This is a genomic window from Streptomyces sp. URMC 129 (genome assembly GCF_051386415.1).
Classification (GTDB): Bacteria; Actinomycetota; Actinomycetes; order Streptomycetales; family Streptomycetaceae; genus Streptomyces.
In genome coordinates this window covers 1-56,155 of the sequence record NZ_JBPQTQ010000019.1, presented here as the reverse complement: position 1 = coordinate 56,155, position 56,155 = coordinate 1, and the positions used below count along the sequence as shown (strand labels likewise).

Here is a 56,155-nt window from a genome sequence, read left to right as displayed (position 1 = left end):
CCCCCCCCCCCCCCGACTTGATGGTGCCGGCGGAGGCGTCCGCGCCGCGCATGAAGGAGACCGGGCCGGAGGCGTTGCCGCCGGAGGAGAGCAGCTCCTTGGAGGAACGGATCCGGGAGAGGTTCAGCCCCGCGCCGGAGCCGCCCTTGAAGATCATCCCCTCCTCCTTGTACCAGTCGAGGATCGACTCCATGGAGTCGTCGACGGAGAGGATGAAACAGGCGCTGACCTGCTGCGGCTGCCTGGTGCCGACGTTGAACCACACCGGCGAGTTGAAGCTGAAGATCTGGTGCAGCAGCGCGTACGCCAGCTCGTGCTCGAAGATCTCGGCGTCCTCCGGGGAGGCGAAGTACCCGAACTCCTCGCCCGCCTTCCGGTAGGTCTTCACCACCCGGTCGATGAGCTGCTTGAGGCCGGTCTCGCGCTGCGGCGTGCCCACAGCGCCGCGGAAGTACTTGCTCGTGACGATGTTGACCGCGTTCACCGACCAGAAGTCGGGGAATTCGACGCCACGCTGCTCGAAGTTGATCGAGCCGTCGCGCCAGTTGGTCATGACGACGTCACGGCGCTCCCACACCACCTCGTCGTAAGGGTGCACGCCGGGGGTGGTGTGGATGCGCTCGATCCGCAGGCCCTTGCTCCCCTTGCCACCCTTGGTGCGGGAGCCTCGTGCCGGGCCGCTCGTCGTCTCAGTCATTCCGCCTCCCTGTTCCGGGCACAACGCCCTGGTGCGACCCGGCCCGGAGGCGGGGTCACGGTTGTCGTTCTCTTGGCCGGAGCGCCGCGATGCGCCCCGGTCAGCTCTTGTCGGCGCCGGTCCGCGCGGGCGCGGGGCCCGGCCGGTCCTCGGCGGCGGGGAATCCCGCGCGCAGCTCGGCGATGGCGGCCTCGAAGTCCTCGAGCGAGTCGAAGGCCCGGTAGACGGACGCGAATCGCAGGTAGGCCACCAGGTCCAGCTCGCGGAGGGGCCCGAGTATGGCCAGACCGACGTCGTGCGTGGACAGCTCGGCACTGCCGGTCGCGCGCACGGCCTCCTCGACCCGCTGGCCGAGCTGGGCGAGGGCGTCCTCGGTGACGGGACGGCCCTGACACGCCTTGCGGACGCCGGCGATCACCTTGTCCCGGCTGAACGGCTCGGTCACGCCGCTGCGCTTGATCACCATCAGCGAGGCGGTCTCCACCGTGGTGAACCGCCGGGAGCAGCTCGGACACTGGCGGCGGCGGCGGATCATGGTGCCGTCGTCGGCGGTGCGGCTGTCGACGACACGGCTGTCGGGGTGCCGGCAGAAGGGGCAGTGCATCGCTTCTCTCCCTCTCCGACGGTTCGACAGCCCGGTGACACAGCGTGCGGACGCCGTGCGCGCGGGCACGACGCCATGGCCCTCGCAGACCCGTTCGAACGGGCCCGGCGGGCGATCTCCAGCATAGGCGATACCGGCGGCCGATGATGACCGGGGACCACTATTTGTGGGGAGTCGCCAGTCATGAAACCACTACATCTAGGGTTCGGCTGTCAACATCATCGGAACGCGTGTCGCGCCGCGACAAACGGGGGCCCGGCGTCGGGCGGGCGACGGCCGCATGGGAGGCTATCGCACAGGCGGTTACCGTTCGCGGCCGGATTCACCCCGAATGAAGAGCCATACACCCGGTTTCGTGGTCACGTCAGGCGATCTGCGATATTTCACTCGAACGTGTGTTTGGCGCAACCTTTCGATAGCAACTACCGTTGTCTGACTAGCGAGTACCACCTGAGAAGGGGCCGACATGACCACCGCAGCAGACGACGCCATCACCGCCGCTGAGCGCCGCCACGACCGGCTGGGCACGCCGGGCGCCACGCCCGCCCGCTCGCTGCCGGGGCGGCCACCGGGGATCAGGGCCGACAGTTCCGGCCTCACCGACCGCCAGCGCCGGGTCATCGAGGTCATCCGCGACTCGGTGCAGCGCCGCGGCTATCCGCCGTCCATGCGCGAGATCGGCCAGGCCGTGGGCCTGTCCAGCACCTCCTCCGTGGCGCACCAGCTCATGGCCCTGGAGCGCAAGGGTTTCCTGCGCCGCGACCCGCACCGGCCCCGGGCGTACGAGGTGCGCGGCGCCGACACGCCCGCCCCCCAGACCGCGGACACCGCCGGCAAGCCCGCCGCCTCCTACGTGCCGCTCGTCGGCCGGATCGCGGCCGGCGGCCCGATCCTCGCGGAGGAGTCCGTCGAGGACGTCTTCCCCCTCCCCAGGCAGCTCGTCGGCGACGGCGAGCTCTTCGTGCTGAAGGTCGTGGGGGACTCGATGATCGAGGCCGCCATCTGCGACGGCGACTGGGTGACGGTCCGCCGCCAGCCCGTCGCGGAGAACGGCGACATCGTGGCCGCCATGCTGGACGGCGAGGCGACGGTGAAGCGCTTCAAGCGGGAGGACGGCCAGGTCTGGCTCCTGCCGCACAACGCGGCGTATCAGCCGATCCCGGGCGACGAGGCCACCATCCTGGGCAAGGTCGTCGCCGTCATGCGCCGGATCTGACCGACACACCGCGCCGGCCGCCCCCGCCTTCTCACGACGCGGCGGCCCGCGCTGCCGCGTCGATCGCCGCGAGCGACCGGCGCGCCTGATTGCGATCGGTCGTGTACCAGAAGTCGGGCATCGAGGCGCGGAGGAACGCTCCGTACCGCGCCTTGGCCAGCCGGGGATCCAGCACGGCCACGAGGCCGCGGTCGCCCGTGGCCCGGACCAGCCGCCCAGCCCCCTGCGCCATCAGCAGCGCGGCGTGCGTCGCCGCGACCGCCATGAAGCCATTCCCCCCGGCCTCCTCCACGGCCTTCTGCCGGGCGCTGACCAGCGGGTCGTCCGGACGCGGGAACGGGATGCGGTCCATCACCACCAGCTGACAGCTCGGACCGGGCACATCCACTCCCTGCCAGAGCGACAGCGTGCCGAACAGGCAGGTCCGCTCGTCGTCGGCGAAGGCCCGGATCAGCTCGCCCAGCGTCTCCTCCCCCTGCAGCAGGATCGGCAGGTCCAGCCGGCCGCGCAGCTCCTCGGCCGCCGCCTGCGCGCCCCGCATCGAGGAGAACAGCCCGAGCGTGCGCCCCCCGGCCGCCTCCACCAGCTCCGCCAGCTCGTCCAGCATGTCGGCGCGGCTGCCCTCCCGGCCGGGCGGCGACAGGTGCTGCGCGACGTAGAGAATGCCCTGCTTCCGGTAGTCGAACGGGGAGCCCACGTCCAGCCCCTTCCACTCCGGGAACTCCTCGCCGTGCTCCCCCTCCGGGGCCAGCCCGAGGGAGGCGCCCACCCCGTTGAAGTCGCCGCCGAGCTTGAGCGTCGCCGAGGTGAGCACCACGGAGCGCTCCGCGAAGAGCTTCTCGCGCAGCAGCCCGGACACGGACAGCGGCGCCACGCGCAGCGACGCCCCGTACCGGTCGTGCCGCTCGAACCAGACCACGTCGAACTCCGAGCCCTGGGTGATCCGCTCCGCGACCTCCTGAATCGTCTCGATCGAGGCCAGCGCCTGCTTGCGCACCGCGTCCTCGTCCGCCACGGAGGCGTCCCGCGTGGTCCCCAGCGCGGTGATCACCGCGCGGGCGGCGTCCCGCAGCGCCAGCAGCGCGTACCCCAGGTCCTCCGGGATCTTCTCCAGCCGTCCGGGCAGCGCCAGCTCCATCAGCCGCTCGAACGTCTCGGCCGCCGTCTGCAACTGGTCCGCGATCTTCTCGTCGATGAGCCGGGCCGCGCGCCGCACCGCCCGGTTGACCGAGCCGGGCGTCAGCTCGCCGGTGGCGACGCCGGTCACGCGGGACACCAGCTCGTGCGCCTCGTCGACGATCAGGACGTCGTGCCCGGGCAGCACCGGCGCACCCTCGATGGCGTCGATGGCCAGCAGCGCGTGGTTGGTGACGATGACCTCGGCCAGCTTCGCCCGCTCCCGGGCCGCCTCGGCGAAGCACTCCGCCCCGTACGCGCACCTGCTGGCCCCCAGGCACTCGCGCGACGACACCGACACCTGCGCCCAGGCGCGGTCCGAGACACCGGGCGTCAAATCGTCCCGGTCGCCGGTCTCCGTCTCGTCGGCCCAGTCCCGCAGGCGCAGCAGATCCTTGCCCAGCTTGCTGCTCGGTCCGCCGACGGTCTGCCGGACCGCCTCGAAGGGATCGAAGAGACCGTCCTCGTCCTCCTGCGGCACACCCTCGTGCAGGCGGTGCAGACACACATAGTTCGACCGGCCCTTGAGCGTGGCGAACTCCGGGCGGCGCCGCAGCAGCGGGTGCAACGCCTCGACCGTGCGCGGCAGATCCCGCTCGACGAGCTGCCGCTGCAGGGCCAGCGTCGCGGTGGCGACGACCACGCGGTCGCCGCCCGCCAGCGCCGGCACCAGATAGCCCAGCGACTTGCCGGTGCCCGTGCCCGCCTGGACCAGCAGATGGGTGCCGCCCTCGATGGCCTCGGCCACCGCGTGCGCCATGGCGACCTGCCCGGGCCGCTCGGACCCGCCCACGGCCGCGACGGCGGCGTGCAGCAGATCGGTGAGGGGGAGCCCGGAGGACTCCCCGGGCTCGGGTGACTCGATGGGCGCGGAGGGCTCCCCGGATGTGACAGTCATAGGGCTGTCACCTTACGCGGCGGCACTGACAACCGCCGCCCGCCCGGGGAGAGTACGACGGATTCACGACACCTCCGTCCCCGGCGTCGCACGGCCCCGCCGCCGTCTCCGGCGGCGCGCGGTTCCGCTCGTACGGGTGACCGGAGGTCACCGCCCGCCGCGGCCCGTCCCCCTGCTCGCGCGGGGGGGGGCACGGGAAACCGGCCGGTCAGCGGTCCCTGACCATGATCGCGGCCCGCTTGCCGGGCAGGTCGGCGTCGGCCGCCCGGCGGAAGCCCGCCGCCCGGAAGGCCGCCAGCGAGGCGGCGTTGCGCACGTCCGGCTCGGCGACCACCCGGTCGCAGCGCGGCCGGTGGCGGAGCACGAGGTCGGCGGCGGCGCGCAGCAGGGCGGTGCCGAGGCCCCGGCCACGGTCCTCGGCGCTGCCGATGAGCACGTGGACGCCGGTGTCGTGGAGCCGGGACGGGTAGTAGCGGGCGAGCGTGTCGAGGTCGGCGCGGTAGATCTCCCAGTAGCTCATCGGCAGGCCGTCGAGAACGCCCAGGCACGGGACGCTGCGACCGTCGCCGTCGAGCTGCCGCCCGATGTGCGCGGCCGTCGCCTCGGCCGGGCCGGCCAGCCGCCAGAAGGCGTCCACCGCCGGGTCGTTCATCCAGGTGGCGATGAGGGAGAGGTCGCGGGGGAGGTGGACGGGGACGAGCTCGAAGACGCCGACGGGCGTGGCGACCGGTCCCCAGTCGCCCACGTTGTCGAGCAGGCCGGGCCGGTCGGCGGCGCGCTCGACGCCGTAGCCCGCGGGCGCGCCGGTCAGGTCGGGCGGCAGGTCGAGGTCCGCGGTGTCCTCGCCGTCGTCGGTGTCGGGGGCGGGCACGACGGCTCCTTCAGGTCGTGGTGAGCGGGTTGGCGACCGTGACGTAGACGGACTGGCCGTCGACCGGGCCGGCCAGCTCGTCCAGGCCGTGCAGCCGGGTGAGCAGGTTGGCCTTGCAGCGCAGGGTCCTCGCCCCCAGCAGGTGGGCGACGAGCGGCGGCACGAGTCCCTCGCCGGCGGCCCGCGCCTCGCCCGCCAAGAAGCCGCGGAAGCCCGCGAGCAGCACCTCCTCGTCGGCCAGGCCCTGGGAGCCGAACGCGCCGATCAGGCCGAGGACGTTGTTGACGCCGAGGTAGTAGGCGAAGCGCTCGTCGGCGATCTCGTCGCTGACGAACGTGTCGGAGGCCTCGCCGATGCCCGGCAGCCGCCGCTGGAGCGCGTCGCGGCGCGAGGCGCGGAAGTAGTACCCCTGGTTGTCGCGGAACCGGCCGCCCACCGGCCAGCCGTCGGTGTCCAGCAGCACGATGGTGTTCTGCTGGTGGGCCTCCAGCGCGATACCGGCCCGCGCGTCCAGCCACAGGAGCGGCCGGACGACCGCGCGCAGGTACCGCAGCAGCCACTCGGCCGCGACGGCCCGGGCCGGGCACCCGGTGCGGGCGGCGAGCCCGGCGACGACGAGGGCCAGCCGGGACCGCAGCTCCCGCTCGGGGCGGCCGGGCCAGGGCCGGGGCGCGGTGAGCGCCGCCAGGCACAGCGCGTCGTCGTCCGCCCCGAACGGGCTCTCCCGCAGGATCACGTCCAGGCCCGGCACGGGCCGTCCCCCGGGGTCGTCGACGGCGAGCCAGGCCGGGTCGCGCACGATCGTGAAGCCGGGACCGGCCGGGAAGGCCGCGCGCCACTCGGCCGCGAGTCCGCCCGCCAGCAGGCGGTGCACCTCGACGCCACGGTGCAGCTCCTTGCGGAGGTTCTCCCGGCGGGAGTTGGTGATGCGCAGCCCGAGCGAGAGCTTGAGCATGGCCGGGGCGCCGGGCCGGTGCACGGTGCGGACCGAGGAGGTGGGATGCCAGGGGTCGCCGTGCTCGCCCAGGTCGTGCAGCAGCCCGGCGTCCAGCAACGCGGCGACGGCCGGACGCCGCACCGCGTCGCGGGCCTGCCAGGGATGCAGGGGAAGCGGCACGGTCCCGGCGGGCAGCGCGAGCCCGCCGCCCGCGAGCCGCGCGGCCAGCGCCTCGGCGGGCACCGTCCGGCCGTCCTCCGTCCACGCCGAGTCGGCGGCCAGCACCGAGCGGTCCACGGCCAGCCAGTGCAGCCGGAACGAGCCGCGCAGCTCGGGCGAGCAGCGGCGGGCCTCCTCGCCGGTGAGGCCCTCCCGGCTCTTGGGCGTCGGGTGGAGGGGGTGACCGAAGAGCAGGGACTGCTCGGCGTCGAGGAACGGATGGCCGTGGGCCGCCCGGCCCGGCCGGGCCCGGCGGGCGGCCAGGAACGCGGCGGTGCGCCGGGCGGAGTCCGCGACCCGGCCCACCAGGGCGGCGGCCTCCCCGGCCCGCTCCGCGCCGCCCTCCCGGGCCAGCAGCGCGGCCAGGGTGACCGCGTCCACGGGCGCGGCCCCGGCCGGCGCCCCGGCGAGCCTGGCCGGGCCGAACCGGTGCCAGCCCGTGGCGGACCAGTGCCGCACGGACACCCGCAGCTCCGCGCCGGAGGCGGGCAGTGCCAGGCGCAGCTCCCGGCCGGCGGGCCGGGCGACGCCCGTCTCACGCACCCAGCAGCGCAGCAGACACTCCACGGAGGCGGCGTCGGCGGCCCGGCCGGGGTCGGCGTGCTCCAGGGGGTCCACGGTGTCCGCTCCCTCCCCGGCGCCCGCGTCCGCGCCGCCGCTCTCCGCGCCGCCGCCGGTCTCCGCGCCGTCGTGGCCCGCGCGCCGCTGGCGGGGCACCGCGGGGTCGAGCAGCCGGGCGAGCCGGCCCAGGACCGGCTGTCGCTCGCGGGAGGCACCCGGTTCTGGCTGAGGACGTGCGTTCATCCGTGTGCGGCGCGCGGGTCCGGCGCGAGCCGACCGGACCGGTGGCGCCTCCTCCTTTGTCACTGTCTGCCGAGGTCAGGGGCGATCCCCCATCCGTGGTAACGAGAACGGGCGCCGGGGATCACGGGCTTGTGGCAAGATCCTTCGACACCCCCGAGCGGCCGGAACGGAACCGCAGACCCGGCTGCCGCCGTCCAGAGCGACAACGGCATAGTTGGGGGGCCACTCCGACTACGGCGGAGTGCATGTCAAGCACCGCATCCAGGAAGCACATCAGGGGGAGAACACCCATGTCATCGATACGCAGGCAGCGGCCTCGGCGCCGCGCCGCCCTCGCGGCCACGGCGATGGCCGCCTGTCTCGCGCTGACCGCCACCGCCTGCAACGGTGACGGCGACTCGGAGGCCGAGGCGCGGCCGACCGAGGAGGCGACCGCGGGAGAGGATCAGCTCCAGGACCTGATCGACAACCTCCCGTTCGAGTTCGACGTGGAAGCCTGGATGGACGGGGCCTGGGCGGACTGGGACGAGGAGACCTGGCTCCGCGAGATCGGTGACTTCGTCAACCCGATCATCGACGGCCTGTGGGATCAGGAGCGCATGGGGGAGGCCGAGGACCCGGACCAGTCGATCGACGACGGCCAGATCGAGGAGGACGAGAACGCCCCCGAGGCGGACGACCCGATGGCCGACCGGGGCATCACCGACCCCGAGCCGGTGGCCGTCGAGGCGGAGCCGGTGGCGACGCCCTACACCGAGAACGGCGCCCCGATCGGCAAGGTCTTCTTCGACAGCCCCGAGGGCCCGATGGTGTGCTCCGGCACGGTCATCAAGGACCCGAACGCCCCCGGCCGCTCGAACCTGGTCGCCACGGCGGGCCACTGCGTGCACGCGGGCTCCGGCGGCGGCTGGTACCGCAACCTCAGCTTCGTCCCGGCCTACAACAACAACGGCCTGAGCGCCGAGGAGGTCAACTCCGCGGCCTACGAGGACGTGGCGCCCTACGGCGTCTGGTGGGCGAACTACGTGTCGACCACCCAGTACTGGATCGACAACGGCACCGCCATGGGCGGTGACGGCGCGCACGGCGACTTCGCGGTCATGTCGGTCGAGCCGGAGGACGGCAGCGGCCTGTCCCTGGAGGAGACCGTCGGCGCCGCCCTCGACGTCAACTTCGACGCCCCCGCGGTCTCCGGCCTCGGCCCGGTGACGCTGTACGGCTTCCCGGCCGCCGACCCCTACGACGGCGCCCTGATGTACAGCTGCGTCGACAACCCCGGCCGTCTGTCGCTCGACGCGACGATGCCCGTCATGTACTGGGCCGGCTGCACCATGACCGGCGGCGCCTCGGGCGGCCCCTGGCTGCGCACCAACGAGGCGAACGAGCCCGAGCTGATCTCGGTCAACTCGATCGGCCCGCTGGAGAGCACCTGGCTGGCCGGCCCCCGGCTCGACGAGGAGGCCCAGGGCGTCCTGGACTACGTGAGCTCCGAGGTCAACGGCGGCTGACCCGGCCCGCGGCCCGGTACGTGCGAGGGGCCCGGCGCCCACCATCAGGTGGGTGCCGGGCCCCTCGGCTTCGTCCGACGCGTCTGCCGGGACCGGGCTCAGGCCCGGGCCGTGGCGAGCGGGCTGCGGGTCGTGTCGCTGCCGGGCACCGGCTCGGAGGGGTCGTCCCCGAGCCGCACGATGCGGTTGGCCGAGTCCACGTGCACCACGGTGGGCTTCAGGGTGCGGGCCTCGGTGTCGTCCACCTGCGCGTAGCTGATCAGGATGACCAGGTCACCCGGGTTGACGAGGTGGGCGGCGGCGCCGTTGATCCCGATGACACCGGAGCCGCGTGCGCCCTCGATGACGTAGGTCTCCAGACGGCTGCCGTTGGTGATGTCGACGATGTGGACCAGCTCGCCCGGCAGCAGGTCCGCGGCCTCCATCAGGTCCGCGTCCACGGTGACCGAGCCGACGTAGTGGAGGTCGGCCTCGGTCACCGTGGCACGGTGGATCTTCGACTTGAACATGGTGCGCAACACGATGCAGCTCTCCCGGCTCATTCGTAGGTCGCGTTCCGGCTGGGATACGCGCCGTCCGCACCATGCTAACCGCGTACCTACCCGGTGGTACCCGCCGGGACGTACGGCTCCAGGAGCGCCGCCAGCTCGGCGTGGACCCGGGCCCTCAGCCGCGTGCCCTCGCCGGTGTGCTCCTCGGCCAGCACCTCGCCCTCGGCGTGCACCCGGGAGACCAGCGCCCCACGGGTGTACGGCACCAGGGCCTCCAGCTCGACCTCGGGGCGCGGCAGCTCGGCGTCGATCCAGTCGAGCAGCTCCGGGATGCCCTGCCCGCTGTGCGCCGAGATGGCGATCGACCGCTTCTCGGCGCGCAGCAGCCGCTGGAGGGTGAGCTCGTCGGCGGCGTCCGCCTTGTTGATCACCACGATCTCCGGGATGTCCTTCGCGCCGACCTCGTTGATCACCTCGCGGACGGCCGCGAGCTGCTCCTCGGGCGCCGGGTGCGAGCCGTCCACCACGTGCAGGATCAGGTCCGCGTCGCCGACCTCCTCCATCGTGGAGCGGAACGCCTCGACCAGGTGGTGCGGCAGGTGGCGCACGAAGCCCACGGTGTCGGCCAGGGTGTACACCCGGCCGCTGGGGGTCGTGGAACGGCGCACCGTCGGGTCGAGGGTGGCGAACAGCGCGTTCTCCACCAGCACGCCCGCGCCGGTGAGCTGGTTCAGCAGCGAGGACTTCCCGGCGTTGGTGTAGCCGGCGATGGCGACGGAGGGCACCTTGTTGCGCTGCCGCTCCTGCCGCTTCAGATCGCGGCCGGTCTTCATCTCCGCGATCTCCCGGCGCATCTTCGCCATCTTCTCGCGGATCCGCCGCCGGTCGGTCTCGATCTTGGTCTCACCGGGGCCGCGGGTCGCCATGCCGCCGCCACCGCTGGAGCCGCCGCCGCCCATCTGCCGGGACAGCGACTGACCCCAGCCGCGCAGCCGGGGCAGCATGTACTGCATCTGCGCCAGCGCGACCTGCGCCTTGCCCTCGCGGGACTTGGCGTGCTGGGCGAAGATGTCGAGGATCAGGGCGGTCCGGTCGACCACCTTCACCTTGACGACGTCCTCGAGGTGGATGAGCTGGCCGGGGCTGAGCTCACCGTCGCACACGACGGTGTCGGCGCCGGTCTCCAGCACGATGTCGCGCAGCTCCTGGGCCTTGCCGGAGCCGATGTACGTGGCCGGGTCGGCCTTGTCGCGGCGCTGGATCACGCCGTCGAGCACCAGGGCGCCCGCGGTCTCCGCGAGGGCGGCGAGCTCCGCCAGGGAGTTCTCCGCGTCCTGGGCGGTACCGGAGGTCCAGACGCCGACCAGCACGACGCGCTCCAGGCGCAGCTGGCGGTACTCGACCTCGGTGACGTCCTCCAGCTCGGTGGAGAGTCCCACGACACGGCGGAGCGCGGCGCGCTCGTCGCGGTCGAACTGCTCACCGTCCCGCTCCTCGTCGAAGGTGCTCCGGGCGACGTCCTCATCCATCAGGGCGTCGGCCCGGCGGCCCGCAGCACGGCGCTGGTTGGTGTCCTGTGGAAGGGAAGAGAAGGTCAATGCGGTCCTTAGGTCGGTGGAGGGGACTGCTTCTCGCGTCAACGCCCGGGCGATCCGGAACATTCCGCCGCCCCCGGAAGCAGATTTCCATAGTGGCACGCCCTCTTCCGCCCGTCACCCGGATAAGCGAGCGTGCCGCGACCCGTCTCAGGGCTGCAGACGGGCCGCCCGCGTGACGTCGTACACGCCGGGTACCCGGCGCATCGCCTTCATCAACCTCGGCAGCCCCGAGGCGTCGGGCAGCCGCAGCGTGTACGTGTGCCGCACCCGGTGCTCGCGGGGCGGCTCCACCTCGGCGTGCAGCACGGCGGCCCCGTGCGCGGCGAGGGCCTCGGTGAGGTCCGCCAGCAGCTCGGGCCGGCCGAGGGCCTCGGCGTGCAGCGTGACCCGGCAGCCGACCGAGCCGGAGCGCCAGCTCACGCGCAGCGGACGGCGGCCGGCGGCGGTCATGTCGGCGGCGGCCGGACAGTCCTTCCGGTGCACGGTGACCGCGCCGCCGCGGACGGCGAAGCCGGACACGGTGTCCGGCGGCACGGGCGTGCAGCAGCGGGCCAGCCGCACGGGCGCGCCGGGGGCGCCCGCGACGACGGCGGCGGACTCGCCGGTCGGCACGGCGGGCGGCGGCGGCTCGTCGGCACGGGCCGGCGCGGCGGCGGTGAGCGCGGCGGACGGCGCGGCGGCGGTGGCGGGCTCGTCGGCCGGGGCCTGGACGCTGTCGAGCCAGCGCCGGATCGGGATGCGGGCGGCCGGCGTCGTGGCGTAGTCGAGCCACTCCGGGGAGGGACCCCAACTGCCGTCGGCGGCGAGCAGGAGCTGCACGGTGTCGCCGTCGTGCAGCACGGTGCGCAGGGTGGCCAGCCGGCCGTTGACGCGGACGCCGATGCAGGCGTGCGCGTCCTGGCCGTGCCGGGCGTAGGCCGCGTCCACGCACGTGGCGCCGACCGGGAGCTGCAGCGGGCCGTCCTCGGCGGCGTCGACGAAGACCGTGATCTCGCGGTCCCGGGCGAGCTCGTCGCGCAGCGCGCTCCAGAACGTGTCGGGGTCGGGGGCCTGCCGCTGCCAGTCCAGCAGCCGGGACAGCCAGCCCGGGCGGGTCGGATCGCCGCGCTCGGCCTCGTCGCCGGCCGGCTCGCCCTCGCCGGAGCGGTGCGGGTCGCCGAGCGCGATGACCCCGGCCTCCGCGACGCGGTGCATGGTGTGGGTGCGGACCAGGACCTCGGCGACCTGCCCGGCGTCGACGGCGAGCGCGGTGTGCAGCGACTGGTAGAGGTTGAACTTGGGCGCCGCGATGAAGTCCTTGAACTCCGAGACGACCGGGGTGAAACAGGTGTGCAGCTCACCGAGGACGGCGTAACAGTCGGCGTTCTCCCCGACCAGGATCAGCAGGCGGCCGTAGTCGTACGGGCCGAGCTCGCCGCGTTTCAACCGGACACGGTGCACGGACAGCACATGCCGGGGCCGGATGACGACCTCGGCGGCGATCCCGGCCTCGCGCAGCACGCCGCGCACGGACTCCGCGACGCCCGCGAGCGGATCGGGCCGCTCGGCGTGCCGGCGGATCAGCTCCTGGGCGGTGGCGTGCTCCTCGGGCTGGAGGATGGCGAAGACCAGGTCCTCCAGCTCGGTCTTCACGGTCTGCACGCCCAGCCGCTCGGCCAGCGGGATGAGGACGTCCCCGGTGACGCGCGCGATCCGCGCCTGCTTCTCCGGGCGCATCACGCCCAGGGTGCGCATGTTGTGCAGCCGGTCGGCCAGCTTGATCGACATCACCCGGACGTCGCTGCCGGTGGCGACGAGCATCTTGCGGAACGTCTCGGACTCGGCGGCGGCGCCGTAGTCGACCTTCTCCAGCTTGGTGACGCCGTCCACCAGGTGGCCGACCTCGTCCCCGAACTCGGCGCGGACCTGATCGAGGGTCACGTCGGTGTCCTCGACCGTGTCGTGCAGCAGGGAGGCCGTCAGCGTGGTGGTCTCCGCGCCGAGTTCGGCCAGGATCAGGGTGACCGCCAGCGGGTGCGTGATGTACGGCTCGCCGCTCTTGCGGAACTGTCCGCGGTGCGCGGATTCGGCCAGCAGGTAGGCCCGGCGCAGGAGTCCGAGGTCGGCGCGCGGATGGTGGCGGCGGTGCGCCTGGGCCAGATGTTCGATCGCGTCGGGCAGTCTGCCCCGCAGGGCGGTCCGCAGGACGGCGGCCCGCCCGAGCTGACGCAGCCTCAGCACGTCCCTGCGGCCACCGCGGCGGGGGCCTGCCGTGCCGCTCGGTGTGGTCGCCTCTGCGCTCATGGGGTGCGCACCTCCCGCGGTGTCCGTGACCGGACCGCATCCCCGTTGATCCCGCAGCGGCGCCGGTGCTTGATGCTACCGAGCCCATCACGCCCCGCTGACCGGTGGCTGCCCCGATCGCCTGGGATCACCCATTCCAGTGACTTATGTTCTGGGAAACGTGGCCGAAACCGACTGGCACTGCGGCCGGTATCGGCGGGGTCACCCGCCTGTGGCAGGGGGGTCAGGAGTGATCGGCGGGAGCGGCGAGCCACGCCGGGTCGATCGTCCCCTCGGCCACGATGACCGCCGGGCCCGTCATGGTGACCTCACCGCCGGGGTGCTCGGTGATCACCAGCCGGCCGCCCGGCACGTCCACGGTGTACGTGACGGCGGGGCCGTCCGCCACCGGGTCGAGGCCGTCGCGGCGGGCGGCGGCGACCATCACGGCGCAGGCGCCGGTGCCGCAGGAGCGGGTCTCGCCCGAGCCGCGCTCGTGCACCCGGAGCGCGACGTGGCGCGGCCCGCGGTCCACGACGAACTCCACGTTGGTGCCGCGCGGATAGGCGTCGGCCGGATGGACGGCCGGCGCGTCGAGGAGCGGCCCGGCCTCCGCCAGGTCCGCGACGAACGCGACCGCGTGCGGATTCCCCATGTCGACATGGCGCGCGGGCCACGAGCGGTCGCCCACGGTGACAGTGACGGAGGGGTCCGGCCCGGCGGGCAGCCGGGCGGCGCCCATGGCGACGGTGATGCCGCCGTCCCGCTCGAAGCGGACCCGGCGCACCCCGGCCCGGGTGGCGACGGCCAGGTCGCCCCCCTTGGCGAGCCCGGCGCGCCGCAGGTAGCGCGCGAAGACCCGCACGCCGTTGCCGCACATCTCGGCGATGCTGCCGTCCGCGTTCCGGTAGTCCATGAACCACTCGGCCTCACCGGCCAGCGCCCTGGTCGCGGGGTCGGAGGCGGACCGCACGACCCGCAGCAGCCCGTCGCCCCCGAGGCCGGCGCGGCGGTCGCACAGCCGCGCCACCGTCGCGGCGGAGAGCGCGAGGCGGCCGTCGTAGTCGGGGATGATCAGGAAGTCGTTCTCCGTGCCGTGTCCCTTGAGGAACGGCACGGGCTGCTGTGCGGTGCTCACCCGCCGATGGTAACGGATCGTGACGACACTCAGCGCAGGGCGGCCACGCGCAGGACCGCGAGGACGGCGAGCAGCAGCACGCCGACGCCGTAGAGGGCCAGCAGCCGCCAGTCCGGGCGGCGGCCGGAGCCGCGCGGCGGGAGGCCGGGCCAGGTGTAGCCGACGCGGCGGGCGGCCATCATGCCCCAGCCCGCGGCGCTGCACCCGATGAGGAGGCCGAGCATGGCGACGACGGCACCCGCCTCGTCGAAGGCGAAGGCCAGCGGGAAGGCGAACATCAGCGAGCCGACGAGGCTGAGCAGCACGATGGGCGCGAAGAGCGCCAGGCGCAGCCGCCGGGGGGGCCGCAGGTCGGCGTACGACTCGTCGCCGCGGAAGTCGTCGATGATCTCGACGGCCTCGCCCGCCTCGGCCGACTCACCCGGCGGGCCCGCCTCCGGGGGCGGCGCGTCACCGAGCGCGCCGGGCGCGCGCGGCTCGTCCGCGATACGCCGGGGCGGGACGCCTTCCGTCGTGCCGTTGCTCTCGCGAGGGCCGGCCTCCATCGCCACGCGCCCTCCCTACTCAACGGTTTCACGGTCGCAGCATTGCTCGATGATGGCACGCGATCCGGCCGCTCCCGGGTGCCTGAGGCGTCCCGATGCCATCACGTGATCAGGATGTGACCGCCCGTTCGAGCAGGTCCCACGCCCGTTGTTCAAGCTGTGCGGACGCCTCGCGCGCCCCGTTCAGCCAGCGCACGCGCGGGTCGCGCCGGAACCAGCTCTCTTGCCGGCGGGCGAAGCGCCGCGTGGCGCGGACGGTCTCCTCGCGCGCCTCGCCCAGCGTGCACGCGCCGGCCAGCGCGGCGAGGACCTGCTGGTAGCCGAGCGCCCGGGAGGCGGTGAGCCCCTCGCGCAGGCCGACCCGCTCCAGGGCGCGGACCTCGTCCACGAGGCCGGCGGCCCACATCCGGTCCACCCGGGCGGCGATCCTGGCGTCGAGTTCGGCGCGGTCCACGCCGACGCCGATCTGGAGGGTGCGGTAGACGGCGCGCTCCTCGGCGGGCCCGGGCAGGTTGGCGGTGAACGGGCGGCCGGTGATCTCGATGACCTCCAGGGCGCGGACGATCCGCCTGCCGTTGCTGGGCAGGATGGCCTCGGCGGCCGGCGGGTCGGCGGCGGCGAGGCGGGCGTGCAGGGCGCCGCTGCCGTGGCGGGCGAGGTCGGCCTCCAGCCGGGCCCTGACCTCCGGGTCGGTGCCGGGGAAGTCGAGCCGGTCGACGGCGGCGCGCACATAGAGACCGGAGCCGCCGACCAGGACGGGGACGCGTCCGGCCGCGAGCAGCCGGTCGACGCGGTCGCGGGCGAGCCGCTGGTACGCGGCGACGCTGGCGGTCTCGGTCACGTCCCAGATGTCGAGCAGGTGGTGCGGGACGCCCTGCCGCTCGGCCGGGGTCAGCTTGGCCGTGCCGATGTCCATGCCCCGGTAGAGCTGCATGGAGTCGGCGTTGACGACCTCGCCGCCCAGCCGCCTGGCGAGCACGACCCCGAGGTCGGACTTCCCGGCCGCGGTCGGTCCCACCACGGCGACGACCTGCGGGGCAGAGGCGGCGCTGTTCACGGGGGCAGTCTTCCAGACCGGCCGGATCACCCTCGAACGAGCGACGTGACGCGGGACCGTGCGGGTCGTTTCTCGTTCGGAGCTTCCGCCCGTCGCGCACGGGTGGGACATCTCGAACATATAGGACATCGGGAGTGGTGATGGGCGTTTTTGCCTGGTTGAAGGGTCGCGGACAGGACAGGAAGCAGCCGTCCGGCACGGCGGCCGGGGAGGCGGAGGCCGCGGCGCCGGAGCAGCGGACGCCGGCCGCCGAGGCGGCCGAGGGCGACGGCGTGGGCATCCCCCAGCAGAGCGCGGCCGAGGCGGCCGGCCGCGAGGCGGGTGAGGAGGCCCGCCAGTAGGGCCGCCGGGATGAGGCCGGGATGAGGCCGGGTCAGGACCAGGACGCCACGAAGTACCCGACGCCGTACGGCGCCGCGTCGTACAGCAGGCGCCCGGTGAGCCCGGCCCCGTCGGCCGCCCCGGCCAGCACCTGCCAGGCCGAGCGCCCCGCGGCCCGCAGGTCGGCCGCCAGTCCGGCGTCGAGCGCGGCGAGCGCGGCCGTGTTGGCCTCCCCGAGCGCCCGCGCGGCGGCGGCGTCGAACCCGGCGGCGCGGTCGTCGTGGTAGCCGGGGGCCTTGGGCGAGCGGCAGGCGCTGCCGTCGCCCATCACCAGCAGGGCGAGTCGCTCCGGCCCGGCGGCCAGCTCGCGGCCGACCTCGGCGCAGCGCCCGGGTTCCAGCGGCTCGCCGACGCCGAGCCCCTCGACGGGCGCGGTGCGCCAGCCGGTGCGCTCCAGCAGCCAGGCGCCCACGGTCAGCGAGGGCGGCAGCTCCCGCTCACCCGGCTCGCCCTTCCCGAGGCCGACCTCGACATCCACGCCGAAGCCGCGCAGCGATCCCCGGGTACCGGTCGGGAAGGCGCCCCGGCCCGGCGGCTCGGCCGGGCCGACGACCAGCAGCCGGTCGGCGCGGGCGGCGGCGAGGACGGCGACGGCGTCGTAACAGGCGGCGCGGGCGTCGTCCAGCTCGGCGGAGGCGCCCCCCGCCACCTCGGGCACCAGCAGCGGCGGACACGGGCACACGGCGGCGGCGACAAGCATGGCCGCAGCCTAACGGCGCGGGCTCAGCAGACCGCGCATCCTCCGGCCGGCTCCGCCGCCGGCGCCGGGGCGCCGACCGAGGGCAGGCCGAGCATCACACCCTGCTGCCGGTCGGCCGGTGCGGCCTGCCGCCGCTCCCAGGCGTCGCCCGCCCGGGTGCGGCGGACGCCCTTGACCGGGCCCTCGGCGAGCAGGTGGTGCGGGGCGGCATAGGTGATCTCCACGGTGGCGACGTCACCGGGCCGGGGAGCGGCGCCGGCGTCGCCGGGGCGGGTGAAGTGCACCAGGCGGTTGTCGGGGGCGCGGCCGGACAGCCGCCGCGTCGCGTCGTCCTTGCGGCCCTCCCCCTCCGCGACCAGCAGGTCCACGGTGCGGCCGAGCTGCTTCTTGTTCTCCGCCCAGGAGATGTCCTCCTGGAGCGCCACCAGACGCTCGTACCGCGCCTGCACGACCTCCTTCGGCACCTGTCCCGGCATCTCGGCGGCCGGGGTGCCGGGGCGCTTGGAGTACTGGAAGGTGAACGCCTGGGCGAAGCGGGCCTCGCGCACCACGTGCAGGGTCTCCTCGAAGTCCTCCTCGGTCTCGCCGGGGAAGCCCACGATGATGTCGGTGGTGATGGCGGCGTCCGGGATGGCGGCGCGCACCTTCTCGATGATGCCGAGGTAGCGCTCCTGCCGGTAGGAGCGGCGCATCGCGCGCAGCACGCGGGAGGAGCCGGACTGGAGCGGCATGTGGAGCTGCGGCATCACGTTCGGCGTCCCGGCCATGGCCTCGATGACGTCGTCGGTGAAGTCGCGCGGGTGCGGCGAGGTGAAGCGGACCCGCTCCAGCCCCTCGACCCGGCCGCAGGCGCGCAGCAGCTTGGAGAACGCCTGGCGGTCGCCGATGTCGGAGCCGTAGGCGTTGACGTTCTGGCCGAGCAGCGTGATCTCGGTGACGCCCTCCGCGACGAGCGCCTCGACCTCGGCCAGGATGTCGCCGGGCCGGCGGTCCTTCTCCTTGCCGCGCAGCGCCGGGACGATGCAGAACGTGCAGGTGTTGTTGCAGCCGACGGAGATGGCGACCCAGGCCGCGTACGCGCTCTCGCGGCGGGTGGGCAGCGTGGAGGGGAACGCCTCCAGCGACTCCGCGATCTCGACCTGCGCCTCGCGCTCTATCCTCGCCCGCTCCAGCAGCACCGGCAGGCTGCCGACGTTGTGCGTGCCGAAGACGACGTCCACCCAGGGCGCGCGGCGCACGATCGTGTCGCGGTCCTTCTGGGCCAGGCAGCCGCCGACCGCGATCTGCATGCCGGGGCGGGCCGCCTTGCGCGGCGCCAGCTGGCCGAGGTTGCCGTAGAGCCGGTTGTCCGCGTTCTCCCGGACGGCGCAGGTGTTGAAGACGACGACGTCGGCGCTGTCCGCGCCGGGGTCGGCCGGGACGTAGCCGGCCCCTTCCAGCAGCCCGGCCATCCGCTCCGAGTCGTGGACGTTCATCTGGCAGCCAAACGTCCTGACTTGGTAGGTGCGCGCGACTTCGGGCATGCGAGAACTCGATCCCAATCGATTCCGTGAACCAGGCGGGGCCGCACAGGGCCGGTGCCCAAGTCTACGTTCCGCTGGTAGCTTGCCCGTGTGCTCTCCGTGCGTCCCCTGCGGCAGCGCCCGTGGCCGCTCCTGCTGGGCCTCGCCGTGGTCCTGATCGTGCTGGCGGCGCTGCTGTGGCGGCCCGTGGTCGGGAGCGACAGCAGCCCGGCGGGCGACGTGACCATGAGCACCGGCGTGACCAGCGGCGTGTACGCCCGGTACGGACAGCTCCTGCGCGGGCAGTTGGCGCGGGACGCGCCCGGGCTCGACCTCACGCTCGACCCGAGCGCCGGCTCGGTGCAGAACCTCCGCCGGCTGGTGTCCGGCGAGGCCGACGTCGCCATCGCGACCGCCGACTCCATCGCGACCTACCAGGCCGAGGACCCCGAGGGCGCCGCCCGGCTGCGGGCCTGTGCCCGGCTCTACGACGACTACCTCCAGCTCGTGGTCCGCGCCGACTCCCCCGTCCGCCGGGCGGCCGACCTGGCGGGCCTGCGGGTCGGCGTGGGCCAGAACGCCTCGGGCGTGCAGCTGGTGACGCGGGCGCTGCTCGCGGCGGCCGGGCTCGACATGGACACCGACATCGAGGCGGTCCGCGAGGGCATCGACGCCATGCCCACGCTGCTGGAGGCCCGCGAGCTGGACGCGTTCTTCTGGTCGGGCGGGCTGCCCACCGCGGCCGTCGAGCGGCTGTCCGACCGTATGGACATCCGGCTGGTGCCGCTGGGGGACCTGCTGCCCGGGCTGGTCGCCCAGGGTGGCGCCACCGCGCACTACCGGGCCGCCGCCATGCCGCCGGACGCCTATCCCGGCATATCCGGCACCGGGACGGTCGACACCATCGCGGTGGCCAACCTCCTGGTGACGACCGATCGCCTGGACGACGCGATCGCCGAGCAGATCACCGAGTCGGTCATCAACGGCCGCGACCACATCGGGCAGGAGGTGCACGCGGCGCAGCGGGTCGATTTGCGGACCGCGATCTACACCCAGCCGCTGCCCCTCCACCCGGGCGCCGCCGCCTACTACCGCTCCGCCAAGTCCTGACCTCCGCCACGTCCCGACCTCTGCCGAGCACGCGCCCCCCCGGCGGGGCCGTCCACGGCCCGTCGCACCGCTCCCCCACCGGCCACGACACCGAAGGGCTCGCCATGCACGACGACCGCGACCTCGTGGAGAACCGCCTCAACCGGGTGCTGGACGAGCGCCTCCGACCTGTGATCCACCGCGACCCGGTGCCGCTCGCCGTCGAGCGGTGGGACGCCCCGGGCGAGCCGGTGCCGGTCGCCGCCGGGCTGGCGGCCGACTACCGGCCGGCCGCGGCCGGCGAGCGGTGGGGACCGGCGTGGGGCACCACCTGGTTCCGGGTCACCGGCCGGGTGCCGGACGGCTGGGCCGGGCGCGCGGTGGAGGCGGTCCTCGACCTCGGCTTCGACCGGCTGATGCCCGGCTTCCAGTGCGAGGGGCTGGTCTACCGGCGCGACGGCCGGGCGGTGAAGGGCCTGCACCCGGCCAACGACTGGGTGCGCGTCGCGGACGCCGCGGCCGGCGGCGAGGAGGTCGAGCTGTACGTGGAGGCGGCGGCCAATCCCATCCTCAACGAGCAGCGGCCCAGCGCCCAGGGCGACCTGCTGACCGCGAGCGACGAGCCGCTGTACCGGGTGGCGCGGATGGACCTGGCCGTCTTCGAGCCGGCCGTGTGGGAGCTGGTCCAGGACCTGGAGGTGCTCAGCGGGCTGATGGGGCAGCTCTCCGTGGACGACGCGCTGCGCTGGACGGTGCTGCGCGCCGTCGAACGGGCGCTGGACACCCTCGACCTGGACGACGTGCCCGGCACCGCCCCGGCCGCCGCCCGGTGCCTGGCCGGGGTGCTGGCCTCGCCCGCGCACGCCTCGGCGCACCGGCTGAGCGCGGTCGGCCACGCGCACATCGACTCGGCCTGGCTGTGGCCGCTGCGCGAGACGGTGCGGAAGGTGGCGCGGACGGTGGCCAACGTGACCGCGCTGATGGACGGGCACCCGGAGTTCGTCTTCGCGATGTCGCAGGCGCAGCAGTTCGCGTGGCTGAAGGAGCACCGGCCGGAGGTGTTCGCGCGGGTGCGGGAGAAGGTGGCGGCCGGGACGTTCGTGCCGGTGGGCGGCATGTGGGTGGAGTCGGACACGAACATGGTCGGCGGCGAGGCCATGGCGCGGCAGTTCGTGTACGGCAAGCGGTTCTTCCTGGAGGAGTTCGGCATCGAGACGCGGGAGGTGTGGCTGCCGGACTCGTTCGGGTACACGGCCGCGCTGCCGCAGATCGTGAAGCTGTCGGGCTCGGAGTGGTTCCTCACGCAGAAGATCTCCTGGAGCCGGACCAACGCCTTCCCGCACCACACCTTCTGGTGGGAGGGCATCGACGGCACCCGCGTCTTCACGCACTTCCCGCCCGTCGACACGTACAACTCCGATCTGGGCGGGGCGCAGGTGGCGCACGCGGCGCGCAACTACCGGGAGAAGGGCCGGGGCACACGCTCACTGGTGCCGTTCGGCTGGGGCGACGGCGGGGGCGGGCCCACCCGCGAAATGCTGGCGCGGGCGGCGCGGCTGCGGGATCTGGAGGGGTCGCCGCGCGTGGAGATCGAGCGGCCGGCCGCGTTCTTCGAGCAGGCGCGCGCCGAGTACCCGGACGCGCCGGTGTGGGTGGGCGAGCTGTATCTGGAGCTGCACCGCGGCACGTACACCTCGCAGGCGAAGACGAAGCAGGGGAACCGGCGCGCCGAGTCGCTGCTGCGCGAGGCCGAGCTGTGGGCGGCGACGGCGGCGGTGCGCTCGCCGGACCACGCGTATCCGTACGACGCTCTGGAGCGGCTGTGGAAGACGGTGCTGCTGCACCAGTTCCACGACATCCTGCCCGGTTCCTCCATCGCCTGGGTGCACCGGGAGGCCAGGGCGACGTACGCGCGGGTGCGGACGGAGCTGCTGCGGATCGTCGCGGACGCGCAGCGGGCGCTGGCGGGCCCGGACACCGGCGCGGGCACGGTGGTGTTCAACGCGGCCCCGCATGCCAGGGGCGGGATCCCGGGCGGGGGCGCGCGCCCCCGCCCGGCCCCGGCGGCGGAGCCGGTGACGGTGGCGGCCCGGAGCGACGGGGGCTTCACGCTGGACAACGGCCTGCTGCGGGTCGGGATCGACGGCCGGGGCCTGGTGGTGTCCGCGCTCGACCTGGCCGCCGGCCGCGAGGCGATCGCGCCCGGCCGCGCGGGCAACCTGCTCCAGCTCCACCCCGACCTGCCGAACCTCTGGGACGCCTGGGACATCGACGCCTTCTACCGGCACCGCGTCACGGACCTGGTGGACGTCGCGTCGCTGGCCCTGACCGAGGAGGACGGCGGCGCGGCGGCCACGGTGGAGGTGGCCCGGTCGTTCGGCGCCTCCCGGGTGGCGCAGCGGCTGACCCTGCGCGCCGGGGCCCGCGTGCTGGAGGTGGACACCGTGATCGACTGGCACGAGCGGGAGAAGATCCTCAAGGCGGCCTTCCCGCTGGACGTGAAGGCGGACCGGTCGGCGGCGGAGACGCAGTTCGGCCACGTCTTCCGGCCCACCCACACCAACACCTCGTGGGAGGCGGAGAAGTTCGAGATCTGCGCCCACCGCTGGCTGCACGTCGGGGAGCCCGGCTGGGGGGCGGCCGTCGTCAACGACTCGACATACGGCCACGACGTCACCCGCGAGATCCGCGACGACGGCGGCCAGACCACCACGGTGCGGCTCTCGCTGCTGCGCGCTCCGCGCTACCCGGACCCGGAGACCGACCAGGGCGAGCACCGGCTGCGGTATGCCCTGGCGCCGGGCGCGACGATCGGGGACGCGGTCCGCGAGGGCCACTGGATCAACCTGCCCGAGCGCGCGGTCCCGGGCGCCGCGGCCGTCGAGCCCCTGGTCACGGTGGAGGACGACGGCGGCCGGCTGGTGGTGGCGGCCGTGAAGCTGGCGGACGACCGGAGCGGGGACGTGGTGGTCCGGCTGTACGAGGCGAGCGGCGGGCGGGCGCGCGGAAGGCTGCGGCCAGGGTTCGCGGCGGCCTCGGTGACGGAGACGGACCTGCTGGAACGGCCGCTCGCGGACGCGCCCGCGCCGGCCGTGGCGGCGGACGGCGCGGTGGAGCTGACGCTCCGGCCGCACCAGATCGTCACACTCCGCTGGGCCCGGGCCGCTGCGGGCCCGCCGTGGTGAGCGCGGGGACCTCGGGCGCGTTCCGCGGCACGGTGACGGTCACGCGCAGACCGTGCGGCTCGTTGCGGGCGTAGGAGATGTCCGCGCCGGCGGCGGCCAGCAGGGTGGCGACGATGGACAGGCCGAGCCCGGAGCCGGAGACGTTCTGGTGCCGGCCGCTGCGCCAGAAGCGGTCCCCGATGCGCTCCAGTTCGGCGTCCGACAGTCCCGGTCCGTTGTCCGCGATCGCGAGGGCGACGGTGTCGCGGCCGGCGGAGACGGTGACGCGCACTTCGCCGCCGCCCGGCGTGAACTTCAGCGCGTTGTCCACGATGGCGTCCAGCGCGCTGGAGAGCCCGATCGGGTCGGCCCAGCCGGTGACCGCGGCCGGTCCGGTCAGGCGGAGGGCCACACCGCGCCGGTCCGCGACCGGGTGCCAGGCGGCGACCCGTTCCGCGACCAGGGCCGCCACGTCGGTGATCCGCAGGTCGGCGGTGGTGTGCTCGGCGATCGCGAGGTCGAGCAGGCTGTCCAGCACCCGGGCCAGGCGTTGGCCCTCGGCGCGGACGGAGGCGACCTCCTCGTTGTCGTCGGGGAGTTCGAGGCCGAGCAGGTCGATGCGGAGCAGCAGCGCGGAGAGCGGGTTGCGCAGCTGGTGGGAGGCGTCGGCGACGAAGGCCCGCTGCCGGCGCAGGACCTCCTCCACGTTGTCGGCCATCTCGTTGAACGAACGGGCCAGCCGCCGCAGCTCCGGCGGCCCCCCGGCGGGGGCGACCCGGGCGGTGAGCCGTCCCGTGGCGATCTCGTGGGTGGCCTTGTCCAGCACCCGCACCGGGCGCAGCACCCAGCCCGCGAGCCGGAACGCCGCGCCGACCGCCAGCAGCATGGCGGCGGCCTCCCCGGCGGCGATGGCCAGCCAGCCGCGCAGGATGCGGGAGCGCAGCGGCCCGGTGGGCGAGTCGGTGAGGACGACGGCGACCACGTCGCCGTCCCTGATCACCGGGGAGGCGACGATCAGCCGCCGGTCGTCCTCCCAGGGCCACACCTGGGACGGGCCCTGGCTGCGGCGTCCGGCGAGGGCCTCGGCGAACTCCTGGCTCGCGGCGCCGCCGGGCGCCGCCCAGCCGCCCGGCGCGACGGCGACCGCGGTGGCGTCGCGCTGGAAGACGCCGGCCCTGATGCCGTACACCTCGTGGTACCGGGCCAGGTCGGCGCGGAGCGTCGTGGCCGCCTCGTCGCTGGACTCGCCGGCCGCCGGGTCGACGACGTACAGGGCGAGGGAGGCGAAGCGCGCGGTGTCGTCGATGCGGTCCACGATGACCCGCTGCTGCTCGCTGCGGGCCTGGCTGGTGGCCAGCGGCACGCCGAGCGCGAGCAGCACGCCGGCCAGCAGCACGATGAGGAGGGGGAGCAGGCGGGAGCGCATGATCGTCGGCGGGCGCCCCGGCTCAGGCGGCCGGGACGGCGAGCCGGTAGCCGACGCCGCGGACGGTCTCGACCAGTTCGGGACGGCGCAGTTTGGCGCGCAGGGAGGCGATGTGCACCTCCAGGGTGCGCCCGGTGCCCTCCCAGCTCGTCTGCCAGACGTCGCTGATGATCTGCTCGCGGCGGAAGACGACGCCGGGGCGCTGGGCGAGCAGCGCCAGCAGGTCGAACTCCTTGCGGGTGAGCGCCACCCGCCGGCCGTCGACGGAGACCTGGCGGGTGGCCAGCTCGACGGTGATGGGGCCGAGGGTCAGCACGCCGGCGGCCTCCGCGGCGCCGCCCGCGGTCTCCTCGGGTCCGGTGCGGCGGCTGACGGCGTGGATGCGGGCGAGCAGCTCGCCCGTGTCGTAGGGCTTGACGACGTAGTCGTCGGCCCCGATGTTCAGGCCGTGGATGCGGGAGCGCACGTCGGAACGGGCCGTCACCATGATCACCGGCACGGAGGCGATGCGCCGGATCCGGCCGCAGACCTCGAAGCCGTCCACGTCGGGCAGCCCGAGGTCGAGGAGCACGACCCCGAAGGAGCGGTCGTGCAGGAGGCTGATCGCCTCCTCGCCGCCGCGCGCGCGGACCACGTCGAATCCGTGCCTGCCGAGCACGGCGACCAGGGCAGCGGCGACGTGCTCGTCGTCCTCGACAAGGAGCAGTCTCATTCGCGCCCTCCCATCGTGCCGTCCTGCATCCATCCTGATGATGCCGGGTCGCGTCAAGCGGCTCCGGCGGAGCTGGACCGTTCCGTTATCCGGCGCCCACGCTGGGCAACCTCCGGTGACTGGGCGCGTTCGGCGAGCGTCTGGATCGTTATGCTCAATTTCCGCTCAGATCTGGTGACGATCTGTCGACACGCTGGCTAGGGTCCCTGCAACCGACAAGGATGGAGCAATCCACGATGAGCGATGCGCCGCTGACCAAGGACTCCGCCGCGACCGCGCCCCAGGCGGACGCCCTTGTCGTCCTGGACAGCGTGAACAAGCATTTCGGCGCCCTCCATGTGCTTCAGGACATCAACCTGACCATCAAGCGCGGCGAAGTGGTCGTCGTGATCGGCCCGTCCGGTTCCGGGAAGTCCACGCTGTGCCGGGCGATCAACCGCCTGGAGACGATCGACTCGGGGACCATCAGCATCGACGGCCACCCGCTCCCGGCGGAGGGCCGGGAGTTGGCCCGGCTGCGGGCCGACGTGGGCATGGTCTTCCAGTCCTTCAACCTGTTCGCCCACAAGACGGTGCTGCAGAACGTGATGCTCGGCCCGGTGAAGGTACGGCGGCGGAGCAAGGCCGAGGTCGAGGAGCGGGCCCGCACGCTGCTGGACCGGGTGGGCGTCGGCAACCAGGCGGACAAGTACCCGGCGCAGCTCTCCGGCGGCCAGCAGCAGCGGGTGGCGATCGCCCGCGCGCTGGCGATGGAGCCGAAGGTGATGCTGTTCGACGAGCCCACCTCGGCGCTCGACCCGGAGATGATCAACGAAGTCCTCGAAGTCATGCGGCAGCTCGCCCGCGAGGGGATGACCATGGTCGTCGTCACCCACGAGATGGGCTTCGCGCGCTCCGCCGCCAACCGCGTGGTGTTCATGGCCGACGGCCGGATCGTCGAAGAGGCCGACCCCCATCAGTTCTTCGACAACCCGCGCAGTGACCGGGCCAAGGACTTCCTGTCCAAGATCCTCCAGCACTAGCGCGGCGACACCCTCTCCACCCACCCCGTCCGACTCGTCAGCACAAGGGGAGCACCCACCATGAGACTCCGCAAGGCAAGCGCCCTGGCCGCCACCGTCCTGACCCTCTCCCTGACCGCCACGGCGTGTGGCGGTGGCGGTGACGCGGGCGGCGACGGCATCACCATCGGCATCAAGTTCGACCAGCCGGGCATGGCCCTGAAGACGCCCGACGGCACCTACGAGGGCTTCGACGTCGACGTCGCCACCTACATCGCGGGCGAACTGGGCTACGAGCCGGACCAGATCACCTGGGAGGAGGCGCCCAGCGCCGAGCGGGAGACGCTGCTCCAGCGCGGGGACGTGGACTTCATCGTCGCGACCTACTCGATCAACGAGGAGCGCAAGCAGCAGGTCGACTTCGCCGGCCCGTACTTCCTCGCCCACCAGGACCTGCTGATCCGCGAGGACGACGAGGTGCCCGACGTCGAGGCCATCAACGACCTCACCCTGTGCTCGGTCACCGGCTCCACCTCCGCGTCGAACGTGAAGGAGGACTTCGCGCCGGACGCCAACCTCCGGGAGTTCGGCACCTACTCCGAGTGTCTGACCGGCCTGGAGAACGGCGCGGTCGACGCGCTCACCACGGACGACTCCATCCTCGCCGGATACGCGGCGCAGGAGCAGAACCAGGGCAAGTTCAAGCTCGCCGGGCTGGAGCTGAGCGACGAGTTCTACGGCGTCGGACTGCCGAAGGACTCGGACCTGCGCGACCAGGTCAACGACGCCATCCGGCAGATGGTCGACGACGGCTCGTGGCAGCGGTTCGTCGACGAGAACCTCGGCCCGGCCGGCTACGAGGCCGAGCCCGCGCCGGAGATCACGGAAACCGACTGACCCCGGTGACCGGTCCGTGGCGCGCGGGACACCGCGCCGGCGCGCCACGCCCTTTCCCGCCTTCTCGACACGAGACTGAGAGATTCCGTGTTCGATTTCCTTGATCTCGATCGGTACGACCTGTTCGGGGCCTTCCTCACGACGATTGAGCTCACCGTCTACTCGGCCCTCGGCTCGCTCGTCTGGGGAACGGCCCTGGCCGCCATGCGGGTCAGCCCGGTGCCGATCATGCGCGCCTTCGCCACCGTGTACGTGCACGTCTTCCGCAACACCCCGCTGACCCTGCTGATCGTCTTCTGCTCGCTGGGCCTCAACCAGACGCTGGGCATGGAGCTGTGGACGGACGGCGAGTCGGAGCCGCTCGGCTTCCGGCTGGCGGTCCTCGGCTTCATCGTCTACACCGCCACCTTCGTCGCCGAGGCGCTGCGCTCCGGGATCAACACGGTGCCGGTCGGCCAGGCCGAGGCCGCGCGCGCCATCGGGCTCACCTTCTCCCAGGTGCTCGGGCTGATCGTGCTCCCGCAGGCGTTCCGCACCGCGGTGGCACCGCTGACGAACGTGCTGATCGCGCTCATCAAGAACACCACGGTGGCCGCGGCCATCGGCGTCGCCGAGGCGGCCCTGCTGATGCGGACGATGATCGAGAACGAGGCGGAACTGGTCCCGATCGCGGTCCTGTTCGCCGTCGGGTTCATGGTCCTGACCCTGCCCACCGGGCTGGTGCTCGGCTGGGTGGCCAAGCGCGTGGCGGTGAAGCGATGAGCAACCTGTCCGTTCTGTACGACGCGCCCGGGCCGCGCGCCAGGTTCCGCAACGGCGTCTACACGGTCCTCTTCCTCGGCACCCTCGCGCTCGCCGGCTGGTGGGCGTGGGCGAAGCTCGACGAGAAGCACCAGCTGGAGGCCGACAAGTGGGAGCCGTTCTTCACGGACTCCCGGGTGTGGTCGACCTATCTGCTGCCCGGCCTCCAGGACACGGTGACCGCCGCCGCCCTGGCCCTGGTCATCGCGCTGCCGCTGGGCGCCCTGCTCGGCATCGGGCGGCTGTCCGACCAGTGGTGGATCCGCGTCCCGTCGGGCGCGGTCGTGGAGTTCTTCCGCGCCATCCCGGTGCTGCTGCTGATGCTGTTCGCCAACGAGGCGTACGCGATGTGGAGCGACGTCGACCGCGAGGTGCGCCCGCTCTACGCGGTGGTGACCGGACTGGTGCTGTACAACGCGTCGGTGCTGGCCGAGGTGGTCCGGGCCGGCGTGCTGTCCCTGCCGCGGGGGCAGTCGGACGCGGCGCAGGCGATCGGCATGCGCAAGAGCCAGACGATGGTGCACGTGCTGCTGCCGCAGGCGGTGACCGCCATGCTCCCGGCGATCGTCAGCCAGCTGGTGGTCATCGTCAAGGACACCGCGCTCGGCGGCGTCATGCTCGGCTACAGCGAGCTGCTGAGCAACATCCGGCTCGTCGCGACCAACTACGGCAACACCATTGCCTCCTACACGATCGGCGCCGCGGTCTTCATCGCGCTCAACTTCCTCCTGACCAGCTTCGCGAGCCGGCTGGAAGGGCGGATCCGCCGGGGCAAGCGCGGCACCGGTGCGGTACTGTCGACCACCACCACCGAGGAGATGGACGTCGCCGGCGACGTGCCGGGACCGCATCGCCCCGGACAGGGTCCCGATACCGGAACGTAGGCCAATCGGCCCGAAAGGGGGCCGACTTGACGCCTGATCACGCGCTGGGTTCCATACGTGCTGTGCTGCCCGTGATCATCGCCGGCGCGGGCCCTGTCGGGCTCGCGCTGGCGCTCGCCCTCGCCGGGCGCGGCGTTCCCACCGTCGTGGTCGACGGCGCCGACGGGCCGCCCCCCTCCCGCCTCGCGCGCACCTGCGTGCTGCCGCCCGACATCGCGCACTGGGCCGGGCTGCCGGGCGTGGCCGAGGAGGCCGCAGTCTGGCGCGGCTGGCGCACCACGCTCCGGGGCAGGACGGTGCTGCGCGAGGAGTTCGCCCCGGAGAGCGCCCCGCGCCACGTGCCGCAGCACGTCCTGCACGGGATGCTGCGGGAGGCGGCGATCCGCCACGAACTGGTGCGCCTGGCCCGGGGGCACCGGCTGACCGACATCGAGCAGCGCGGCGGCGAGGTGGTGGCGCACACCGTCTCCCACACCCCGGACGGCCGGCGCGAGCAGAACCGGCAGTGGCGCGGCAGCCATCTCGTCGGCTGCGACGGCGCCCGCTCCACCGTGCGGAAGCTGCTCGGCATACCTTTCCACGGCCGCACCGGCGTGGCCCGGTACGCGGTGGCGGCGCTGCGGACCGAGCTGCCCTGGCCGGAGGAGGCCGGGCTGCACCGCGGGCTGTCCGTCGGCGAGGTCACCGTCCGGCCGCTGGCCGGGGACCGGTGGCGGCTGGACTGGCCGCTGCCCCCGGACGACGGCCTCGTCACCCCCGAATCCCTGCTCGACCGGGTGCACACCACGCTGGCCGGCTGGCACGGCGGCGAGGTCCCGGCGTACGACCTGCTGGACACCGGCGTCCACATCTGCCACCAGCGGCTGGCCAGGAGCTGGCGCTCCGGGCGGGTCTTCCTGGCCGGGGACGCGGCCCATCTGCTCGGCGCGCTCGGCACCCAGCAGGTCGCCGAGGGGCTGCGGGACGTGGACAACCTCGCCTGGAAGCTGGCCGTCGCCTGCCACGAGGGCCGCGCCGAGGCCCTGCTCGACAGCTATCAAGCCGAGCGCCGCACCGCCGTCGGCGTCCGGCTGCGCGCGGTCGACCAGGCGCTGCCGCTGGCGCGCGGCCGGGGCGGCCTGCCGGCCCGGCTCACCGGCCGGGGCCGGGGACGGCTCGCCCTGCTGACGGACGGGCACCTGGGCCGGGGCACGCTGGGCGGGCCCGCCCGCTACGCCGCCTCCCCGATCACCTGCGCGCCCAGGGACGCCCACGCCACCGACACCCCGGTGGGGGCGCCGGCCGCGAACGTGCCGGTCATCGCCCTCGACGGGTCGGAGAGCCGACTGCGGGACCGGCTGGGCGGCCCGCTGCTGCTGGTGCTCACCGCGCCCGGCGCGGGCGTGTGGGACGCCAAGCACTGGCTGTCGGCCGGTCTCATGCCCGAGCTGGCCGCCGCCGCGGGCACGCTGCCGCTGCCCGCCGAGGTGGTGGTGACCGAGGAGTACCCGGGGGCCGGGGCCCACACGCTGCTGATCGTCCGCCCCGACGGCCACCTGGCCGCCGCCCTCGCGGGCACGGATCACGCGGGGCTGCGGGACTGCGTGGAGACGCTGCGCGGCGCGACCGGCGAGCCGGACCCGCCGGGCCAGGAGAACGGCCGGGAGAGCCGGGACGACCTCCGGTCGGCCGGGCGCCGGACGACGGGCCGCTGAGTCACGGCTCCTCCGCGAGGAGGTCCGCCTCCTCCGCCGCGCCCTCCGCCTCCAGGGCCCGGCAGACCACCCGCAGGGCCAGCTCCTCGGCATAGCCCTTGCGGGCCAGCATCCCGACCAGCCGCCGCAGCCGCTTCTCCCGGGGGACGCCCCGGGTCGCCCGCAGCCTGCGCTCGACCAGCTCCCGCGCGGTCGCCTCCTCCCGCTCCGGATCGAGCTGCCCGATCGCCTCGTCGATCACGGCCGACGCCACCCCCCTGGTCCGCAGCTCGCGGGCGAGCGCCCGCCGGGCCAGGCCACGCCCGTGGTGCCGGGATTCCACCCAGGCGTCCGCGAACGCCGCGTCGTCGATGAGCCCCACCTCCTCGAAACGGTCCAGCACCGCGGTGATCACCGGCTCGGGAACGTCCCGCTCGCGCAGGGCGTCGGTCAGCTGCCTGCGCGTGCGCGGGGTCCCGGTGAGCAGACGCAGGCAGATCGCCCGCGCCCGCTCCACCGGGTCCCTCGGGGTGTTGCGCGGTGACCCCGCACCGGCCCTCGACGGGGCGGGGCCACCGCAGTCTTCGCGCGCGTCGTCGCACGCCGGGCGCTCCGGCCACTCACTGCGCCGGGTCACCGTCAGCTCTTGGCCGCCACGGGCTTGGCCGCCTTGGCCGCCTTGACCGGAGCGGTCAGCGGCGCCGCCGGGGCCACGCCCACCGCGTCCTTGCCGACCGCGTCCTTGCCGACCGCGTCCTTGGCGGGCTCGGCCGCGGGTGCCTCGGTCCTCGGCCCGATGCCCAGCTTCTCCTTGATCTTCTTCTCGATCTCGTTGGCCAGATCGGGGTTGTCCCGCAGGAAGTTCCGCGCGTTCTCCTTGCCCTGGCCGAGCTGGTCGCCCTCGTACGTGTACCAGGCCCCGGACTTCCGGATGAACCCGTGCTCGACGCCCATGTCGATCAGGCCGCCCTCGCGGCTGATGCCGACGCCGTAGAGGATGTCGAACTCGGCCTGCTTGAAGGGCGGTGCCACCTTGTTCTTGACCACCTTGACCCGCGTGCGGTTGCCCACCGCGTCGGTGCCGTCCTTCAGGGTCTCGATGCGGCGGATGTCGAGCCGCACCGACGCGTAGAACTTCAGGGCCCGGCCACCGGTCGTGGTCTCCGGCGAGCCGAACATCACGCCGACCTTCTCCCGGAGCTGGTTGATGAAGATGGCCGTGGTCTTCGACTGGTTGAGCGCTCCGGTGATCTTGCGCAGGGCCTGGCTCATCAGCCGGGCCTGGAGGCCGACATGGGAGTCGCCCATCTCGCCCTCGATCTCCGCGCGCGGCACGAGCGCGGCCACGGAGTCGATGACGATGAGGTCGAGCGCGCCGGAGCGGATGAGCATGTCCGTGATCTCCAGGGCCTGCTCGCCGTTGTCCGGCTGGGAGAGGATGAGCTGGTCCACGTCCACGCCGAGCTTCTTGGCGTACTCCGGGTCGAGCGCGTGCTCCGCGTCCACGAACGCGACCGTGCCGCCCGCCCGCTGAGCGTTCGCCACGGCGTGCAGCGTCAGCGTCGTCTTGCCCGAGGACTCGGGGCCGAACACCTCCACCACGCGTCCGCGCGGCAACCCGCCGACGCCGAGGGCCACGTCGAGAGCCGTGGAGCCGGTGGGGATGATCTCGATCGGCTCGTTCGGCCGCTCCCCCAGGCGCATCACCGCGCCCTTTCCGAACTGCCGCTCAATCTGCGCGAGAGCGGCGTCGAGCGCCTTCTCGCGGTCCGTTCCTGCCATCGGTGCCACCCGGTCCGTCTGATTCGATCGCTTCACAACCACGGACGCTAGCGCCTGCCACTGACAATCGGCCCTCGGGGACCGGGACACCGTTCCGCATCCCCATGAGAATGGCTGTTCGATTTCTGTGTCAAGCGCTTCCCCCGTCCGACGACGGGCCGGAAGAACCGCAGGTCAGCAACGTCAGCGCAGGTGCGGGGGGACATCGACCGCCGCGCACACCGCCCGCCAGACATCCTTCGCGTCCCATCCGGCGTCCAGCGCCTCGTACACGGTCCGCCCGCCCAGCTCCGCCATCACATGGTCCCGGGCGAAGGAATCCACGTACGCCGGGCCGAACCGCTCCGCCATCCGCTCCCAGAAGTCCGTCAGCCGCATGCCCCCCAGTATCGCGCCCGGGACCGGCGGTCACCCGCCGATGGCCCTGACCCCCGCCGTGACGGCCACCGCCACGGCCACCACGGCCAGGAACGGCGCCCGCAGCAGCAGCGCGACCCCCGCCGCCGCGACCCCGGCCGCCCGCGCGTCCAGGACGGGCGCGCCGCCGTCGTCCACGGTCTGCAGCGCGGTGAGGGCGGCCAGCAGGGCGACCGGCAGCAGCGCGGCGAGCCTGCGCACGGCCGGGCGCTCCAGGGCGGCGGCCGGCACCGACAGGCCCAGCAGCTTCACCAGATAGCAGCCGGCCGCGGTCACGGCGATCGCGATCCAGGTCGTCACCGCGCCGCCTCCGCGTCCCCGGGGCGGCCGGCGCGCACCACCAGCACCAGGGGCGCGGCGAGCGCGGCGACCAGCACCGGCACGCCGGCGGGCAGCAGCGGCAGGCACCCGATGGCCAGCGCCACGGCCAGCGCGGCGGTGGCCCGTTCCGTCCCGGTGCGCAGCATCGGCGCGAGCAGCCCGAGGAAGGCGGCGGGCCCGGCGGCGTCCACCCCCCAGGCGCCGGGGTCGCCCAGCGATCCCGCGCCGAGCGCGCCGAGCAGGGTGGTCAGGTTCCAGCAGAGGTAGAGCGTGAGCCCGGTGACGGCGAAGCCGAGGCGGGCCAGGCGCCGGTCCGGCTGGGCGAGCGCCACCACCGCGGTCTCGTCGATGACCCAGTGGGCGGCCAGCGGGCGCACCCGCGCGGGCAGCCGCAGCAGCGTGGACAGGCGCAGCCCGTAGAAGCAGTTGCGCACGCCGAGGAAGAAGGCGCCCGCAGCGGCGGTGACCGCGTCGCTCCCGGCCGCCAGGGCGCTGACGAGCGCGAACTGCGAGGCGCCGGTGAAGACCAAGAGGCTGAGCGCGCAGGTCTGCGGCACACTCAGGCCGCCCGACACCGCGGTCACCCCGAAGGCGAACCCGGAGAGTCCCACGGCGCATCCGACGCCGAACGCGTCGCGGACCGTGCCGTCGCGGCCCCGCCCGGCCGGCCGCGGTGGAGCGTGGTCGTCGCTTTCCGCATCGTTGTGAGTCACGCCCGAACGCTAGGCGGCCCTTGGGGACCGGTCTTGTACGTTCTTGCGCGGCCGGTGACGCGTTCCCGCTGGTAGGCGCCCGGCGCGACCCCTACCGCGCGGACGAAGTGCCGGTGCAGATGCGGCTGGTCGGTGAACCCGACCGCCACCGCCGCATCTGCCGGCCGCACCCCCGCGTCGAGCAGATCGCGGGCCCGGCGCATCCGGGCGTCGGTGAGCCAGGCGTGCGGGGGCAGGCCGTACCGGGCGCGGAAGGCCCGCAGCAGCGCGAACGGGCCCACCCCCAGGTCCGCCGCGAGCCGCTCCAGGGTGGGCGGGGCGGTCATCCGGTCCTCCAGCACCTCACGGGCGCGTTCCGCGACACGCGCGCCCGCGCCGCGTATCGAGCGCTCGGGCAGGGCGCCGCCCGCCCGCCGCAGCAGCCGCACCACGGCCAGCCGCAGCAGGGTGCCGGCGGCCAGCGTGTCGCCCTCGTCCGCCGCCCGCACCACCCGCGCGACCATCCGCACCGCCTCCGGATCGTGCAGGACCGGCACCCGGAACCCGGCCGCCCCGCGCACCGCGAACGTCTCGGCGGCGATCGCGTCCACCAGCCCCGGCTCCGGGTAGACCGCGCTGTACGTCCAGCCCTCGGGGATCCCCGCGTGCCCGGTGTGCGGCGTGTCCGGATTGACCAGCGCCAGCCCGCCGGCCCCGACCCGCTCGACGGTGCCCCGGTGGTGGAACGCCTCCACGCCTTCGGTGATCCCCGCGATCACGAACGTCCGGTGGGTGTGCCGGCTGAACGTCCGCCGCACGTACCGCGCCCGCAGCAGGTCCACGTCCGGCAGCTCCGGGTGCCGCCAGTGCCGCGCCCGCTCCCGGCACACCCGAGGCGCCCCGCACCCCGCCGACCCGTCCCCGTCACCGTCCTGCTCCGGCCGCCCCATGCCGCCCATTGTGCGTCGTTGTCGGTGGTGGGGTGCACGATGGGCTCATGGACGGACATGCGGCACTCGACGGGTTCTCCCCGGCCACGCGGGCGTGGTTCTCGCGTGCCTTCCCGGCGCCCACGGCCGCGCAGGAGGGGGCGTGGCGGGCGATCGCCGAGAAGTCGGACGTCCTGGTCGTGGCGCCGACCGGCTCGGGGAAGACCCTGGCCGCGTTCCTCGCCTCGCTGGACCGGCTGGCCGCCACCGCCCCGCCCGCCGAGGCGCACAAGCGCTGCCGGGTGCTGTACGTCTCGCCGCTGAAGGCCCTGGCCGTCGACGTCGAGCGGAATCTGCGCAGCCCGCTCACCGGCATCCGGCAGGAGGCGGTCCGCCTCGGGCTGCCCGAGCCGGAGATCAGGGTCGGCATCAGGACCGGGGACACCTCCCCGGCCGACCGCCGCTCGCTGGCCAGGCGACCGCCGGACATCCTCATCACCACCCCCGAGTCGCTGTTCCTGATGCTCACCTCGGCCGCCCGGGAGGCGCTCGGCGGCGTGGAGACGGTCATCCTCGACGAGGTGCACGCGGTGGCCGGCACCAAGCGCGGCGCCCACCTCGCGCTCTCCCTGGAGCGGCTCGACGCGCTGCTGAGCCGCCCCGCCCGCCGCATCGGGCTGTCCGCGACCGTGCGCCCGGTGGACGAGGTCGCCCGCTTCCTGTCGCCGCGCCGCAAGGCGACGATCGTCCAGCCGCCCTCGGGCAAGGAGTTCGCCCTGTCGGTCGTGGTGCCGGTCGAGGACATGGGGGAGCTGGGCGGCTCGCCCGTGCCGGACGCCCCCGACCAGGGCGGGGCGCCGTCGATCTGGCCCTCGGTGGAAGAGCGCATCGTCGACCTGGTGCAGGCCCACCGCTCCACGATCGTCTTCGCGAACTCGCGCCGGCTGGCCGAGCGCCTGTGCAACAGGATGAACGAGATCGCGCACGAGCGGGCCACCGGCGAGCCGCCGGCCGAGGAGCACGGGCCCGCCCAGCTCATGGGCGGCTCGGGCGCGGCCAGGGGCGCGGCCCCGGTGCTGGCGCGGGCGCACCACGGCTCGGTGTCCAAGGAGCAGCGGGCGCACATCGAGGAGGACTTGAAGGCCGGGCGGCTGCCCGCCGTGGTCGCCACCTCCAGCCTGGAGCTGGGCATCGACATGGGGTCGGTGGACCTGGTGGTCCAGGTCGAGTCGCCGCCCTCGGTGGCCTCCGGGCTGCAGCGGGTGGGCCGCGCCGGACATCAGGTGGGCGCCGTGTCGGCCGGAGTGATCTTCCCCAAGTACCGGGGGGATCTGGTGCAGTCGGCCGTGGTCACCGAGCGGATGCGGGCCGGGGCCATCGAGTCGCTGCGCGTCCCCGCCAATCCGCTGGACGTCCTCGCCCAGCAGATCGTGGCCATGACGGCGATGGACACCTGGGACGTGGACGAGCTGCTGGCGCTGGTCCGCGGCGCCGCGCCGTTCGCCGCGCTGCCCGAGTCGGCGTACCACGCGGTGCTCGACATGCTCGCCGGGCGCTATCCGTCCGACGCGTTCGCGGAGTTGCGGCCCCGGCTCGTCTGGGACCGGGTGGCGGGCACGGTGACGGGCCGGCCGGGCGCGCAGCGGCTGGCGGTCACCTCCGGCGGCACCATCCCGGACCGCGGCCTGTTCGGGGTCTTCCTGGCCGGCGCCGACCCGAAGAAGGGCGGCGGCCGGGTGGGCGAGCTGGACGAGGAGATGGTGTACGAGTCCCGGGTGGGCGACGTCTTCACGCTGGGCACGACGTCCTGGCGGATCGAGGACATCACCCGCGACCGGGTGCTGGTCTCCCCCGCCCCCGGTGTCCCGGCGCGGCTGCCGTTCTGGAAGGGCGACCAGCTCGGCCGCCCGCTGGAGCTGGGGCGGGCGCTGGGCGCGTTCCTCCGCGAGATCGGCGGCCTGGACCCGGCGGCGGCCCGCGCGCGGCTGGCGGCGGCGGGCCTGGACGCCTGGGCGGTGGACAACGTGCTGGCGTATCTGGACGAGCAGCGCCAGGCGTGCGGGCACATCCCGGACGACCGCACGATCGTGGTCGAGCGGTTCCGCGACGAGCTGGGCGACTGGCGGATCGTGGTGCACTCGCCGTTCGGCGCCCAGGTGCACGCGCCGTGGGCGCTGGCGCTGGGCGCGCGGCTCACCGAACGCTTCGGCATGGACGCGCAGGTGCTGCACGCGGACGACGGCATCGTGCTGCGGCTGCCCGACGCCGACCTGCTCGGCGCGGAGCCCGGCACGGACGACGCGGACGGCGGGGCCGGCTTCGCGGACGCGGCGTTCGACGACGGCCGGGCGCCGGTCGGCGCGAGTGACGTGCTGTTCGACAAGAGCGAGGTCGACCAGCTCGTCACCGATCAGGTCGGCGGCTCCGCGCTCTTCGCCGGCCGGTTCCGGGAGTGCGCCGCACGGGCCCTGCTGCTGCCCCGCCGCAGCCCGGGCCGGCGGACCCCACTGTGGCAGCAGCGGCAGCGGGCCCATCAGTTGCTGTCCGTGGCCGCCGAGTTCGGGTCGTTCCCGATCGTCCTGGAGGCCGTCCGCGAGTGCCTGCAGGACGTCTTCGACGTGCCGGGGCTGACCGAGCTGATGGCGGACATCGAGGCCCGGCGGGTCAGGCTGGTCGAGGTCACCACGCGGGAGGCCTCGCCGTTCGCCCGCTCCCTCCTCTTCGGCTATGTCGCCCAGTATCTGTACGAGGGCGACTCCCCCCTGGCCGAACGGCGCGCCGCCGCGCTGTCGTTGGACTCGCGGCTGCTGGCCGAGCTGCTCGGCCGCGCCGAGCTGCGGGAGTTGCTCGACCCGGACGTCCTCGCCGAGCTGGAGCGGGAGTTGCGGTGGCTCACCGAGGACCGCCGGGTGAAGGACGTGGAGGGCGTGGCGGACCTGCTGCGCGTCCTCGGGCCGGTCACCGACGCCGGGCTGGCCGAGCGCGGGGCGGCGCCCGCGTGGGCAGCGGAGCTGGCGGCGGCCCGGCGCGCGATCCGCGTCCGTGTCGCGGGCGAGGAGCGCTGGGCGGCGATCGAGGACGCCGGGCGGCTGCGGGACGCCCTCGGCACCGCGCTGCCCGTCGGCGTCCCCGAGGCGTTCACCGAGCCGGTCGCGGACCCCCTGGGCGATCTGCTGGCCCGGTACGCCCGCACCCACGGGCCGTTCACCTCGGCGCAGGCCGCCGCCCACTTCGGCCTCGGCACCGCCGTCGCGGACGGCGCGCTGCACCGGCTGGCCGCCGGCGGGCGGCTGGTCCAGGGCGAGTTCAGGCCGGGCGGCGTCGGCCACGAGTGGTGCGACCCCGCCGTGCTGCGGCGGCTGCGGCGACGCTCGCTGGCCGCCCTGCGCCAGGAGCTGGAGCCGGTGCCGCCCGCCGCGCTGGCCGCGTTCCTGCCCCAGTGGCAGCACGTCGGAGGCGTCGCCGGCCGCGGCGGCCTGCGCGGCGTGGACGGCCTGATGCGGGCCGTCGAGCAGCTCCAGGGCGCGCCCGCCCCGGCGTCGGCGCTGGAGCGGCTGGTGCTGCCCGCGCGAGTCTCTGGATACGCGCCGCCGATGCTGGACGAGCTGACGGCGTCCGGCGAGGTGGTCTGGGCGGGCGCCGGGGCACTTCCGGGCAAGGACGGCTGGGTCGCGCTGTATCCGGCCGACGCCGCGCCGCTGCTGTTGCCCCCGCCGCACCCGCTGGAGCTGACACCGGTGCACCGCGCCGTGCTGGCCGCGCTCTCCGGCGGGTACGGGCTGTTCTTCCGGCAGATCGCCGAGCAGGTCAGGGCCGCCGGCCACGAGGTCCCGGACGCCGGGCTCGCGCAGGCCGTGTGGGACCTGGCCTGGTCCGGCCGGCTGACCAACGACACCCTGGGACCGCTGCGCGCCCTGCTGGGCTCCGGGCGCACCGCCGGCTCCACCGCGCACCGGGCCCGGCGCACCGCCCCGCGCGGCCGGTGGGCGGGCGCCGCGGCCCGCCCCGCGCTCTCGCGGAACGGGCCGCCGACCGTGGCCGGCCGCTGGTCGCTGCTGCCGGAGCGGGAAACCGACCCCACGCTGCGCGCCCACGCCCTGGCCCGCACGCTGCTGGACCGGCACGGCGTGGTCACGCGCGGCGCCGTGGCCGCCGAGGGCGTCGAGGGCGGCTTCGCCGCGGCGTACCGGGTGCTGTCCGCCTTCGAGGAGAGCGGCCAGGCCCGGCGCGGCTATGTGGTGGAGGGGCTCGGCGCCGCGCAATTCGCGATGGACGGCGCGGTGGACAGGCTGCGGGCGATCAGCACGGCCGCGGAGCGCGGGGCCGCCGGAGCCGACCCGGTCGCGGGCGCGGCCGGTCGCCGGGCCCTGGTGCTCGCCGCGACCGACCCGGCGAACGCCTTCGGGGCGGCTCTGCCGTGGCCCGACCCCCCGACAGTGCCGGACGGCGGAGCGGGCGCCGCTCAGGGCGCGGGACACAAGCCCGGCCGTAAGGCGGGCGCGCTGGTCGTGCTGGTGGACGGGCAGCTCGCGCTCTATCTGGAGCGGGGCGGACGGACGCTCCTCGCCTGGCCCGCCGCCGACGGCTCCCCGGCGGGAGCACAGCGGCCGGACACGGCCCTGCGGGCAGCCGCCGAGGCCCTGGCACAGGCCGCCAGGGAGGGCGCGCTGGGCACGCTGACAGTGGAGCGGGTGAACGGCTCCCCGGCCCTCACCGACCCGTTCTGGGCCGGGCTGCTCGAGGCCGCCGGATTCCACGCGACACCGCGCGGTCTCCGGCTGCGGCCCTGACCAGGGACGGCGCGGAGGAGCGACGGAAAAGAGGAGGACGGCCGGGCCGCGATGCCCGCCGTCCTGGATCAGGCGGCGACGACGTCGACCGCCTCGGCCTGGGCCTTGATCGTCACGTGGTCGTCGGGACGGTGGGTGACGGACGTCACGCGCACCGGGTTCAGCATGGGGCGCTCGATGGGACGCTCCCCCAGCGTCCGCCCGGGCGGCACACCCAGGGACGGCACCGTGTCACTCGCCGCGGACTGAGCCAGCTCGGCGAGCGCCAGCTCGTCGCTGACCTCGCGCAGCAGCTCCGACATCCGCAGATCGAGTGCGTCGCAGATGGCGGCCAGCAGCTCGGAGGAAGCTTCCTTCTGCCCGCGCTCCACCTCGGAGAGGTATCCGAGGGAGACCCGGGCGGAGGAGGACACTTCACGCAGGGTGCGGCCCTGACGTTGGCGCTGCCGACGCAGCACGTCACCCAGCAGGCGACGGAGCAGGATCATCGGTGGCTCCCTCCTCGGACCGTTGGCCTCGCTTGCTTCATGCCCCACCGTACCGCCTCGGACTCCAACCGGGCGGGGAGCGATGTCTTGTTCACTCAGGGCTGCAAACATCCATCCTCTCCGTTCTGTTCCGTATCCTGCCCCGCCGCCACGGCCTCAGGGTGCGTCCTCCACTCGGGGGAGGATCAGCTCGTCGCGCAGAAGGGCCAGCACGGCCCGAACGGTGCCGGCCCGGATCGCGGCCCGGTCACCTCGCAGATTCAGCCGCTGAGCCACGACTTTCCCGGTTCCGGGCGCCGAAACCGCGATGTGCACGGTCCCGACCGGCTTGCCGTCCTGCGGCTCGGGCCCGGCGACCCCCGTCGTGGCCGCTCCCCAGTCGGCGCCCAGCAGGTCACGGACGCCCGTGGCGAGCTGCCGGGCCACCTCCGCGTCCACGGCTCCCCGCTCCTCCAGCAGGGCGCCGTCCACGCCCAGCACGTCCCGCTTGATCTCCGTGGCGTACGCGGTGACCGAGCCGCGGAACGTTTTCGAGGCGCCGGGGGCCTCCGTCAGCTCCGACGCGACCAGGCCCCCGGTCAGCGACTCGGCGACCGCCACCGTCTGCCCCCGCCCGGCGAGCAGCTCCGCGACCTGCGCCGCCAGCGTCGGCTCCTCCGGCTCACCCTTGCCGCTCATCCGTCCTTCCGTTCATCCGATCTTCCGTGCCCTCGCCCGCTCCTCGGCCAGCCCGGCCCGGCGCAGCACGACGGCCTCCCGCACGTAGTCCAGACCGGTCGCCACCGTGAGCACCACGGCCGCCGCCATCACCCACCAGCGCAGGGTGGCCAGCGGCCCGGTCAGCGACAGGATGTACATCCCCACGGCGATGCCCTGGGCGAGCGTCTTCAGCTTCCCGCCCCGGCTGGCCGCGATCACCCCGTGCCGGATCACCCAGAACCGCAGCAGGGTGATCCCCAGCTCCCGGGCCAGGATGACGACCGCCACCCACCAGGGCAGATCCCCGAGCGCCGAGAGACAGATCAGCGCCGCGCCCATGATCGCCTTGTCCGCGATGGGGTCCGCGATCTTGCCGAAGTCGGTGACGAGATTCCGGCGCCGCGCCAGCTCGCCGTCGAACAGGTCGGTGATCATGGCGATGGTGAACGCGGCCCACGCCAGGGACCGCCAGGCCGGATCCTGCCCGCCGTCCGCGAACATCAGCAGCACGAAGCCGGGCACCAGCAGCAGACGCACCATTGTGAGGATGTTCGCGATGTTCCACAGGCCGGGGGCCGCGGCCCGGGGGGCGGCCCTGCCGGCCAGCGGGCCCTTCCCGGTGGCCCGGGCCGGCATGTCCGTCATCTCCCGGCCTCTGCCGCGGGGCCGCCGCCGGCCGCGGTCCGCGCCACGGCGACCAGGTCCACGCCCCGCGCGGCGACGAACTCGACATCGACGAACTGCCCGACCCGCGGCCCGGCCGCCTGGTCCCGGCCGGGCCCGTCCGGCGACCCGACGATGACGACGTGCCCGTCGGTCTCGGGCGCCTGATGCGGCCCACGGCCCACGGCGAGCACCTCCCCCTCGGTTTCCCCGGCTTCCTCATCCGCATCGACCGATTCGATCAGTACCCGCGCGTGCTCACCCACACGCTCCTCGGCGCGCTGCGCGATCAGCTCCTCCGCGAGCCCGGAGACCCGGGCCAGCCGCTCGGCGATCAGCTCGGGGGCGTGCTTGTCGCCGTACCCGGCGGCCTCGGTGCCCTCCTCGTCCGAGTAGCCGAAGACGCCGATGGCGTCCAGGCGGGCCTCGGTGAGGAAGCGCTCCAGCTCGGCCAGGTCGGCCTCGGTCTCGCCGGGGAAGCCGACGATGAAGTTCGAGCGGACACCGGCCAGCGGCGCCTTGCCCCGGATGGTCGCGAGCAGCTCCAGGAAGCGGTCGGTGTCGCCGAAGCGCCGCATCGCGCGCAGCACGGCGGGCGCGGAGTGCTGGAAGGACAGGTCGAAGTAGGGCGCGACCTTCTCGGTGCCGGTCAGCACGTCGATCAGCCCGGGCCGCATCTCGGCGGGCTGGAGGTAGCTCACCCGGATCCGCTCCAGCCCGTCCACGGCGGCCAGCTCGGGCAGGAGGGTCTCCAGCAGCCGGATGTCGCCGAGGTCCTTGCCGTAGGAGGTGTTGTTCTCGGAGACCAGCATGATCTCCTTGACGCCCTCCCCGGCCAGCCAGCGCGCCTCCGCCAGGACGTCCGCCGGGCGCCGGGAGACGAACGAGCCGCGGAACGAGGGGATGGCGCAGAACGTGCACCGCCGGTCGCAGCCGGAGGCCAGCTTGACCGAGGCGACGGGACCCGCGCCGAGCCGCCGCCGCAGCGGGGCGCGCGGCCCCGAGGCGGGCGCCACCCCGTCGGGCAGGTCCGCGATGGTCCCGTGCCCGGGCAGCGCCACGTCCGCGCCCTGCCGGTCGGCCGGGCTGATGGGCAGCAGCTTGCGCCGGTCGCGCGGGATGTGGGGGGCGTGCACGCCCCCGGAGAGGATGGTCCGCAGCCGGGTCGAGATGTCGGCGTAGTCGTCGAAGCCGAGCACGGCGTCGGCCTCGGGCAGCGCGTCGGCCAGCTCCTTGCCGTACCGCTCGGCCATGCAGCCGACGGCGACCACGGCCCGGGTCCGCCCGCCGCCGCCCGCCCCGGCCGCGGTCTTCAGCTCGCCGGCCTCCAGCAGCGCGTCGACCGAGTCCTTCTTGGCGGCGTCCACGAATCCGCACGTGTTGACGACGGCCACCTCGGCGTCGGCGGCGTCCTCCACGAGCTCCCAGCCGTCCGCGGCCAGCCGTCCGGCCAGCTCCTCGGAGTCCACTTCATTACGGGCGCAACCAAGGGTGACCAGGGCGACGGTACGGCGTTCGGACATGACCTCAGCCTACTTCGTCCCGCGAGGCCCGCCCGCCCCGCCCGGAGCGGCCCGGGCGGCCGGGCCCGAGGTCAGCCCTCCTCGGGGTCGCCCGGGGTGTAGGTCAGCCGCTGCACCTGACCCATCTCGAAGACGTCCTCGATCTGCTTGCCGTTGACGTGGAGTTGGACGGCCCCGGCGTTGCCGAGCACCAGATCGATCTGCTCGTCGTCCGTGAACGTCTCGGAGTCGCCCTCCTCCAGCACGTCCTCGAACAGGACCCCGCCGTTGCTGTCCTTGGCCGAGATCCAGCTCGAACCGCCCTCGGCGGTCACCTTCACGGTCACCTTGTCGGCCGGCACGGCCGCGACCGCGCTCTCCGACGGCTCGGGGGACGGCTCGGCACTGGGCTGCTCGGCGTTCCCGGTGCGCTCCGGCGCGGGCTCGGTCTGGCTGCCCTCGGCGACCGACCCGGCGTCCTGGCCGCCACCGCCGCTGAAGAACGTGAACCCGACGAAGCCGATCACGGCGACGATCGCGGCCACCATGGCCGCCGTCCAGTTCGGCCGGCGCGGCTCGGGCCGGATCCGCTCGGCCTCGAAGAGCGGTCCGGAGGACAGGGGTGGCGGGGCGGTCGCCTGCTGGGCGTTGAACATCTCGATCAGCTCGTTCGCGTCCGCACCCACGGCCCGCGCAAGCGTACGAATATGTCCGCGCGCGTACACGTCGCCGCCGCAGCGCGAGAAGTCGTCCTGCTCGATGGCATGGACGATGGGGATGCGCACGCGCGTGGACGAACTGACCTCGTCCACGGTCAGCTTTGCGTCGATGCGCGCCTGCTGAAGGATTCGACCGATGGAAGGGCGGTCCTTGGCGGAGAAGTTGCCGTGGGACACGGGGGCGCCTTTCGAGCGTGAAGCCGCGTGCTGTGCTTATAAGTCTAGGGGTGCGGCCGGAGGAACGGGCAACCGGGCCGACGGCGTTTGTCCGCCAACGGGATGGCTTCCTTCGGGTGACCTACGGGTGAGTCTCCCCCCGGATCAGTGCGAGCACTCCCTCCAATTCATCCGGCTTGACCAGCACGTCCCGGGCCTTGGAGCCCTCGCTCGGCCCCACCACGCCCCGCGACTCCATCAGATCCATCAGCCGTCCGGCCTTCGCGAAGCCGACCCGGAGTTTGCGCTGGAGCATGGAGGTGGAGCCGAACTGGGTGGAGACCACCAGTTCCGCCGCCTGGCAGAGCAGGTCGAGGTCGTCCCCGATCTCCTCGTCGATCTCCTTCTTCTTCCCCGAGGAGACGGTCACGTCCTCGCGGAAGACCGGCGCCATCTGAGCCTTGCAGTGCTCGACGACCGCCGCCACCTCCTCCTCGGTGACGAAGGCGCCCTGCATGCGGACCGGCTTGTTGGCACCCATCGGAAGGAACAGACCGTCACCCTTTCCGATGAGCTTCTCGGCACCCGGCTGGTCGAGGATCACCCGGCTGTCGGCGAGGGAGGAGGTGGCGAAGGCGAGGCGGGAGGGCACGTTCGCCTTGATCAGGCCGGTGACGACGTCGACGCTCGGCCGCTGGGTGGCGAGCACCAGGTGGATGCCCGCGGCGCGCGCCAGCTGGGTGATGCGCACGATGGCGTCCTCCACGTCGCGCGGCGCCACCATCATCAGGTCGGCCAGCTCGTCCACGATCACCAGGAGGTACGGGTAAGGCGCCAGCTCGCGCTCGCTGCCCGGCGGCGGGCTGGCCTTGCCGGACCGCACCGCGGCGTTGAAGTCGTCGATGTGCCGGTACCCGTAGGCGGCCAGGTCGTCGTAGCGCAGGTCCATCTCCCGGACGACCCACTGCAGGGCCTCCGCCGCCCGCTTGGGGTTGGTGATGATGGGGGTGATGAGGTGCGGGATGCCCTCGTAGGCCGTCAGTTCCACCCGTTTGGGGTCGACCAGCACCAGCCGCACGTCCTCGGGCGTCGCCCGCATCATCACCGAGGTGATGAGGCAGTTGACGCAGCTCGACTTGCCGGAGCCGGTGGCGCCGGCCACCAGCATGTGCGGCATGCGGGCCAGGTTGGCCATCACGTAGCCGCCCTCGACGTCCTTGCCGAGGCCGACCACCAGCGGGTGGTCGTCGCCGACGGCGTCGGCCGTGCGCAGCACGTCCCCGAGGTTGACCATCTCGCGGTCGCTGTTGGGGATTTCGATCCCGACCGCGGACTTGCCCGGGATGGGGCTGATGACGCGGATGTCGGGGCTGGCCACCGCGTAGGCGATGTTCTTGGTCAGGGCGGTGATCTTCTCGACCTTCACGGCCGGGCCGAGCTCGACCTCGTACCGGGTGACCGTCGGGCCGCGCGTGAAGCCGGTGACCCGGGCGTCCACCTTGAACTCGGAGAAGACGGTGGTCAGCGACTCGACGACCGCGTCGTTCGCGGCGCTGCGGGTCCGGCCGGGGCCGCCGCGGCGCAGCAGGTCGATACCGGGCAGCGCGTAGGTGATGTCCCCGGAGAGCTGGAGCTGCTCGGCGCGCGGGGGCAGCGGATCCGCCGGCTCCGGCGCGACGTTCTTGGTCAGGTCGGGCACACTGCCGCCGGCGACGCGCCCGCGCGGCGCTCCGGGGGCGGGGTCCTCCCGCTCCGCCGGCTCCTCCGCCGGCCCGGGCCCCCCCTCGGGCAGGGGCTCGGGCGCGCGGCGCTTGGTCCCGGCGCGGCCGGTGGTCACCTGGCTGGTGAGATCCGCGACCAGCGGGGAGGGCTCGACGCCGTGCAGCAGGGCGCCGTCCAGCGCCGCCGCCGCGGCGGAGGCCACGTCCACCGGGTCCTCGCGGCGCGGCCCGGTCCGCCGCGCCGGGCGGCGGGCGGCCCGGCGGGTCTCCGGCGCGGCCCGGTCGGCGGGGTCCGGGAGCGCGAGCGGGACATACCGCTCGTCCTCGTCGTCGTCCCGGTGGCGCCGGGGCAGCAGCTCGGTCTCGTCACCCGGCCCGGCCCCGGCGAGCACGCCGAGCCGGATCGCCCCCTGGCGCAGCCGCCGCGGGATCGTGTTGACGGGGGTCGCCGTGACGACCAGCAGCCCGAAGACGGTCAGCAGCGTCAGCAGCGCGACAGCGAGCGGCTCCCCCACCAGAAGAATCAGGGGGCGCGAAGCAGCCCAGCCCAGGAGCCCGCCCGTGTCGCGCAACGCCTGCGCGCCCTCCCCGCGCCCCGGGGCGCCCGTCGCGATGTGCACGAGCCCCAGGACGCCGACCAGGAGGGCGCTCAGCCCGATGACGATGCGGCCGTTCGCCTCCGGCTGCTCCGGGTGCCGGATGAGCCGAACCGCGATGAAGCCCAGGACCAGGGGGAAGAGGAGGTCGAGACGGCCCAGGACGCCGGTGACCAGCAGGGTGACCAGCTCGCCCACCGGGCCCTTGAGGTCGGACCAGGTGCCGGCGGCGGCCACCAGCGCGAGACCGAGCAGCAGCAGGGCCAGGCCGTCCTTGCGGTGCGCGGGGTCCAGCCCCTTCGCACCGCGCCCTATGCCCCGCAGCAGGGCCCCCACCGGGTGGGCGATGCCCAGCCACAGGCCCCGGACGAGGCGGAACGCGAGGGGCGGCGGCGGCGCGGGCTTCTTCGCCGGGGCCGCGGCCTTCCTGGCCGGAGCCTTCTTCGCCGGAGCCTTCTTCGCGGGCGCTTTCCCGGCTCCCCCGCCGCGCCCGGCGCGCGCGTTCCGGGAACCCTTGCCGGACGTACCTGAGGCCATGAGGTGAGGTTACCGGTGCCGCTGAGCCCGGGCACGGATCGTGTGCCGACCCGCGGCCCTTCCGTCCGCGCCCGTCTCCCGCGCCGAAGCCGTCAGCCGGGCTGTGACTCCACGGACTTGGGCCCGACCGCGCCCGGCTGGAGCGCGTCCAGCGCCCTGCGCAGACCGGACAGCTTCCGCTCCAGATGCGCGGCCGTGGACACGGCGGGACCGCCGCCGGACTCGGCGAGCTCCTTGGTCAGGACCTCGGCCTGCTCCTCGACGGCGGCCAGCCGCGCGGACAGCTCGGGCAGCAGCCCGCCGGAACCCCGCTCCGGGTCGGCGGAGCCCTGCCCGCCCTCCAGCTCGCGGCGCAGCAGCGCGGCCTGCTCGCGCAGTTGCATGTTCTTCATGTGCAGCTCGACGAACACCGACACCTTCGCCCGCAGCACCCACGGGTCGAAGGGCTTCGAGATGTAGTCCACGGCTCCGGCGGCATAGCCCCGGAACGTGTGGTGCGGACCGTGGTTGATGGCGGTGAGGAAGATGATGGGAATGTCCCGCGTCCGCTCCCGCCGTTTGATGTGGGCGGCCGTCTCGAATCCGTCCATGCCCGGCATCTGGACGTCGAGCAGGATCACCGCGAAGTCTTCCGTGAGCAGCGCCTTGAGCGCTTCCTCCCCTGACGATGCCCGGACCAGCGTCTGATCGAGCGCCGAGAGAATCGCTTCGAGCGCCAGCAGATTCTCGGGCCGGTCATCGACCAGGAGGATCTTGGCCTTCTGCACCATGGCCCGTCCTCCTTGCCCCTGCGGCGCGGCTCGGCGCCGCCGTCGTGGACGGCATATGCACGCCGTCCGGTCCTGTGCCGGACATGTTGGCATCAACCCCGGCACCATTGCCAGCGAACCCCGGCCGTTCGCACGGCCGTGCCCGGTGACTTCCGACGGGCCCTCGCCTCATCGCGAGAAGCCGAAGACTTTCCGGCCTGACCCCCGCCACACCAGAAATCCTTCCGCCCGCTCGTCCAGCGGGCGGCAGCGCAAGGCGACCGGTGATCATCGCATCGCGCTGCGTCACGATACCACGCACTGTCCACCCCGGCGAACTACGCTGTACGCACCGGGAGAACGCCCGTGGCGCCCCCGGGGTTCCGCCGTGGGGGCGCCCGTGCCGCAGATCACTCCCGCCCGTCCTCCATCCACTGGGTCATCAGGGTCAGCAGGTGGTCGGTGTCGACGGGCTTGGTCACATAGTCCGAGGCGCCCGATTCGATGCTCTTCTCCCGGTCGCCCTTCATCGCCTTGGCGGTCAGCGCGATGATCGGCAGACCGGAGAACTGCGGCATGCGCCGGATCGCCGACGTCGTCGAATACCCGTCCATCTCGGGCATCATGATGTCCATCAGCACCAGCGCCACGTCCTCGTTGGACTCCAGCACCTCGATGCCCTCGCGCCCGTTCTCGGCGTAGAGCACGCGCAGCCCGTGCTGTTCGAGCACGCTGGTGAGGGCGAACACGTTGCGCACGTCGTCGTCGACGATCAGCACCTTCCGGCCCTTGAAGTCCCGGAACGCCCGCCGCCGCCCCGACTCGCCCTCCTCCGCGGACTGCTCGGCGGCGTGCTCCGGATGCCGGCCGCGCCCGTTCGTGTGCCCGTTGTCCATGAACCGCTCGCGGTGACGCCGCGTCAGCGACTCGGCCGCGCGCTCCGCCGCGATCGACGCCTGCCGGCCCTTCTCCTCCGGTCCCGCCGCGGCTCCGGCGGGACCGGCGGCGGCCTCCGGCTCCCCGGCCCGGGCGTCGGCGGGCTCCTCCTCGCCGCCCTCCGCGGGCGTCGGCTCGGCCCGGGTCTCCGCGCCCGTCAGCGTGCCGTTGGCGAGCTGCGTGTAGCCGGGCGGCGGCAGCTCCGTCGGCTGCAGCGGCAGGAAGAGGGTGAACGTGGAGCCACGGCCCGGCTCGCTCGCCGCGTGGATCTCCCCGCCCAGCAGCCGGGCGATCTCCCGGCTGATCGACAGGCCGAGACCGGTCCCGCCGTACTTGCGGCTGGTCGTGCCGTCCGCCTGCTTGAAGGCCTCGAAGATCACCCGCATCTTGCCCGCGGCGATCCCGATGCCCGTGTCCGAGACGGCGAACGCGACCAGCGGCGCGTCCGCGCTCTGGATCGAGCCGCTCTCCAGCATCTGCTCGCGGATGTCGTCCGGCACCTCGGCCCCGGCGGGCCCGATCACCAGCTCCACCGAGCCGGTCTCGGTGAACTTGACGGCGTTCGACAGCAGGTTGCGCAGCACCTGGAGCAGCCGCTGCTCGTCGGTGTGCAGGGTGGCGGGCAGCTCGGGCGAGACCCGCACCGAGAACTCCAGGTTCTTCTCCGCCGTCAGCGGGCGGAAGGACGCCTCGATGTAGTCCACGAGCTGCACCAGCGCGATCCGCGCCGGGCTGATCTCCATCTTCCCCGCCTCGACCTTCGACAGGTCGAGGATGTCGTTGATCAGCTGGAGCAGGTCCGTGCCCGCGCCGTGGATCGTCTCGGCGAACTCCACCTGCTTGGGTGACAGGTTGCCGTCCGCGTTGTCGGCGAGCAGCTTGGCGAGGATCAGCAGCGAGTTGAGCGGGGTGCGCAGCTCGTGCGACATGTTCGCCAGGAATTCGGACTTGTAGCGCATCGAGACCGCGAGCTGCTCCGCGCGCTCCTGGAGGCCCCGCCTGGCCTCCTCGATCTCCGAGTTCTTGACCTCGATGTTCCGGTTGGTCTGCGCGAGCAGGTCCGCCTTGTCCTTCAGCTCGGCGTTCGACTCCTGGAGCGCGAGCTGCTGCCGCTCCAGCTCCGCGGAGCGGTCCTGCAACTCGTCGGCCAGCGCCCGCGACTGCGCCAGCAGCATCTCGGTGCGGGTGTTGACGCTGATGGTGTTGACGCTCGTGGCGATCATCTCGGCCATCTGCGACAGGAAGTCCCGCTCGATCTGCGTGAACGGCTTGAACGAGGCCAGCTCCAGCACGCCGAGCACCCGCTCCTCGAACAGCACCGGAAGGATGATCACCGTGACCGGCGGGGCCTCGCCCAGCCCGGAGGAGATCTTCAGGTAGCCCTCGGGCGTCGGCCCGAACAGCAGCGTGCGGCGCTCGGCCGCCGCCGTGCCGATCAGCGACTCCCCCGGCCGGAACGACATGGTCTGCGCGCCGGCCGCGTACCCGTACGAGGCCAGCATCCGCAGCTCGTAGTCGTCGCCCTCGCCAGGCCCGGCCACCACGTCGATGTCCCCGTCCGCGGGCACCGCCAGGTAGAACGCGCCGTGCTGCGCGGTGACCGCCGGGCACAGCTCGCTCATGATCAGGCTGGCGACGTCCTTCAGATCGCGCCTGCCCTGCATCAGCGCCGAGATCCGCGCCAGGTTGCCCTTCAGCCAGTCCTGCTCCTTGTTGGCCAGGGTGGCCTCGCGCAGGTTCCTGATCATGGCGTTGACGTTCTCCTGCACGACCAGGATCTCGCCGGCGGCGTCCGTGTCGATGCGCACGTTGTGGTCGCCACGGGTCACGAACGCGGCGACGCGGGCGATGTCGCGCACCTGACGGGTGAGGTTGACCGCCATCTCGTTGACGGAGTCGGTCAGGTCCTTCCACGTGCCCGCGACACCGGGCACCCGCGCCTGGCCGCCCAACTGCCCCTCGGTGCCCACCTCCCTGGCGACCTTGGTCACCTGCTCGGCGAAGAGCGAGAGCTGGTCGACCATCGTGTTGAGGGTCTCCTTCAGCTCCTGGATCTCGCCGCGCGCGTCGATGTCGATCTTCTTGGTCAGATCGCCCTTGGCGATGGCCGTGGTGACCATGGTGATGTTGCGGACCTGCCCGGTCAGGTTCGACGCCATCGAGTTCACCGACTCGGTCAGGTCCTTCCAGGTGCCCGAGACGCCCGGCACCTTGGCCTGACCGCCCAGGCGCCCCTCGGTGCCCACCTCGCGCGCCACCCGCGTCACCTCGGCGGCGAACGACGACAGCGTGGTCACCATCCGGTTGACGGTGTCGGCGAGCTGGGCGACCTCGCCGCTCGCCTCGACCGTGACCTTGCGCGACAGATCGCCGTTGGCCACGGCCGTGGCCACCTCGGAGATGTTCCGCACCTGCGTGGTCAGGTTCCTGGCCATCAGGTTGACGTTGTCGGTCAGGTTCTTCCAGGTACCGGAGACGCCGCGCACCTCCGCCTGGCCGCCCAGCTGGCCCTCCGTGCCGACCTCACGGGCGACCCTCGTCACCTGCTCGGCGAACGAGGAGAGCTGATCGACCATGGTGTTCACCGTGGTGACGAGCTGGAGGATCTCGCCCCTGGCGTCCACCGTGATCTTCTTGGTCAGGTCGCCCTTGGCGACCGCCGTCGTGACCTCCGAGATGTTGCGGACCTGGGAGGTGAGGTTGTTGGCCATCCCGTTGACGGACTGGGTGAGGTCCTTCCACGTCCCGGAGACGCCCTCGACTTCCGCCTGACCGCCGAGCCTGCCCTCCGTGCCCACCTCACGGGCCACCCGCGTGACCTGCTCCGCGAACGACGAGAGCTGGTCCACCATCGTGTTGAGCGTTTCCTTCAGCTCCAGGAACTCGCCCCGCGCGTCCACGGTGATCTTCTGCGACAGGTCACCGCGCGCCACCGCCGTGGCCACTTGCGCGATGTTCCGCACCTGATCCGTGAGGTTGGACGCCATGCCATTGACGGAATCGGTCAGGTCCCGCCAGACACCGGCCACGTCCGAAACCTGCGCCTGGCCGCCGAGCCTGCCCTCCGTGCCCACCTCACGGGCCACCCGGGTCACCTGCTCCGCGAACGACGAGAGCTGGTCCACCATGGTGTTCACGGTGTTCTTGAGCTCCAGGATCTCGCCCCGCGCGTCGACCTCGATCTTCTGCGACAGGTCGCCGCGCGCGACCGCCGTCGTCACCTGCGCGATGTTCCGCACCTGGTCGGTCAGGTTGAACGCCATCCGGTTCACGGAGTCCGTCAGCGCCTTCCAGGTGCCGCTGACGCCGTCCACCCGGGCCTGACCGCCCAGCCGTCCCTCGATGCCGACTTCCGTGGCGACCCGCGTCACCTGGTCGGCGAAGGAGGACAGCTGGTCGACCATGCGGTTGACCGTGTTCTTCAGCTCCAGCATCTCGCCGGAGACGTCGACCGTGACCTTCTGGGACAGATCGCCGTTCGCCACCGCGGTCGTCACCTGCGCGATGTTGCGCACCTGGCCGGTCAGGTTCCGGAAGGCGGTGTTCACCGAGTCGGTCAGGTCCTTCCAGGCCCCCGCGACGCCGAGCACGGACGCCTGACCGCCCAGCGCGCCCTCGTCACCGATCTCCCGGGCGACCCGGGTGACTTCCGACTGAAAGGATGACAACTGGTCGACCGTCCTGTTGACGGTGTTCTTCAGCTCCAGCATCTCGCCGGAGACGTCCACGGTGACCTTCTGGGACAGATCGCCGTTCGCGACCGCCGTCGTCACCTGCGCGATGTCCCGCACCTGATCGGAGAGGTTGCGGAAGGCCGTGTTGACGGAGTCCGTCAGCTCCTTCCAGACACCGGCCACGCCCTGCACCCGCGCCTGCCCGCCGAGCGTGCCCTCGGTGCCGATCTCGGTGGCCGTCCTGGTGACCTCGTTGGCGAACGAGGACAGCGTCTCCGTCATCGCGTTGATCGTGTCCGCGAGCCGGGCGATCTCGCCCCGCGCGCTCACCGTGATCTTCTGCGACAGGTCGCCGTTGGCCACGGCCGTCGTGACCTGGGCGATCTCCCGGACCTGCTTCGTCAGGTTCCCGGCCATGAGATTGACCGAATCGGTCAGGTCCTTCCACACGCCGGCCACGTCCGGCACCTTCGCCTGGCCGCCCAGCACACCGTCGGTGCCCACCTCCCGGGCGACCCGGGTGACCTCCGACTGGAAGGAGGAAAGCTGGTCCACCATCGTGTTGACGGTGTTCTTCAGCTCCAGCATCTCCCCGGCCACGTGCACGGTGACCTTGCGGGACAGGTCGCCGCCCGCCACCGCCGCCGTGACCACGGAGATGTCGCGGACCTGCGCGGTCAGCCGCGCGGCCATCGTGTTGACCGAGTCCGTCAGGTCCTTCCAGGAGCCGGACATCCCCCGCACCTTGGCCTGGCCGCCCAGCTTGCCCTCGGTACCGACCTCGCTGGCGACCCGGGTCACCTCGTCGGTGAACTCGGAGAGCTGGTCGACCAGCCCGTTCACCGTCCGGCCGACCCGCAGGAACTCGCCGCGCAGCGGACGCCCGACGCCGCTCCCGCCGTCCGCCCTGAGGTCCATCCGCTGCCGCAGATCACCCTCGGAGACGGCGGCCAGCACCCGCCCGACCTCGGCCACCGGGCGCACCAGGTCCTCGACCAGCTCGTTGGCGTCGTCGATGGCCTTCGACCAGGCGCCCTCGCACAGCCCGGTCTCCATGCGCTCGGTGAGCTTGCCCTCCCGGCCCACCACGCGCCGGACGCGAGCGATCTGCCCGGTCAGGTGCAGGTTGCGGTCGGCCACCTCGTTGTACACGGCGGCGATCTCGGCCATCGGGCCGTCGCCCGCGACCGTCAGCCGCTTGCGCAGGTTCCCGTCCCGCATGGATTCCAGAGCCGAGAGCAGCCGGTTGAGCGCGGCGGCATCCACCTCAACGGTGCCGCTGCTCCGCGACCTCCTCGTTCGCGCACGCGTTCCAGCGCGCGCCGCAGCTCCGTCAGACACCACTGTGTCCCTCCCGCAGGATCGACCATTCCGCCCGGGCGTTCATCGAGCACCCCCAGTGTTTCACTCCCCACCGACCGGGCGATAACAGTTCGGCAGCATCGCATACCACTGATCTCCCGGTCAGGGGGAAATCATCCGATGCGACGCCCGCGGGGGGCGCCAACGTCAGTAACCTGGCATCCGGCTGTCCAAGGGACCCGGGCAGCGATCAGACCAACCTTTGGGGGAGTGACGTGATCACCGCGCGAGCTGCGGCCACCTTCGAGCCGGTTGGACGCTCGGTCGCCACCGCGCGGGGCTTCGTCCGGGACACCCTTCAGGGCTGGGGCCTGGCGGACCTCATCGAGGACGCCGTCGTGCTCACCAGCGAGCTGGTCACCAACGCGGTCGTGCACGCCGGAACGGCCGCCGAGGTCCGCTGCCTCCGCGACGAGCAGGGCGTCCGCATCGAGGTCGTCGACCGTCATCCCGAGCGCGAGCTGCCGATGGCCGAGGTGTCCCGGGGCCGTCTCGACCTGAACAGCGAGGGCGGGCGCGGCCTTCTGCTGTGCGCGGCGCTCGCCTCGCGCTGGGGCGTGGACTACACCGCGGCCGAGAAGTGCGTGTGGTTCCGCCTCGACCAGCAGGTGCTGCCCGTCGGCACCCGCTCCGCCGGGCCCGTGCTGCCGACCGAGGCCCTCCCGGTCAGCGAGACCCGGGCGCGGGTCGCCGTCGTCCAGGTCGACCGGACCGACGCCATCACCGTGTGGAACGACGACGCCCGGGCCCTCTTCGGCTACGCGGCGGAGCAGGTCGTCGGCAAGCCGCTCGCCGATCTCGCGGCCTGGCCGCAGACGCCCGGCACCGGCACCGGCATCGCGGAGGCGCTGGCCCTCTCCCGCTGGGAGGGCAGCTACGGCCTGCGCGACTCGGACGGCCGCACCGTCCCGGTGTACGCCTGTCATCTGCGCGTCCGCGACGCCCAGGGCGAGCCGTCGACGGTCTGCCTCATCGTCCGCGACCAGGAGCGCGCGATCCTGCAGAGTCCCTCCCGCGGCCCCGTCCACGGCAGCGCCGCCGACGCCCTGGAGCGGGCCGGCGGCGACCCGCTGGACGCGCTGATCGGCACGCCCCCGCCGGACGACCTCGACGGCCTGCTCCAGCGCACGGTCGAACGGGCCCGCGACATGCTCGACGGCGACGCGGCCTTCCTGCTGCTCGCCACCGACGACGAGACCGAGCTGGAGGTCCGCGCCACCACCGGGCTGCCCTCCGCGCGGCAGCGCTTCGCCCGCGTCCCCGTGGAGACGGGCAGCGGACGGTACGGGTCGGCGCGCATGCCCTCGGTCCACGAGGACCTGGCCACCTCCCCCGGCGCCGTGCCCCTGCTGTCGGGCACCGGCATGCACGCCGTGGTGACCGTGCCCCTGAAGGTGGAGGGCCGGCTCACGGGATCCCTGGGCGTCGCGTCGGAGACCCCCGGCCGGTACAGCAACGAGGAGGCACTGCGCCTGCAGTTCGCCGCCGACCGGATCGCGCTGGCCGTCGAGTCGGCCCGGCTGACCGAGTTGGAGCGGCTGCGGCGCGGCTCGCTCGCCTTCCTGGTCGAGGCGTCCGAGCTGCTGGCGGGAACGCTCGACCGGAACCAGACACTCGCGCTGATGGCGCAGATGACGGTACCGACCCTGGCGACGTGGTGCGCCGTCTACACCAGCCACGACCCGGGATCCGATCCCGTTCTCTCCTATGTCCTGCACGAGGACGAGGACCGCATCGACGGGATCAAGGCGTTGCTGGAGAGCCTGGACCCGCCGGACCCGGATGTCGGCCTCGGGGTCCGCCCCTGGCCGGCCCCCGCCGACGCGGCCAGCGACACCACGCTGCGCAGCTCGCTGCGGAGCCTGGAGCTCGGCCTGCCGCCGTCGTCCCGCTCCGCGACCGCCTCGGCCGTGGGTGGAGAAACGGTCGTCCTGCCGCTCGTCGCCCGGAATCGCGTCATCGGCCTGCTCGCGCTGGGCAAGCCGGCGGGCGAGCGGTTCCGCCAGGACATCCTGGAGCTGGCCGAGGACCTGTCGCGCCGGGCCGCGCTGGCCCTGGACAACGCGCGCCTCTACAGCGAACGCACGGCCATCAGCCAGTCGTTGCAGCGCAGCCTGCTGCCGCCGGAGCTGCCCGGGATCGACGGCGTGGACGTCGAGGTCATCTACCGGGCGGCTGGCGAGGGCAACGAGGTCGGCGGCGACTTCTACGACGTCTTCCCCATCCGCGAGGGCGCGTACGGCTTCGCCATCGGTGACGTCTGCGGCACGGGTCCGCTGGCGGCCGCGGTGACCGGCCTGGCCCGGCACGCGCTGCGTCTGCTGGCGCGCGAGGGCCTCGGTGGCCCGGCGGTGCTGGAGCGGCTGAACGCGGCGATCCTCGAAGAGGGCCCGCGGGCACGCTTCCTGACGCTGCTGTACGGGGAGGTGTGGCCGCAGCCGGAGGGCGGGGCCGTGCTGAAGATGGTGTGCGCCGGCCACCCGCTGCCGCTGCGCCTCACCCCGGACGGCACGGTCGCGTCGGCCGCCAGCCCGCAGCCGCTGCTCGGGGTGATGGACGATCTGGAGCTGTTCGAGGAGACCACGACGCTCAACCCGGGCGACGTCCTGCTGTGCGTCACCGACGGCGTGACCGAACGGCGCGAAGGAACACGGATGTTGGGCGACGACGGGCTGGCCGACGTGCTCAGCTCCTGCACCGGGCTGACGGCGGGCGCGGTGGCCGCGCGGGTACTGCGGGCGGTGGAGAGATTCGCCTCCGACGCCCCGTCCGACGACATGGCGATTCTGACGATGCGGATTCCCGAGTAGGGAACGGACAAAGGAAAAGGCCCCCGCCGAAAGGCGGGGGCCTTTTTGCTCGATGAGCCCCAAAACGGAATCGAACCGTTGACCTTCTCCTTACCATGGAGACGCTCTGCCGACTGAGCTATTGGGGCAGAAGTCCGGCGGTGTCCTACTCTCCCACACGGTCCCCCATGCAGTACCATCGGCGCTGGAGGGCTTAGCTTCCGGGTTCGGAATGTAACCGGGCGTTTCCCCTCCGCCATGACCACCGGAACACCCTGAGGGATGTTCCCGGCTCTCAATGGTCGAGAATTCACAGTGGACGCGAGCATCTGCGGACAAGCCCTCGGCCTATTAGTACCGGTCAACTCCACCCCTCACAAGG

At 73.4% G+C, this 56,155-nt stretch carries 40 protein-coding genes, 1 tRNA gene, 1 rRNA gene and 1 pseudogene; 12 read left to right on the top strand and 31 right to left on the bottom strand.

The annotated features are described in order from the left end of the window. Both ACSNOC_RS06445 and nrdR read right to left on the bottom strand, forming a co-directional pair. Positions 1 to 697, bottom strand: a pseudogene (locus tag ACSNOC_RS06445) (vitamin B12-dependent ribonucleotide reductase); the annotation flags it as partial. A 100-nt stretch (positions 698 to 797) separates the two neighbouring features. After that, positions 798 to 1,301, bottom strand: a complete 504-nt coding sequence (nrdR, locus tag ACSNOC_RS06440; protein ID WP_436746276.1) for a transcriptional regulator NrdR — start codon at positions 1,299 to 1,301, stop codon at positions 798 to 800. A gap of 466 nt (positions 1,302 to 1,767) precedes the next feature. Here nrdR and lexA point away from each other — a divergent pair, with 466 nt between their 5' ends. After that, positions 1,768 to 2,517 (top strand): transcriptional repressor LexA, encoded by a 750-nt coding sequence (gene lexA, locus ACSNOC_RS06435; protein ID WP_436746275.1) that lies wholly within the window; start codon positions 1,768 to 1,770, stop codon positions 2,515 to 2,517. 31 nt (positions 2,518 to 2,548) lie between these two features. On the opposite strand, the gene ACSNOC_RS06430 is transcribed toward lexA, so the two are convergent. From ACSNOC_RS06430 to ACSNOC_RS06420, 3 genes are all read right to left on the bottom strand, one after another. Beyond that, complete coding sequence (locus ACSNOC_RS06430; protein ID WP_436746274.1) at positions 2,549 to 4,591, bottom strand: ATP-dependent DNA helicase; 2,043 nt, start codon at positions 4,589 to 4,591, stop codon at positions 2,549 to 2,551. A 208-nt stretch (positions 4,592 to 4,799) separates the two neighbouring features. Next, the gene (locus tag ACSNOC_RS06425; protein ID WP_436746273.1) at positions 4,800 to 5,462 is read right to left on the bottom strand and encodes a GNAT family N-acetyltransferase; all 663 of its coding nucleotides are present in this window, start codon (positions 5,460 to 5,462) and stop codon (positions 4,800 to 4,802) included. 10 nt (positions 5,463 to 5,472) lie between these two features. Further along, positions 5,473 to 7,422 carry an IucA/IucC family protein gene (locus ACSNOC_RS06420; protein ID WP_436746272.1) on the bottom strand — a complete coding sequence of 650 codons (1,950 nt, stop codon included), beginning with the start codon at positions 7,420 to 7,422 and terminating at the stop codon, positions 5,473 to 5,475. Positions 7,423 to 7,712: 290 nt separating this feature from the next. Here ACSNOC_RS06420 and ACSNOC_RS06415 point away from each other — a divergent pair, with 290 nt between their 5' ends. Then, on the top strand, positions 7,713 to 8,930 hold the full coding sequence (locus ACSNOC_RS06415; protein ID WP_436746271.1) for a trypsin-like serine peptidase: 1,218 nt from the start codon (positions 7,713 to 7,715) through the stop codon (positions 8,928 to 8,930). 98 nt (positions 8,931 to 9,028) lie between these two features. On the opposite strand, the gene panD is transcribed toward ACSNOC_RS06415, so the two are convergent. The 6 genes from panD to miaA all read right to left on the bottom strand — a co-directional run bounded on the left by panD (position 9,029) and on the right by miaA (position 16,021). Beyond that, entirely contained in the window at positions 9,029 to 9,451 is a 423-nt protein-coding gene (gene panD / locus ACSNOC_RS06410) for an aspartate 1-decarboxylase (RefSeq protein ID WP_436746270.1), read from the bottom strand. A 77-nt stretch (positions 9,452 to 9,528) separates the two neighbouring features. Then, a complete protein-coding gene (gene hflX / locus ACSNOC_RS06405) occupies positions 9,529 to 10,950 on the bottom strand; it encodes a GTPase HflX (protein ID WP_436746278.1) in 1,422 nt (473 codons plus the stop codon). 216 nt (positions 10,951 to 11,166) lie between these two features. Further along, positions 11,167 to 13,302: a RelA/SpoT family protein gene (locus ACSNOC_RS06400; protein ID WP_436746269.1), complete on the bottom strand. Its 2,136-nt coding sequence runs from the start codon at positions 13,300 to 13,302 to the stop codon at positions 11,167 to 11,169. Between the two features lie 223 nt (positions 13,303 to 13,525). Continuing rightward, positions 13,526 to 14,419, bottom strand: coding sequence for a diaminopimelate epimerase (dapF, locus tag ACSNOC_RS06395; RefSeq protein WP_436746268.1), 894 nt, complete (start codon positions 14,417 to 14,419; stop codon positions 13,526 to 13,528). A gap of 29 nt (positions 14,420 to 14,448) precedes the next feature. Continuing rightward, entirely contained in the window at positions 14,449 to 14,964 is a 516-nt protein-coding gene (locus ACSNOC_RS06390) for a hypothetical protein (RefSeq protein WP_436746267.1), read from the bottom strand. 109 nt (positions 14,965 to 15,073) lie between these two features. Further along, a complete protein-coding gene (gene miaA / locus ACSNOC_RS06385) occupies positions 15,074 to 16,021 on the bottom strand; it encodes a tRNA (adenosine(37)-N6)-dimethylallyltransferase MiaA (protein ID WP_436746266.1) in 948 nt (315 codons plus the stop codon). Positions 16,022 to 16,161: 140 nt separating this feature from the next. Here miaA and ACSNOC_RS06380 point away from each other — a divergent pair, with 140 nt between their 5' ends. After that, positions 16,162 to 16,362, top strand: coding sequence for a hypothetical protein (locus tag ACSNOC_RS06380; protein WP_436746265.1), 201 nt, complete (start codon positions 16,162 to 16,164; stop codon positions 16,360 to 16,362). A gap of 32 nt (positions 16,363 to 16,394) precedes the next feature. On the opposite strand, the gene ACSNOC_RS06375 is transcribed toward ACSNOC_RS06380, so the two are convergent. After that, the gene (locus ACSNOC_RS06375) at positions 16,395 to 17,102 is read right to left on the bottom strand and encodes a class III extradiol dioxygenase subunit B-like domain-containing protein (RefSeq protein WP_436746264.1); all 708 of its coding nucleotides are present in this window, start codon (positions 17,100 to 17,102) and stop codon (positions 16,395 to 16,397) included. A gap of 23 nt (positions 17,103 to 17,125) precedes the next feature. Next, positions 17,126 to 18,625, bottom strand: a complete 1,500-nt coding sequence (gene miaB, locus ACSNOC_RS06370; protein WP_436746263.1) for a tRNA (N6-isopentenyl adenosine(37)-C2)-methylthiotransferase MiaB — start codon at positions 18,623 to 18,625, stop codon at positions 17,126 to 17,128. A 90-nt stretch (positions 18,626 to 18,715) separates the two neighbouring features. On the opposite strand from miaB, the gene ACSNOC_RS06365 reads away from it, so the two are divergent. Then, on the top strand, positions 18,716 to 19,714 hold the full coding sequence (locus tag ACSNOC_RS06365; protein WP_436746262.1) for a TAXI family TRAP transporter solute-binding subunit: 999 nt from the start codon (positions 18,716 to 18,718) through the stop codon (positions 19,712 to 19,714). Between the two features lie 104 nt (positions 19,715 to 19,818). Next, on the top strand, positions 19,819 to 22,878 hold the full coding sequence (locus ACSNOC_RS06360; RefSeq protein WP_436746261.1) for an alpha-mannosidase: 3,060 nt from the start codon (positions 19,819 to 19,821) through the stop codon (positions 22,876 to 22,878). Here ACSNOC_RS06360 and ACSNOC_RS06355 read toward each other — a convergent pair. Both ACSNOC_RS06355 and ACSNOC_RS06350 read right to left on the bottom strand, forming a co-directional pair. Next, positions 22,835 to 24,283 carry an ATP-binding protein gene (locus ACSNOC_RS06355; RefSeq protein WP_436746260.1) on the bottom strand — a complete coding sequence of 483 codons (1,449 nt, stop codon included), beginning with the start codon at positions 24,281 to 24,283 and terminating at the stop codon, positions 22,835 to 22,837. The genes ACSNOC_RS06360 and ACSNOC_RS06355 overlap by 44 nt on opposite strands. Positions 24,284 to 24,305: 22 nt before the next feature. Beyond that, complete coding sequence (locus ACSNOC_RS06350) at positions 24,306 to 24,995, bottom strand: response regulator transcription factor (RefSeq protein WP_436746259.1); 690 nt, start codon at positions 24,993 to 24,995, stop codon at positions 24,306 to 24,308. 236 nt (positions 24,996 to 25,231) lie between these two features. Between ACSNOC_RS06350 and ACSNOC_RS06345 the strand changes: the two genes are divergently transcribed. The 5 genes from ACSNOC_RS06345 (at position 25,232) to ACSNOC_RS06325 (ending at position 30,272) form a co-directional block, all read left to right on the top strand. Further along, on the top strand, positions 25,232 to 26,017 hold the full coding sequence (locus ACSNOC_RS06345) for an amino acid ABC transporter ATP-binding protein (protein ID WP_436746258.1): 786 nt from the start codon (positions 25,232 to 25,234) through the stop codon (positions 26,015 to 26,017). Between the two features lie 60 nt (positions 26,018 to 26,077). After that, on the top strand, positions 26,078 to 26,893 hold the full coding sequence (locus ACSNOC_RS06340; protein WP_436746257.1) for a glutamate ABC transporter substrate-binding protein: 816 nt from the start codon (positions 26,078 to 26,080) through the stop codon (positions 26,891 to 26,893). A gap of 87 nt (positions 26,894 to 26,980) precedes the next feature. After that, positions 26,981 to 27,655, top strand: a complete 675-nt coding sequence (locus tag ACSNOC_RS06335; RefSeq protein WP_436746256.1) for an amino acid ABC transporter permease — start codon at positions 26,981 to 26,983, stop codon at positions 27,653 to 27,655. Further along, positions 27,652 to 28,578: an amino acid ABC transporter permease gene (locus tag ACSNOC_RS06330; RefSeq protein WP_436746255.1), complete on the top strand. Its 927-nt coding sequence runs from the start codon at positions 27,652 to 27,654 to the stop codon at positions 28,576 to 28,578. The genes ACSNOC_RS06335 and ACSNOC_RS06330 overlap by 4 nt, the downstream gene beginning before the upstream one ends. Positions 28,579 to 28,640: 62 nt before the next feature. Continuing rightward, the gene (locus ACSNOC_RS06325) at positions 28,641 to 30,272 is read left to right on the top strand and encodes an FAD-dependent monooxygenase (protein ID WP_436746254.1); all 1,632 of its coding nucleotides are present in this window, start codon (positions 28,641 to 28,643) and stop codon (positions 30,270 to 30,272) included. 1 nt (position 30,273) lies between these two features. Here ACSNOC_RS06325 and recX read toward each other — a convergent pair whose 3' ends face one another. From recX to ACSNOC_RS06295, 6 genes are all read right to left on the bottom strand, one after another. Continuing rightward, positions 30,274 to 30,894: a recombination regulator RecX gene (gene recX / locus ACSNOC_RS06320; RefSeq protein WP_436746277.1), complete on the bottom strand. Its 621-nt coding sequence runs from the start codon at positions 30,892 to 30,894 to the stop codon at positions 30,274 to 30,276. Continuing rightward, positions 30,891 to 32,033, bottom strand: coding sequence for a recombinase RecA (gene recA / locus ACSNOC_RS06315; RefSeq protein WP_436746253.1), 1,143 nt, complete (start codon positions 32,031 to 32,033; stop codon positions 30,891 to 30,893). The genes recX and recA overlap by 4 nt, the downstream gene beginning before the upstream one ends. A 183-nt stretch (positions 32,034 to 32,216) precedes the next feature. Further along, positions 32,217 to 32,411 carry a DUF3046 domain-containing protein gene (locus ACSNOC_RS06310; protein WP_436746252.1) on the bottom strand — a complete coding sequence of 65 codons (195 nt, stop codon included), beginning with the start codon at positions 32,409 to 32,411 and terminating at the stop codon, positions 32,217 to 32,219. Positions 32,412 to 32,441: 30 nt separating this feature from the next. Continuing rightward, positions 32,442 to 32,750, bottom strand: coding sequence for an AzlD domain-containing protein (locus ACSNOC_RS06305; protein ID WP_436746251.1), 309 nt, complete (start codon positions 32,748 to 32,750; stop codon positions 32,442 to 32,444). Beyond that, positions 32,747 to 33,484 carry an AzlC family ABC transporter permease gene (locus tag ACSNOC_RS06300; RefSeq protein WP_436746250.1) on the bottom strand — a complete coding sequence of 246 codons (738 nt, stop codon included), beginning with the start codon at positions 33,482 to 33,484 and terminating at the stop codon, positions 32,747 to 32,749. The genes ACSNOC_RS06305 and ACSNOC_RS06300 overlap by 4 nt, the downstream gene beginning before the upstream one ends. Further along, positions 33,481 to 34,413: an AraC family transcriptional regulator gene (locus ACSNOC_RS06295; protein ID WP_436746249.1), complete on the bottom strand. Its 933-nt coding sequence runs from the start codon at positions 34,411 to 34,413 to the stop codon at positions 33,481 to 33,483. The genes ACSNOC_RS06300 and ACSNOC_RS06295 overlap by 4 nt, the downstream gene beginning before the upstream one ends. A 47-nt stretch (positions 34,414 to 34,460) precedes the next feature. Here ACSNOC_RS06295 and ACSNOC_RS06290 point away from each other — a divergent pair, with 47 nt between their 5' ends. Further along, positions 34,461 to 39,182 carry an ATP-dependent helicase gene (locus ACSNOC_RS06290; RefSeq protein ID WP_436746248.1) on the top strand — a complete coding sequence of 1,574 codons (4,722 nt, stop codon included), beginning with the start codon at positions 34,461 to 34,463 and terminating at the stop codon, positions 39,180 to 39,182. A 68-nt stretch (positions 39,183 to 39,250) separates the two neighbouring features. On the opposite strand, the gene ACSNOC_RS06285 is transcribed toward ACSNOC_RS06290, so the two are convergent. The 8 genes from ACSNOC_RS06285 to ACSNOC_RS06250 all read right to left on the bottom strand — a co-directional run bounded on the left by ACSNOC_RS06285 (position 39,251) and on the right by ACSNOC_RS06250 (position 52,963). After that, entirely contained in the window at positions 39,251 to 39,670 is a 420-nt protein-coding gene (locus tag ACSNOC_RS06285; RefSeq protein WP_436746247.1) for a helix-turn-helix domain-containing protein, read from the bottom strand. A 156-nt stretch (positions 39,671 to 39,826) separates the two neighbouring features. Beyond that, the gene (locus ACSNOC_RS06280; protein WP_436746246.1) at positions 39,827 to 40,348 is read right to left on the bottom strand and encodes a CinA family protein; all 522 of its coding nucleotides are present in this window, start codon (positions 40,346 to 40,348) and stop codon (positions 39,827 to 39,829) included. Positions 40,349 to 40,360: 12 nt separating this feature from the next. Then, positions 40,361 to 41,014, bottom strand: coding sequence for a CDP-diacylglycerol--glycerol-3-phosphate 3-phosphatidyltransferase (pgsA, locus tag ACSNOC_RS06275; RefSeq protein WP_436746245.1), 654 nt, complete (start codon positions 41,012 to 41,014; stop codon positions 40,361 to 40,363). Continuing rightward, a complete protein-coding gene (rimO, locus tag ACSNOC_RS06270; RefSeq protein ID WP_436746244.1) occupies positions 41,011 to 42,555 on the bottom strand; it encodes a 30S ribosomal protein S12 methylthiotransferase RimO in 1,545 nt (514 codons plus the stop codon). Before rimO ends, pgsA begins: the two co-directional genes overlap by 4 nt. Positions 42,556 to 42,626: 71 nt before the next feature. Then, positions 42,627 to 43,430 (bottom strand): helix-turn-helix domain-containing protein, encoded by an 804-nt coding sequence (locus tag ACSNOC_RS06265; protein ID WP_436746243.1) that lies wholly within the window; start codon positions 43,428 to 43,430, stop codon positions 42,627 to 42,629. 121 nt (positions 43,431 to 43,551) lie between these two features. Further along, positions 43,552 to 46,263: a DNA translocase FtsK gene (locus ACSNOC_RS06260; RefSeq protein ID WP_436746242.1), complete on the bottom strand. Its 2,712-nt coding sequence runs from the start codon at positions 46,261 to 46,263 to the stop codon at positions 43,552 to 43,554. A 92-nt stretch (positions 46,264 to 46,355) separates the two neighbouring features. Continuing rightward, complete coding sequence (locus tag ACSNOC_RS06255; protein WP_436746241.1) at positions 46,356 to 47,033, bottom strand: response regulator; 678 nt, start codon at positions 47,031 to 47,033, stop codon at positions 46,356 to 46,358. A 389-nt stretch (positions 47,034 to 47,422) separates the two neighbouring features. Next, on the bottom strand, positions 47,423 to 52,963 hold the full coding sequence (locus ACSNOC_RS06250) for a HAMP domain-containing protein (RefSeq protein ID WP_436746240.1): 5,541 nt from the start codon (positions 52,961 to 52,963) through the stop codon (positions 47,423 to 47,425). Positions 52,964 to 53,199: 236 nt separating this feature from the next. Between ACSNOC_RS06250 and ACSNOC_RS06245 the strand changes: the two genes are divergently transcribed. Further along, positions 53,200 to 55,794, top strand: coding sequence for a SpoIIE family protein phosphatase (locus tag ACSNOC_RS06245; protein WP_436746239.1), 2,595 nt, complete (start codon positions 53,200 to 53,202; stop codon positions 55,792 to 55,794). Between the two features lie 55 nt (positions 55,795 to 55,849). On the opposite strand, the gene ACSNOC_RS06240 is transcribed toward ACSNOC_RS06245, so the two are convergent. Together ACSNOC_RS06240 and rrf are read right to left on the bottom strand one after the other, a co-directional pair. After that, positions 55,850 to 55,922, bottom strand: a tRNA-Thr gene (locus ACSNOC_RS06240). A gap of 4 nt (positions 55,923 to 55,926) precedes the next feature. Further along, positions 55,927 to 56,043 (bottom strand): 5S ribosomal RNA (rrf, locus tag ACSNOC_RS06235). Positions 56,044 to 56,155: the final 112 nt, after the last annotated feature.

Bases quoted from the DNA above. Each gene is read 5' to 3' on its own strand.
- rimO (WP_436746244.1), bottom strand. From the start codon at position 42,555: ATGTCCGAACGCCGTACCGTCGCCCTGGTCACCCTTGGTTGCGCCCGT.
- ACSNOC_RS06375 (WP_436746264.1), bottom strand. From the start codon at position 17,102: ATGCTTGTCGCCGCCGCCGTGTGCCCGTGTCCGCCGCTGCTGGTGCCC.
- ACSNOC_RS06285 (WP_436746247.1), bottom strand. From the start codon at position 39,670: ATGATCCTGCTCCGTCGCCTGCTGGGTGACGTGCTGCGTCGGCAGCGC.
- ACSNOC_RS06390 (WP_436746267.1), bottom strand. From the start codon at position 14,964: ATGGAGGCCGGCCCTCGCGAGAGCAACGGCACGACGGAAGGCGTCCCG.
- pgsA (WP_436746245.1), bottom strand. From the start codon at position 41,014: ATGACGGACATGCCGGCCCGGGCCACCGGGAAGGGCCCGCTGGCCGGC.
- ACSNOC_RS06415 (WP_436746271.1), top strand. From the start codon at position 7,713: ATGTCATCGATACGCAGGCAGCGGCCTCGGCGCCGCGCCGCCCTCGCG.
- recA (WP_436746253.1), bottom strand. From the start codon at position 32,033: ATGGCAGGAACGGACCGCGAGAAGGCGCTCGACGCCGCTCTCGCGCAG.
- ACSNOC_RS06255 (WP_436746241.1), bottom strand. From the start codon at position 47,033: ATGGTGCAGAAGGCCAAGATCCTCCTGGTCGATGACCGGCCCGAGAAT.
- ACSNOC_RS06420 (WP_436746272.1), bottom strand. From the start codon at position 7,422: ATGAACGCACGTCCTCAGCCAGAACCGGGTGCCTCCCGCGAGCGACAG.
- miaB (WP_436746263.1), bottom strand. From the start codon at position 18,625: ATGCCCGAAGTCGCGCGCACCTACCAAGTCAGGACGTTTGGCTGCCAG.
- ACSNOC_RS06360 (WP_436746261.1), top strand. From the start codon at position 19,819: ATGCACGACGACCGCGACCTCGTGGAGAACCGCCTCAACCGGGTGCTG.
- ACSNOC_RS06295 (WP_436746249.1), bottom strand. From the start codon at position 34,413: ATGGGGCGGCCGGAGCAGGACGGTGACGGGGACGGGTCGGCGGGGTGC.
- ACSNOC_RS06400 (WP_436746269.1), bottom strand. From the start codon at position 13,302: ATGAGCGCAGAGGCGACCACACCGAGCGGCACGGCAGGCCCCCGCCGC.
- ACSNOC_RS06280 (WP_436746246.1), bottom strand. From the start codon at position 40,348: ATGAGCGGCAAGGGTGAGCCGGAGGAGCCGACGCTGGCGGCGCAGGTC.
- ACSNOC_RS06430 (WP_436746274.1), bottom strand. From the start codon at position 4,591: ATGACTGTCACATCCGGGGAGCCCTCCGCGCCCATCGAGTCACCCGAG.
- ACSNOC_RS06310 (WP_436746252.1), bottom strand. From the start codon at position 32,411: ATGCGGCTGACGGACTTCTGGGAGCGGATGGCGGAGCGGTTCGGCCCG.
- ACSNOC_RS06345 (WP_436746258.1), top strand. From the start codon at position 25,232: ATGAGCGATGCGCCGCTGACCAAGGACTCCGCCGCGACCGCGCCCCAG.
- ACSNOC_RS06260 (WP_436746242.1), bottom strand. From the start codon at position 46,263: ATGGCCTCAGGTACGTCCGGCAAGGGTTCCCGGAACGCGCGCGCCGGG.
- ACSNOC_RS06355 (WP_436746260.1), bottom strand. From the start codon at position 24,283: ATGCGCTCCCGCCTGCTCCCCCTCCTCATCGTGCTGCTGGCCGGCGTG.
- ACSNOC_RS06350 (WP_436746259.1), bottom strand. From the start codon at position 24,995: ATGAGACTGCTCCTTGTCGAGGACGACGAGCACGTCGCCGCTGCCCTG.
- nrdR (WP_436746276.1), bottom strand. From the start codon at position 1,301: ATGCACTGCCCCTTCTGCCGGCACCCCGACAGCCGTGTCGTCGACAGC.
- ACSNOC_RS06340 (WP_436746257.1), top strand. From the start codon at position 26,078: ATGAGACTCCGCAAGGCAAGCGCCCTGGCCGCCACCGTCCTGACCCTC.
- ACSNOC_RS06380 (WP_436746265.1), top strand. From the start codon at position 16,162: ATGGGCGTTTTTGCCTGGTTGAAGGGTCGCGGACAGGACAGGAAGCAG.
- hflX (WP_436746278.1), bottom strand. From the start codon at position 10,950: ATGGATGAGGACGTCGCCCGGAGCACCTTCGACGAGGAGCGGGACGGT.
- ACSNOC_RS06330 (WP_436746255.1), top strand. From the start codon at position 27,652: ATGAGCAACCTGTCCGTTCTGTACGACGCGCCCGGGCCGCGCGCCAGG.
- ACSNOC_RS06290 (WP_436746248.1), top strand. From the start codon at position 34,461: ATGGACGGACATGCGGCACTCGACGGGTTCTCCCCGGCCACGCGGGCG.
- lexA (WP_436746275.1), top strand. From the start codon at position 1,768: ATGACCACCGCAGCAGACGACGCCATCACCGCCGCTGAGCGCCGCCAC.